47 protein-coding genes are annotated in these 57671 nt (G+C 70.8%); 30 read left to right on the top strand and 17 right to left on the bottom strand.

Annotation, left to right across the window (positions count from 1 at the left end; all coding sequences use genetic code 11):
- Positions 1 to 897: a LysR substrate-binding domain-containing protein gene (locus AB0I45_RS12655; RefSeq protein ID WP_137318703.1), complete on the bottom strand. Its 897-nt coding sequence runs from the start codon at positions 895 to 897 to the stop codon at positions 1 to 3.
- A 132-nt stretch (positions 898 to 1029) separates the two neighbouring features.
- On the opposite strand from AB0I45_RS12655, the gene AB0I45_RS12650 reads away from it, so the two are divergent.
- From AB0I45_RS12650 to recQ, 5 genes are all read left to right on the top strand, one after another.
- Positions 1030 to 2088: a CoA-transferase gene (locus tag AB0I45_RS12650; RefSeq protein ID WP_360318628.1), complete on the top strand. Its 1059-nt coding sequence runs from the start codon at positions 1030 to 1032 to the stop codon at positions 2086 to 2088.
- The gene (locus tag AB0I45_RS12645; protein ID WP_360318625.1) at positions 2085 to 2861 is read left to right on the top strand and encodes a CoA-transferase; all 777 of its coding nucleotides are present in this window, start codon (positions 2085 to 2087) and stop codon (positions 2859 to 2861) included. Before AB0I45_RS12650 ends, AB0I45_RS12645 begins: the two co-directional genes overlap by 4 nt.
- An 83-nt stretch (positions 2862 to 2944) precedes the next feature.
- Positions 2945 to 4183 carry a CoA transferase gene (locus tag AB0I45_RS12640; RefSeq protein ID WP_360318622.1) on the top strand — a complete coding sequence of 413 codons (1239 nt, stop codon included), beginning with the start codon at positions 2945 to 2947 and terminating at the stop codon, positions 4181 to 4183.
- A gap of 5 nt (positions 4184 to 4188) precedes the next feature.
- A complete protein-coding gene (locus AB0I45_RS12635) occupies positions 4189 to 5652 on the top strand; it encodes an MFS transporter (protein WP_247618960.1) in 1464 nt (487 codons plus the stop codon).
- A 216-nt stretch (positions 5653 to 5868) separates the two neighbouring features.
- Positions 5869 to 7836, top strand: coding sequence for a DNA helicase RecQ (gene recQ, locus AB0I45_RS12630; RefSeq protein ID WP_360318652.1), 1968 nt, complete (start codon positions 5869 to 5871; stop codon positions 7834 to 7836).
- Positions 7837 to 7860: 24 nt separating this feature from the next.
- Here the strand turns inward: recQ and AB0I45_RS12625 are convergent, their stop codons facing one another.
- The 5 genes from AB0I45_RS12625 to AB0I45_RS12605 form a co-directional block, all read right to left on the bottom strand.
- On the bottom strand, positions 7861 to 9000 hold the full coding sequence (locus AB0I45_RS12625) for a hypothetical protein (protein WP_360318618.1): 1140 nt from the start codon (positions 8998 to 9000) through the stop codon (positions 7861 to 7863).
- Between the two features lie 116 nt (positions 9001 to 9116).
- The gene (locus AB0I45_RS12620; protein ID WP_360318615.1) at positions 9117 to 9872 is read right to left on the bottom strand and encodes an SDR family oxidoreductase; all 756 of its coding nucleotides are present in this window, start codon (positions 9870 to 9872) and stop codon (positions 9117 to 9119) included.
- A gap of 106 nt (positions 9873 to 9978) precedes the next feature.
- Positions 9979 to 11334, bottom strand: a complete 1356-nt coding sequence (locus AB0I45_RS12615) for an MFS transporter (RefSeq protein WP_295689370.1) — start codon at positions 11332 to 11334, stop codon at positions 9979 to 9981.
- A 239-nt stretch (positions 11335 to 11573) separates the two neighbouring features.
- Positions 11574 to 12599, bottom strand: a complete 1026-nt coding sequence (locus AB0I45_RS12610) for a zinc finger domain-containing protein (RefSeq protein WP_360318611.1) — start codon at positions 12597 to 12599, stop codon at positions 11574 to 11576.
- A gap of 37 nt (positions 12600 to 12636) precedes the next feature.
- The gene (locus AB0I45_RS12605; RefSeq protein WP_360318608.1) at positions 12637 to 13311 is read right to left on the bottom strand and encodes a GNAT family N-acetyltransferase; all 675 of its coding nucleotides are present in this window, start codon (positions 13309 to 13311) and stop codon (positions 12637 to 12639) included.
- 254 nt (positions 13312 to 13565) lie between these two features.
- On the opposite strand from AB0I45_RS12605, the gene AB0I45_RS12600 reads away from it, so the two are divergent.
- From AB0I45_RS12600 to AB0I45_RS12555, 10 genes are all read left to right on the top strand, one after another.
- Entirely contained in the window at positions 13566 to 14771 is a 1206-nt protein-coding gene (locus tag AB0I45_RS12600) for an ATP-binding protein (protein WP_137318711.1), read from the top strand.
- A 131-nt stretch (positions 14772 to 14902) separates the two neighbouring features.
- On the top strand, positions 14903 to 15817 hold the full coding sequence (locus tag AB0I45_RS12595) for a (p)ppGpp synthetase (RefSeq protein WP_295689948.1): 915 nt from the start codon (positions 14903 to 14905) through the stop codon (positions 15815 to 15817).
- A gap of 256 nt (positions 15818 to 16073) precedes the next feature.
- Entirely contained in the window at positions 16074 to 17369 is a 1296-nt protein-coding gene (locus tag AB0I45_RS12590; RefSeq protein WP_254668919.1) for a Fic family protein, read from the top strand.
- A gap of 112 nt (positions 17370 to 17481) precedes the next feature.
- Positions 17482 to 18054 (top strand): OsmC family protein, encoded by a 573-nt coding sequence (locus tag AB0I45_RS12585; protein ID WP_137318712.1) that lies wholly within the window; start codon positions 17482 to 17484, stop codon positions 18052 to 18054.
- A gap of 64 nt (positions 18055 to 18118) precedes the next feature.
- Positions 18119 to 18679: an SRPBCC family protein gene (locus AB0I45_RS12580; protein WP_345029346.1), complete on the top strand. Its 561-nt coding sequence runs from the start codon at positions 18119 to 18121 to the stop codon at positions 18677 to 18679.
- 23 nt (positions 18680 to 18702) lie between these two features.
- Positions 18703 to 19584, top strand: coding sequence for a DUF5926 family protein (locus tag AB0I45_RS12575; RefSeq protein ID WP_247618951.1), 882 nt, complete (start codon positions 18703 to 18705; stop codon positions 19582 to 19584).
- Positions 19584 to 20399, top strand: coding sequence for a glycosyltransferase (locus tag AB0I45_RS12570; RefSeq protein ID WP_247618950.1), 816 nt, complete (start codon positions 19584 to 19586; stop codon positions 20397 to 20399). The genes AB0I45_RS12575 and AB0I45_RS12570 overlap by 1 nt, the downstream gene beginning before the upstream one ends.
- Positions 20396 to 21334 (top strand): prephenate dehydratase, encoded by a 939-nt coding sequence (gene pheA, locus AB0I45_RS12565; protein WP_360318600.1) that lies wholly within the window; start codon positions 20396 to 20398, stop codon positions 21332 to 21334. Before AB0I45_RS12570 ends, pheA begins: the two co-directional genes overlap by 4 nt.
- Before the next feature lie 239 nt (positions 21335 to 21573).
- Positions 21574 to 21840, top strand: coding sequence for a DUF6458 family protein (locus AB0I45_RS12560; protein ID WP_345029351.1), 267 nt, complete (start codon positions 21574 to 21576; stop codon positions 21838 to 21840).
- Between the two features lie 163 nt (positions 21841 to 22003).
- Positions 22004 to 22534, top strand: coding sequence for a GNAT family N-acetyltransferase (locus tag AB0I45_RS12555; protein ID WP_247618947.1), 531 nt, complete (start codon positions 22004 to 22006; stop codon positions 22532 to 22534).
- A 30-nt stretch (positions 22535 to 22564) separates the two neighbouring features.
- Here AB0I45_RS12555 and AB0I45_RS12550 read toward each other — a convergent pair whose 3' ends face one another.
- From AB0I45_RS12550 to AB0I45_RS12535, 4 genes are all read right to left on the bottom strand, one after another.
- Positions 22565 to 23497: an NAD(P)-dependent oxidoreductase gene (locus AB0I45_RS12550; protein ID WP_345029354.1), complete on the bottom strand. Its 933-nt coding sequence runs from the start codon at positions 23495 to 23497 to the stop codon at positions 22565 to 22567.
- 283 nt (positions 23498 to 23780) lie between these two features.
- Positions 23781 to 24947 (bottom strand): cystathionine gamma-synthase, encoded by a 1167-nt coding sequence (locus AB0I45_RS12545; RefSeq protein WP_360318595.1) that lies wholly within the window; start codon positions 24945 to 24947, stop codon positions 23781 to 23783.
- On the bottom strand, positions 24944 to 26422 hold the full coding sequence (locus AB0I45_RS12540) for a pyridoxal-phosphate dependent enzyme (RefSeq protein WP_360318592.1): 1479 nt from the start codon (positions 26420 to 26422) through the stop codon (positions 24944 to 24946). The genes AB0I45_RS12545 and AB0I45_RS12540 overlap by 4 nt, the downstream gene beginning before the upstream one ends.
- A gap of 257 nt (positions 26423 to 26679) precedes the next feature.
- Entirely contained in the window at positions 26680 to 27459 is a 780-nt protein-coding gene (locus AB0I45_RS12535) for an enoyl-CoA hydratase (protein WP_295689965.1), read from the bottom strand.
- Between the two features lie 210 nt (positions 27460 to 27669).
- Here AB0I45_RS12535 and AB0I45_RS12530 point away from each other — a divergent pair, with 210 nt between their 5' ends.
- Positions 27670 to 28704, top strand: a complete 1035-nt coding sequence (locus AB0I45_RS12530; protein WP_345029360.1) for a hypothetical protein — start codon at positions 27670 to 27672, stop codon at positions 28702 to 28704.
- A 54-nt stretch (positions 28705 to 28758) separates the two neighbouring features.
- On the opposite strand, the gene AB0I45_RS12525 is transcribed toward AB0I45_RS12530, so the two are convergent.
- On the bottom strand, positions 28759 to 29829 hold the full coding sequence (locus AB0I45_RS12525) for a putative sulfate exporter family transporter (RefSeq protein WP_137318724.1): 1071 nt from the start codon (positions 29827 to 29829) through the stop codon (positions 28759 to 28761).
- Between the two features lie 71 nt (positions 29830 to 29900).
- Between AB0I45_RS12525 and AB0I45_RS12520 the strand changes: the two genes are divergently transcribed.
- Entirely contained in the window at positions 29901 to 30800 is a 900-nt protein-coding gene (locus AB0I45_RS12520; protein ID WP_137318725.1) for a LysR family transcriptional regulator, read from the top strand.
- A gap of 150 nt (positions 30801 to 30950) precedes the next feature.
- Entirely contained in the window at positions 30951 to 33560 is a 2610-nt protein-coding gene (clpB, locus tag AB0I45_RS12515) for an ATP-dependent chaperone ClpB (RefSeq protein WP_137318726.1), read from the top strand.
- Positions 33561 to 33763: 203 nt separating this feature from the next.
- On the opposite strand, the gene AB0I45_RS12510 is transcribed toward clpB, so the two are convergent.
- The 3 genes from AB0I45_RS12510 to AB0I45_RS12500 all read right to left on the bottom strand — a co-directional run bounded on the left by AB0I45_RS12510 (position 33764) and on the right by AB0I45_RS12500 (position 37022).
- Positions 33764 to 34819 (bottom strand): septum formation family protein, encoded by a 1056-nt coding sequence (locus tag AB0I45_RS12510; protein ID WP_360318586.1) that lies wholly within the window; start codon positions 34817 to 34819, stop codon positions 33764 to 33766.
- Positions 34820 to 34976: 157 nt separating this feature from the next.
- Positions 34977 to 36116: a Fic/DOC family N-terminal domain-containing protein gene (locus tag AB0I45_RS12505; RefSeq protein WP_360318583.1), complete on the bottom strand. Its 1140-nt coding sequence runs from the start codon at positions 36114 to 36116 to the stop codon at positions 34977 to 34979.
- Positions 36117 to 36230: 114 nt separating this feature from the next.
- Complete coding sequence (locus tag AB0I45_RS12500) at positions 36231 to 37022, bottom strand: exodeoxyribonuclease III (protein ID WP_360318580.1); 792 nt, start codon at positions 37020 to 37022, stop codon at positions 36231 to 36233.
- Positions 37023 to 37200: 178 nt separating this feature from the next.
- Here AB0I45_RS12500 and AB0I45_RS12495 point away from each other — a divergent pair, with 178 nt between their 5' ends.
- From AB0I45_RS12495 to AB0I45_RS12470, 6 genes are all read left to right on the top strand, one after another.
- The gene (locus AB0I45_RS12495; RefSeq protein WP_137318730.1) at positions 37201 to 38070 is read left to right on the top strand and encodes an SDR family NAD(P)-dependent oxidoreductase; all 870 of its coding nucleotides are present in this window, start codon (positions 37201 to 37203) and stop codon (positions 38068 to 38070) included.
- Positions 38071 to 38509: 439 nt separating this feature from the next.
- Entirely contained in the window at positions 38510 to 39082 is a 573-nt protein-coding gene (gene pyrE / locus AB0I45_RS12490) for an orotate phosphoribosyltransferase (protein WP_137318731.1), read from the top strand.
- A gap of 239 nt (positions 39083 to 39321) precedes the next feature.
- Positions 39322 to 40206, top strand: a complete 885-nt coding sequence (locus AB0I45_RS12485; protein ID WP_360318575.1) for an ATP-binding cassette domain-containing protein — start codon at positions 39322 to 39324, stop codon at positions 40204 to 40206.
- The gene (locus tag AB0I45_RS12480) at positions 40206 to 42035 is read left to right on the top strand and encodes an ABC transporter permease (RefSeq protein ID WP_265809264.1); all 1830 of its coding nucleotides are present in this window, start codon (positions 40206 to 40208) and stop codon (positions 42033 to 42035) included. Before AB0I45_RS12485 ends, AB0I45_RS12480 begins: the two co-directional genes overlap by 1 nt.
- A complete protein-coding gene (locus tag AB0I45_RS12475; protein WP_137318734.1) occupies positions 42032 to 42727 on the top strand; it encodes a TrmH family RNA methyltransferase in 696 nt (231 codons plus the stop codon). The genes AB0I45_RS12480 and AB0I45_RS12475 overlap by 4 nt, the downstream gene beginning before the upstream one ends.
- A 127-nt stretch (positions 42728 to 42854) precedes the next feature.
- Positions 42855 to 44069, top strand: coding sequence for a hypothetical protein (locus tag AB0I45_RS12470; protein ID WP_360318570.1), 1215 nt, complete (start codon positions 42855 to 42857; stop codon positions 44067 to 44069).
- A 136-nt stretch (positions 44070 to 44205) separates the two neighbouring features.
- On the opposite strand, the gene AB0I45_RS12465 is transcribed toward AB0I45_RS12470, so the two are convergent.
- From AB0I45_RS12465 to AB0I45_RS12455, 3 genes are all read right to left on the bottom strand, one after another.
- Positions 44206 to 45351: an acyl-CoA dehydrogenase family protein gene (locus AB0I45_RS12465; protein ID WP_360318567.1), complete on the bottom strand. Its 1146-nt coding sequence runs from the start codon at positions 45349 to 45351 to the stop codon at positions 44206 to 44208.
- Between the two features lie 31 nt (positions 45352 to 45382).
- Complete coding sequence (locus AB0I45_RS12460; protein WP_137318737.1) at positions 45383 to 46576, bottom strand: acyl-CoA dehydrogenase family protein; 1194 nt, start codon at positions 46574 to 46576, stop codon at positions 45383 to 45385.
- Positions 46577 to 46825: 249 nt separating this feature from the next.
- Positions 46826 to 48178, bottom strand: coding sequence for an MFS transporter (locus AB0I45_RS12455; protein WP_360318563.1), 1353 nt, complete (start codon positions 48176 to 48178; stop codon positions 46826 to 46828).
- A 166-nt stretch (positions 48179 to 48344) separates the two neighbouring features.
- On the opposite strand from AB0I45_RS12455, the gene AB0I45_RS12450 reads away from it, so the two are divergent.
- The 6 genes from AB0I45_RS12450 to AB0I45_RS12425 all read left to right on the top strand — a co-directional run.
- Positions 48345 to 50228 carry a BCCT family transporter gene (locus AB0I45_RS12450; protein ID WP_137318739.1) on the top strand — a complete coding sequence of 628 codons (1884 nt, stop codon included), beginning with the start codon at positions 48345 to 48347 and terminating at the stop codon, positions 50226 to 50228.
- Positions 50229 to 50508: 280 nt separating this feature from the next.
- A complete protein-coding gene (gene fbaA / locus AB0I45_RS12445; RefSeq protein ID WP_137318740.1) occupies positions 50509 to 51531 on the top strand; it encodes a class II fructose-bisphosphate aldolase in 1023 nt (340 codons plus the stop codon).
- Positions 51532 to 51979: 448 nt separating this feature from the next.
- Positions 51980 to 53620, top strand: coding sequence for an ABC transporter substrate-binding protein (locus AB0I45_RS12440; protein ID WP_265809269.1), 1641 nt, complete (start codon positions 51980 to 51982; stop codon positions 53618 to 53620).
- Between the two features lie 238 nt (positions 53621 to 53858).
- A complete protein-coding gene (locus AB0I45_RS12435) occupies positions 53859 to 54947 on the top strand; it encodes an ABC transporter permease (protein WP_295689705.1) in 1089 nt (362 codons plus the stop codon).
- Positions 54947 to 56071: an ABC transporter permease gene (locus AB0I45_RS12430; RefSeq protein WP_360318557.1), complete on the top strand. Its 1125-nt coding sequence runs from the start codon at positions 54947 to 54949 to the stop codon at positions 56069 to 56071. Before AB0I45_RS12435 ends, AB0I45_RS12430 begins: the two co-directional genes overlap by 1 nt.
- The coding region (locus AB0I45_RS12425) for an ABC transporter ATP-binding protein (protein WP_360318554.1) at positions 56068 to 57671 on the top strand (1604 nt) is incomplete at its 3' end. The genes AB0I45_RS12430 and AB0I45_RS12425, both read left to right, overlap by 4 nt.

Here is a 57671-nt window from a genome sequence, read left to right as displayed (position 1 = left end):
TCAGCCCACGGTGGGGAGGGCGAGTTCGGCGGCGGCAAGCACCTCGCGCAGGGCGGGGTTGTCGTCGTCCTCGCGGTGGGCGAGGTAGACCTTGATCGGGTCGTGGTCGACGGTGAGCGGGATCGTCACCATGTTCGGGTCGTTGAAGCTCGCGACCACCGAATCGTAGGTGATGGTGATGCCCATCCCCGCGGACACGAGCGCGATGACGATCCACGAGTCCGGGGCCTCCTGGATGACGTTCGGGGTGAAGCCGGCCCGGAAGCACCAGTGGTCGATGAGGTCGCGCATGTTCGCCCCGGACTCCGCCGGCAGCAGGATGAGATCCTCGTCGGCGAGCTCGGCGATGTCCATCGAGGAGCGGCCGACGAAGCGGTGCTCGGTGTGCACGGCGACCACGGGGCGCTCCATCATCACCGGCCGGCCGGAGATCCGCGGCGGCTTGGCCTGCCAGCGGACGAGCGCGAGATCGAGCGAGCCGTCGATGACGCGGGTGAGCGCCTCGTTGGCGAAGGTCGTCGATTCGAGGTCGAGGGTGATCCCGGGTTTGCGCTGCCGGGAGGCGTAGGCGAGCTTGGCGACGAGCTTGTTCGAGGAGGCGCCGGCGAACCCGAAGCGCACATGGCCGATGTCCCCGAGGGTGGCGAGCTTGATCGATTCGCGCGCGGTGCGGGTGCTGTCGAGCACGGCGCGGGCGGGCTCGACGAGCGCGGCGCCGGCCGGGGACAGGCTCACCGAGCGGGTGGTGCGGCGGAACAGGTCGGTGCCGAGCTCGCGCTCGAGCTGCCGGATGGTGCGGCTCAGCGGCGGCTGCGCCATGCCGAGCTTGTCTGCGGCGCGACCGAAGTGGAGCTCCTCGGCGACGGCGAGGAACGCGCGGATCTGGTGTATTTCCATGCCCACATTATTGCACGTCGCGTAAAGAATGGGGGTGGTATTCGTGCGCCAGATGACTTAATGTGGAACGAGCCGCTCCTCGCACCGCGCTCGTCCACTGCCAGTATCGCGGATCCACCAGTGAAAGCGAACATGAACACAGACAAAGTCGTCGACCTCGCCGAGGCGATCGCCGCGCACGTCCACTCCGGTGACACCGTCGCGCTCGAGGGTTTCTCCCACCTCATCCCGTTCGCCGCCGGCCACGAGATCATCCGCCAGGGCATCACCGACCTGACGTTCTGCCGCATGACCCCGGACCTCATCTGCGACATGATGCTCGCCGCGGGCTGCGTGTCGAAGCTCGTGTGCTCCTTCTTCGCCTCCGGATCCGCCGGCAGCCTCTACGAGGTGCGCCGCCGCCTCGAGCACCACGACCCGGAGCCGCTCGAGGTCGAGGAGTACAGCCACCACGCGATGGTGCTGCGCTACCATGCCGGCGCGGCCCGCCTGCCCTTCATGCCGATCCGCTCCTTCGCCGGCTCCGACATCCCGTCGATCAACCCGAACATCAAGCTCGTCGCCGACCCCTACACCGGGGGCACCACCTACGTCGTGCCCCCGCTCAACCCCGACGTCACGATCATCCACGCGCAGCGTGCCGACACGAGGGGCAACGCCCAGATCTGGGGCATCACCGGGGTCCAGCAGGAGGCCGTCTACGCCGCGGAGCGGGCGATCGTCGTCGTCGAGGAGATCGTCGCGCCCGAGGTCATCCGCGCCGACCCCAACCGCACCCTGATCCCGGCCCACGCGGTCGACGCCGTATGCGTCGTCCCGCAGGGAGCGCACCCGTCCTACGTGCAGGGATCCTACGACCGCGACTGCGCCTTCTACCGCGAGTGGACACCGATCAGCAAGGATCCGCAGCGTCTGCAGGAATGGCTCGACGACCACGTGCGGAACACCGCCGACCACGCCGAGTACCTCGATGTGCTCGGACGCGACCGGATGGCCGGCCTCGCCGTCGGATCCCGGCCCTCGGGCTCGGTCGACTACGGCCGCCGTCTGCTCGGCACCGAGCTCGCCGCCGCCGAGGCCGGAGAGCACGCAGCGGCCCGCACCTCGGACGCGGATGGGCAGGGGGCGGGCGGCCAGGGCGCGCGCACCTCGGGACCGGCCACCACGACCACCGACGGAGAGCAGGCATGAGCACCGCACCGGACTACACCCAGACCGAGCTCATCGTGTGCGCCGCCGCGCAGATGCTCGCCGGCAAGCGCACCGTGTTCGCCGGGATCGGACTGCCCACGCTCGCCGTCGACCTCGCGCACCGCACCATCAACCCCGACATCGAGCTCATCTACGAGTCCGGTGTGTCCGGCGCCCACCCGGAGGCCATGGCCGAGGGGATCGCGGACTCCGTCGTCGTGTCCGGGGCCGAGGCGGTCGTGAACATGCAGGCGCTGTTCGGCTACGTGCTCCAGGGCGGGAACGTCGACGTCGGCTTCCTCGGCGCGGCGCAGATCGACCGGCACGGCTCGCTCAACACCACGGTGATCGGCGACTGGGACCGGCCGAAGGTGCGGCTGCCCGGATCCGGTGGGGCGACGGACATCATGGCCAACGCCGGGGAGATCTTCGTCATCGTCCGCCGCCACGACCTCTCCGCCTTCCCGGAGGCGGTCGACTTCGTCACCTCCCCCTCGCCGGTCCGCGCCCGCGAGGCCGCCGTGGGCATCCAGCCGGCCGGCCACGGCGTGAGCGTCGTCATCACGCCGCTCGGCGTGCTCCAGCGCACCGACAAGTACGGCGAGCTCGAGCTCACCCATGTGCACCCCGGCGTCACCGTCGAGCAGGTGCGGGAGAATACGGGCTGGGACCTCGCCGTCGCCCCCACCGTGGAGACGACCGCGGAGCCCACCATCGAGGAGGTGCGCCTGCTGCGCAACGAGATCGACACCGTCAGGCTCTACCTGCGCTGACGCGCACGACCGACCCGGCCGCCACCGGCCGCCAGACCGATCGCCCGCCGTCACCACCGGCGGGCGGCAACAGGAGGAGACACGTGGACACCACGGCTCAGGACAGCAAGGCGCAGGACCTGCGCGAGCGCTTCTCGCGCACCGGCAACGGCCCCCTCTCCGGCATCATCGTCGCCGATTTCGGCCGTGTGCTCGCCGGCCCCTACGCGACGATGCTGCTCGCCGACCTCGGCGCGACGGTGATCAAGGTCGAGAGCCCCGGCGGCGACGACACCCGGCTGTGGAAGCCGCCGGTGCGCGAGGACGACGCGACCTACTATTTGTCGGTCAACCGGAACAAGACCGACGTCGTGCTCGACTTCCGCAAGGAGGAGGACCTCGCGCTCGCCCGTGAGCTCGCCCGGCGCGCCGATGTCATCGTCGAGAACTTCAAGCCCGGCGGGCTGGAGAAGTTCGGGCTCGACCACGCGACCGTCGCACGGACCAACCCGGACGTCATCTACTCCTCCGTCACCGGCTTCGGGCCGAACAACCCGCAGCCCGGCTACGACCTGCTCGTCCAGGGCCTGTCCGGATTCATGAGCCTGACCGGCGACGCCGACAGTCCCCCCTACCGCGGCGGCGTGGCGGTGTTCGACGTCATCACCGGCCTCCACACGACGATCGGCATCCTCGCCGCCCTCCAGCACCGCAACCGCACCGGGGAGGGGCAGAAGGTCGACACCAACCTCCTGTCCTCGGCGCTGTCCGGCCTCGTCAACCAGACCTCCGCCTACGTGGCCGGTGGCGTCGTGCCGCACCGCATGGGCAACGAGCACCCGAGCCTCTACCCCTACCAGCCGATGCCCACGCAGGAGGGCGACCTCATCGTCGCCTGCGGCAACGACCGCCAGTTCGCGGTGCTCGCGAACGCCGTCGAGCGCCCCGAGTGGCTCACCGACGAGCGCTTCGCGACCGCCTTCCCGCGCAACAGCAACCGCAAGGCGCTCGAGCCGCTGCTCATCGAGGCGCTGTCCCACCGCACCGCGCAGGAGTGGTACGAGCTGCTCACCGCCGCCGGCCTGCCGTGCGCCCCGATCAACTCGATCGAGCAGGGCGTGCAGCTCGCCGAGCGGATCGGCCTCGAGCCCGTCGTCGAGGTGACCACCGGGGACCGTACGATCCCCACCGTGCGCAACCCGATCTCGCTGTCGAAGTCCCCGGTCGTCTACGACCTCGCCCCGCCCGCGCTCGGGCAGGACACCGAGCTCGTGCGCGCCTGGCTGAACGAGGACTACACCCGCCCCGACGAGGCCGCACCGCAGCGACCCGCCGAGGCCTGAAGGGCGTGACCGACGCCGCAGGACCGCACCCGGTCCCGGAACGCGACCCCGCCCAGGGGCGCGGACCGGGACCGGAGCGCGTGCCGGAGAAGCAGGAGAAGCCGGAGAAGCAGGCCGAGCCCGGCCGGCTCGCCTACCTCGCGATGCTCGGCACCACCACGGTCGGTGCGCTGTCGGGCAACGTCATCAACGCCCCCCTCCACCGGATCCAGCAGGATTTCGGGGCGACCGACAGCCAGACGGTGCTCGCGGTGTCGGCCTTCACCGTGTCGATGGTGATCTTCGTGCCCTTCACCGGGTGGCTGTGCGATCGCTTCGGCACCGTGCGGATCGTGCTCGGAGGACTCGCGATCATGATCGTCGCGCAGGCCTTCGCCGCATTCTCGGTCAACCTCGAGATGCTCATCGTGCTCCGGGTGGTGCAGGGGATCGCGTGCTCGACCTTCCCGCCCGGTGTGCAGCGCGCCCTCGTCGCGCTGTGGCCGTCGAAGGGCCAGGCCGCGATGGCGGCGTGGGCCTCAGCGATCGGTGTCGGCCAAGCCGTCGGACCGCCGGTCGGCGGCGTGGTCTCGGAGATCTTCGGCTGGCGCGCCGTGTTCATCCTGCAGGCCTCCCTGTGCCTTCTCCTCGCCGTCGTCATCGTCGTCGCCGTGCCCAAGGTGCGCGGGCGGCAGGCGCCCATCCACGGCATCGGGATGGCGGTGCTGATGATCGCGATGGGGGCCTCGGTCCTCCTCGTCACCCTCGTCGGGCAGCGCGCGGACCCGCTCGCCGAGGCCGTCGTGGCGATCATCGCCTCGCTCGGCCTCGTCGTCTACGTCGTGCTCGCCGCGCGCTACCCGGAGACCCTGTTCGAGCCGCGCTCGCTCCTCGAGAAGCGCTACATCCGCGGCACCGTGTCGGCGGGCTCGACGATGTTCATCATGGGGGTGTGCCTGGTCAGCCTGCCGCTCTACCTGGGCGAGCGGCTGGGCCTGACACCGGGCCCGGTGGGCCTCGTGGTGTTCGCGATGGCCTTCGCGATGGCGGTGTCGGGCCGACTCACCTCGTGGCTGTCGGCGAAGCTCTCGATGCGCACCGTGATCGAGATGGGGCTCGGGGTCCTCATCTTCGCGCCGCTCGTGCTCGGCTGGTGGACCTCGCGCGAGTCCGACTCCGCCAGGGTCCAGGTGGCGGTCGTCATCGTGCTCCTCCTGCTCATCGGCGCCGGGCTCAATGCCGGGCAGAGCATCGCGGCGTACGCGATCTCGCGCTCGCTCGCGGCGAAGAACTCCATGGCCTTCGGGATCCACAACACCTCCCGCTTCATGGGGATGGCCACGGGATACGCCTGGGCCGCGCTGATCTACCCGCTCGGTGCGCCGGTGCTCCTGTACGCCGGCGCCTCTGTCGTCGCGCTCGTCGCGCTGCTCACCACGGTGATCGGCGGCCCCGCAGGGCAGGTCGAACCGGCGCGCGAACCCGTCTGAGCCGGGCGGCTCGGGGTGCCGGGACGCGGGTCGGCTGCGCCCTCCCCGCGGGGTGTCCGCGGCGACCCGTAGGCTGGAAGCATGGACGAGGCCGCGCACCCCCACCCCACCGCAGCACCACCCGTCACCGCAGCACCACCCGTCGAACCGGCACCGCCGACGGCCGTCGGTGAACCCGAGGTGCCCGGCGAGTCTGTCATGTCCGGCGCGGACACGATGTCCACCGATGACCCCGCGCCCGGTGACCCGGGAGCGGGTGCGGGGGAGTCGGCGGGCGCCTCGGTGACGGTGGACGACCCGCCCGGGGGAGGGCCCGGCGAGTCGGACTCGGCTCCCGCCGGCTCCCCGGAGGCGCTGCGGATCCTCTCCGAGGTCTTCGGCTACGACTCCTTCCGCGGCGACCAGGGTGCAATCATCGACCACGTCGCCGGCGGTGGGGACGCAGTCGTCCTCATGCCCACCGGCGGCGGCAAGTCGCTGTGCTACCAGATCCCCTCGCTGCTGCGCCCGGGCACCGGGATCGTCGTCTCCCCGCTCATCGCCCTCATGGCCGACCAGGTCGCCGCGCTCGAATCGCTCGGCATCCGGGCGGCGTTCCTCAACTCCTCGCTCGACCCCGACGAGGCGCGCGCCGTCGAGGCGGCGTTCGAGGCCGGCGAGCTCGACCTCCTCTACATGGCCCCGGAGCGGCTCGTCCTCGAACGCACCCGCGCCCTGCTCCGGCGCGGGCACGTGTCGCTGTTCGCCATCGACGAGGCCCACTGCGTCTCCCAATGGGGGCACGACTTCCGGCGCGACTACCTGGGGCTGTCCCTCCTCGCCGAGGAGTTCCCGCAGATCCCGAGGATCGCGCTCACCGCGACCGCCACCCGCGCCACCCACGAGGAGCTCACCGAGCGGCTCCGGATGGGCCGGGCCCGGCACTTCGTGTCGAGCTTCGACCGGCCGAACATCCAGTACCGGATCGTGCCCAAGGACCAGCCGCGCAAGCAGCTCATGGACTTCATCGCCGGTGAGCACTCCGGTCAGGCCGGGATCGTCTACTGCCTGTCGCGCAAGAGCGTCGACGCCGTCGCGCAGGCGCTCGACGCCCGCGGGATCCCGGCCCTGCCCTACCACGCGGGCATGGACGCCGCCGACCGCGCCCGGAACCAGGCCCGGTTCCTCCATGAGGACGGAATCGTCATGGTCGCGACGATCGCGTTCGGGATGGGCATCGACAAGCCCGACGTCCGGTTCGTCGCCCACCTCGACCTGCCGAAGTCGATCGAGGGCTACTACCAGGAGACCGGGCGCGCCGGTCGCGACGGCCTCGCCGCGACCGCCTGGATGGCCTATGGGCTCGGCGACGTCGTCAACCAGCGGCGGCTCATCGACTCCGGGGAGGGCTCGGCGGAGTTCCAGCGCAGCCAGCGCGCCCACCTCGACGCGATGCTCGCCCTGTGCGAGACCGTCGACTGCCGCCGCGTCCAGCTGCTGCGCTACTTCGGACAGGAGTCCGAGCCGTGCGGCAACTGCGACACCTGCCTGAACCCGCCGCGCACCTGGGACGCGAGGATCGCGGCGCAGAAGCTCCTGTCCGCGCTCATCCGGCTCGACCGCGAACGCGGCCAGCAGTTCGGCTCCGGCCAGGTCATCGACGTGCTGCTCGGCCGCGACAACCCGCGCTCCGCGCAGTCCCGGCACGAGGAGCTCAGCGTCTGGGGCGTGGGCGCGGAGCTGTCCGAGAAGCAGTGGCGGACCGTCATCCGGCAGCTCATGGCCGCCGACATCGTCGCCGCGGCCGGTGAGTACAACGTGCTGGTGCCCGGACCCCGCGCCACCGGGGTGCTCCGCGGGGAGGAGAACGTGCATCTGCGCGACGACCCGGAGCCGGCCCGGGCGTCCCGCCGCTCCCGCAGTGCGAGCGGTGCGGGAGGGGCCCGCGCCTCGGCGGCGGACGGGCTGGAGGGTGCGGACAGGGAGCTGTTCGAGGCGCTGCGCGACTGGCGCACGGAGACCGCGCGGGAGAAGAAGATCCCGCCCTACATGGTGTTCTCCGACGCCACGCTCGTCGGCATCGTCGAAGCCCGGCCGACCTCGATCGGTGCGCTCGGCACCGTGAGCGGGGTGGGCCTGAAGAAGCGTGCCGAGTACGGCGAGGCGATCCTCACCGTCGTCGCGGAGGCCGCCGCGGGGGAGTGATGCCGACCTCCGGGGCGGTGCGGGTCAGGGCAGCCGGACGGCGTCGAGGACGAGAGCGTTCTCGCCGCGGAAGGTGAAGTCGGAGAGCTCCTCGAACACCGTCAGGCGGGTGCTCGACCCGGGGTCGGTGAGGTCGACGAACTCGAGCTGCGGGACCGGGGAGCCGGCGTCGCGCTGCGCGACGGATTCCGCGTGGTGGACGATCACCGCCTCGGTGCCGTCGATCCAGGCGCCGTGAACGGTGTCCGGGGTGAAGTCGCCGTCGAGCATGCGGGCCGCCACCGGCTCCGGGCTGCCGTCGATCGCGTCGATCGGCACCTGCTCGAACGCTCCGGTCTGGTCGAGCCAGACGACCGCGCCGCCGGTCCCGCCTCCGACTGCTCCGCGCGGTTCGCCCCAGCCGAGGAACCCGTCGCCGGCGGAGTCGACCACGCGCTCCGTGACTGTGCCGTCGGCGGTGTCGATCGCGCGGAGTCGGATTCCGTGCTCCAGACCCTCGTCGGGGTGGACGCGCTCGGTGAGGATCATGCTCCCGTCGATGCAGGGGTGGTCCCCGGTGCGGCCCTCGAGGATCCCCGGTTCGATGGGCGCGTCGAGCTGCTCGGCCCTGCCCTCGCGGACTGTCCAGAGATGCCCGTCGTCATCACTGGAGTCCGACCCGGTGAGCACCGCTGTGGTGCCACCGCAGACGGCCGACGCCACCGGCCTGCCATCGATCTCGGCGCGGGTGGTGACCCCGGTGTCGCGGATCTCGACGACCTCGCTGCCCTTCCCTCCCGCACGGACGACCGTCGTCGAATCCTCCCGACCGAGCAGGTGGCCGCCCCCGCCGTCGCCGAAGCTCCCCAGCCGCTCGGTCACCGGGTCCGTCCCGTACCGGGTGATGATCCGGCCGCTGCGGAGCACTAGGCTCTCGCCCTGCACCTCGAGCTCGGCGTCGTCCCTGCCCAGATCGAAGCGGTCGAGCGAGCCGTCCGGCCGGACCGTGAGCAGGGAGTACTCGGATCCGCCTTCGGCGCTCTCCACCGCGGAGCCGATCAGCGCCGCCGTGTACAGCGACAGGTCGAGGTCCTCCGGGGCCCGGTCGCCGCCGAGCGCGCACCCGCCCAGCACGGCGGTGGACATCGCTGCGGTGGCCAGGGCGATCGTGCGGAGGAGAGACATGATGGCTCCACGCTAGCGGTTCCCGCGACCGGGGAGCGGAATCGGAGCACGAGAAGGGCCGCCCCACCCATCGGTGAGGCGGCCTTCGCGGTGGCCGTTGCCGGGTCCGGGCGGGGTCACACCCCGCCGATGAGGCCCTTGCCGCCGTCGAGCACGAGCACCTGACCGGTGATCCAGCTCGCCTCCTCGGACAGGAGGAAGGCCGCGGCGGCCGCGATGTCCTCCGGGGTGCCCAGGCGCTTCATCGGGTAGCCGGCGGCCACGCCCTCCTCGTCCTTCGCGTAGAGCGCCTCGGCGAACTTCGTCTTGACGACAGCCGGCGCCACGGCGTTGACGCGCACGTCCGGGCCGAGCTCCATCGCGAGCTGCTTGGTGATGTGGATGAGCATGGCCTTCGAGGAGCCGTAGAAGCCGATGTTCTCCGGCTGGCCGAGGCCGGCGACGGAGGCGACGTTGAGCACGCGGCCGCCGCGCTCGGCGAAGGACGCCCGGTAGACCTTCTGGGTCCACGACAGCGCGGACATGTCGTTGACCTCGAACACCTTGCGGGCCGCGCCGAGGTCGAGATCGATCATGGGTCCGTAGACCGGGTTGATGCCGGTGTTGTTGACGAGGATGTCGATGGGGCCGAAGGTCTCGGTGACCTTCGCGATGACCTCGTCCTGGTGCTCGGGCCGGTCGGCCTTGCCGGCGACGGCGAGCGCGTGCTCGGGGCCGCCGAGCGCCTCGACGGCGGTGTCGAGTGCCTCCTGGCCGCGGGCGGTGATGGCGACCTTGGCGCCCTCGTCGACGAGGCGCTGGGCGATGCCCAGGCCGATGCCGCGCGAGGCTCCGGTGACGATGGCGATGGTGTTCTCGAATCGACGGGTCATGACTCTCCTCTGTTCCCGGTGCGATGGGGGTGTCGTGGACCGGGCTCAGCCTTTGAACACGGTTCGAACGATTGTTTATTACCTTCACCCATGGGTGGCCCCCGCGTCAATCGGCGGGCGCGGACCCGCGGGGATCTCCGGCGCCCGGAGCCGGGGCGCGACCGGTCGAGGTGCCCGCTGCCGAGGTGCCCGCTGCCGAGGCGCCCGCTGCCGGGGTGCGGCCGGCCGGGGCGTCCGCAGTCGAGGTGCCGGCGGCCGGTGTGCCCGCCGACGGGGAGCCCGGCCCGGAGAGGTCGATGACCGAGCGGCTGCGGGACCGTGCGTGGGTGACCACCGCCGCCGCGGTCACCACCAGGCCGATGGCGGTGAGTCCGGCACCGGTGAGCGCCGGCGCGCGCAGTCCCAGGCCGGCATCGATGACGACGCCGCCGAGGAACGCCCCGATGGCGTTCGCGAGGTTGAAGGCCGCGTGATTCATGGCCGCGGCGAGGGAGGGGGCGTCGCGGGAGTCGCGGAGCAGCCGGACCTGGAGCGCGGTGGTGAAGATCGATCCGCAGATGCCGAGCAGCGCCACGCACGCGATCGCCGCCCAGACGAGGTGCGCGAGCGCGCCGAAGGCGAGGAGGACGATGCCGAGGCCGCCGATCCCGAGCAGCGCGGTGCGTTCGATCGAGCGGTCGACGAGCGGCCCGACGATGAGCGAGCCGGCGGTCATCCCGACGCCGAAGCACACGAGCACCCAGGGGACGCCCGCCGCGGGGATGCCGGTGAGATCCGTCATCGTCGGCGCGATGTAGGTGTAGACGGCGAACATCCCGCCGAAACCCACGGAGCCCGCGATGAGTGTGAGGATCACCTGCCGGCGCTTGAGGGTGCGGAGCTCTCCGCGCATCGACGGGGCGGCCGCGGGTGCGGTGGTGGGGACGAGGGCGAGGATCGCGAGCAGGGTGACGAGGCCGATCGCGGCCACGAGGGCGTAGGCGACGCGCCAGCCGAACGCTGCTCCGAGGGCAGCCGCGGCGGGGACGCCGACGATGTTCGACACGGTGAGCCCGAGCATCACCCGGGCCATTGCGGTGCCCCGGCGCTCCGGGCGCGCCAGCGACGCGGCGACGATCCCGGCGACACCGAGGAACGCGCCGTGCGGCAGGCCGGTGAGGAACCGCGATCCGAGCAGCGCGCCGAGGCTCGGCGCGAGCGTGGAACCGATGCTCCCGAGGACGAAGACGACCATGAGGCCGAGCAGCAGCCGCCGCCGGTCCACCTTCGCCCCGAGCACCGTGATGAGCGGCGCGCCGACGACCACGCCGAGCGCGTAGAGCGAGACCGCGTGGCCGGCTTCGGGCAGGCTCGCGTCGAAGCCGGCGGCGATCTGCGGGAGCAGACCCATGGTGGCGAACTCTGCGGTGCCGATGCCGAAGGCGCCGATCGCGAGCGCGAACACGGCGAGGCGGGCGGCCATGGATCCTCCTCCGGGGGCGACGCGCACATCGATCGACGCGCGCGGGTGGGGTGACGGGTGAAGTGCGCCGGTGATGCGCGGCAGCAGGACGCTTCGGGCTCGGGTTCTGGCTCGGATCCGGGGCCGGGCCGTGCGGATGACCGGCGGGTGGGGCCGAGTGGACCAACGGCCGACCGGCCGGGTCTATTCCCACTCCGGTGCGTTCGGTCGTGTCGTTGCGCTCGGTCGAGCCGGTGCGCTCAGTCCAAACAGGTCCCGCGGTCCCAGGAGGCGCGGCGCTTCCGCGCGGTCTGGCAGCGGGGGCACCAGTAGACGGCGCGGCCTGAGACGGTCGCGTCGCGCACCGGGGTGTCGCACAGGCGGCAGGGCAGCCCCTGCCGGTGGTAGACGTAGAAGGACTTCTCGCGCGGGACGACATCGGGGTCGTCGTCCCCGTTCTGCCGGGTGCCGCGCGAGCGCTCCCGGATGATCGGGTGGATGTCGCGGTGCTCGGGCTCGGTGGTGACGATCCGCCCGGTGCGCGCGCCGTAGCCGATGAGCGGCACGAGGTCGTCCCACAGGCCGCGCACGATCCCCGCGGTGAGCTCGGTGCCGGGCACGAACGGGTCCAGGCGGGCGCGGAACAGGAGCTCGGCGCGGTAGATGTTGCCGATCCCGGCGACCACGGCCTGGTTCATCAGCTGGGTGCCGATCGCCGTCCGCGACCGCCGCACCCGTTCGACGAACACGCGCGGGTCCGCATCGGCGCGCAGCGGGTCGGGTCCCAGGCGGTCGATGATCGCCTGCCGCTCGGCGGGTTCGAGCACGGCGCAGGCGGTCGGCCCGGTGAGGTCGGCGAGCCCGTGCGGGCCGACGACCCGCAGCCGGACGTTCTCTCCGGGCGCGAGGTGCCGCCACGAGTGCTGGTCCGCGGGGCCGGCGCCGGTGCCCGGGGTGCTCTCCTGCTCGCCGAGGCGCCTGCGCGGGGCGCCGATCGCGTGGACCCGGGAGAACTCCTGATCCCCCGCGAAGGTCCACGAGCCGTAGAGGCCCAGGTGGACGTGGACGTAGGACTCAGGCGTGCTGTCCTCGAGCGCCCGCTCCTCCGGGGCGAAGCCGAGGAACAGGTGCTTGCCCACGGCTTCCGCGCTCCCGAGGATCTGCCCGGTCAACCGGGCGGCGCCGGCGGCGAACCGGCCCTGCGGGCTCGACAGCGCGAGCCGGGCACCGCGGAAGCCGTCTTCGAACGCCGAGGCGAGGCGGTGGATCGTATGGCCCTCGGGCATCAGCGCGCCCCCGCCGTGCCGGTGGAGAGCAGCCGGGTCATGCGACCTCTTTGAAGAACCAGCAGCGGTCGCCCGGGATCGTCGCCGAGGAGGCGAGGAGCTCGTCCTCGATCCCACCGAAGGTGAAGGGCGGCTCGTCGCCGTTCTCGAGGACGACGAACCCGGCGCGGTGCACGAACCCGGCGAGCGCCTCGGGAGCGGCGCCGGTGAGGAGGGCGCGGGTGGGCAGGCCGGCCTGCCCGAGCACCTGCGGTGCGAGGCCGAGCAGCACGGTGGCGATGCCGCGGGAGCGGAACGCCGGTGCCGTGGCGAGTGCCCGGACGAAGAGCGCGGTGCCGTTGTCGTAGCTCACCGCGGTGAGGACGAGCGCGCCGGCGAGGGCGCCGGAGGAGTCGCGGACGACGAGCCCCGTGTCCTGCGGTTCGAGGGCGAAGCCGGTGGGCGCGGACGGCGGTTCGGCGGGGGTGGGTTCCGTCGGCTCGGCAGGCTCGGGGGTGGGTCCCGTCGGTGCCGGCGGTTCGGCAGATTCCGTCGGTTCGGCGGGTCTCGACCCCGCAGCACCGGTCGCCTCGCGGATGAGCGCGGCGGTCTCCTCGCGCCCCTCGTCGACGAGGAGGTCGAAGGAGAACCCGGCATCGACGAGGGTCTGCGCCCAGCGCACGTGCCGCTTCTTGACCGCATCGTTGTGCAGTCCGGGGTAGAGGATCGCCATGCCCGCCACAGTATCGCCTCGCCCCGGGAGCGCTCGTCGAGCCCGTCGATGCGAGCGTTTCTCTCCCGGGCGATGGAATCTCCGGCGATCCCGGCTGAGACAGCGATCTCGGGTTGCAGTTCGGAGAAACAGGTGCATCCGGGGAGGGAGGCCCGTCCAGGGAGGAAGGCCCGTCCGCGGAGCAGCCGCATCCGGCGGCCCGGCCTCGTATGTCGCTGGGGCTAGAGCGGGCTAGAGGCCGGTACCGTGAGGCCATGGACCCGATTCGCAACCCCTACGCCCCCGGCGCCGGCCAGCGCCCGCCGGAGCTCGCCGGCCGCGACACCGAGCTCGACATGTTCCAGGTCGTGCTCGAGCGGATCGCCCGTGGCCGGCCCGAGCGCTCCCTCGTGCTCACCGGATTGCGCGGCGTCGGCAAGACGGTGCTCCTCAACAGCCTGCGCTCCTCGGCGGTGCGGTCCCGGTGGGGGACCGGCAAGATCGAGGCGCGCCCGGACTCCGAGCTGCGCCGGCCGCTGTCCGCCGCACTCCACCAGGCGGTGCGCGAGCTCGGGATCCGCGACGAGGACTCCCGCAACCACGTCCTCGGCATCCTCAAGGCCTTCGCCCAGCGCAGCGCCGGTGCCGACGCCAAGCTCCGCGACAAGTGGCAGCCGGGCATCGACGCCCCGGCTGTGACCGGACGCGCGGACTCCGGTGACATCGAGATCGACCTCGTCGAGCTGTTCACCGACATCGCCGGGCTCGCGCAGGACGGCGGCAAGGGGGTGGCGATCTTCATCGACGAGATGCAGGACGTGCAGCCGGCCGACGTGTCCGCGCTGTGCGCCGCCTGCCACGAGATCTCCCAGCTCGGACTGCCGTTCGTCGTCGTCGGCGCCGGGCTGCCGCACCTGCCGGCGGTGCTCTCGGCGTCGAAGTCGTACTCCGAGCGGCTGTTCCACTACCGGCGCATCGACCGGCTCGACCGGGAGCAGGCGGATCGTGCACTGCGCACCCCGGCGCTCGACGAGGGCGCGGATTTCACCGCCGAGGCGCTCGCCGCCCTCTACGAGGCGACCGACGGGTACCCCTACTTCGTGCAGGCCTACGGCAAGGCGGCCTGGGACGTCGCCCCGAAGTCCCCGATCACTGCCGAGGACATCACCGTCGCCGCACCCGCGGCGCAGAACGAGCTCGCCGTCGGCTTCTTCGGCTCCCGCTACGAGCGGGCCACCCCGGCCGAGCGGGAGTACATGAAGGGGCTCGCCGATCTCGAGGTCCGCGAGGGCGCCTCGCCGGATCCGACCGGGGTCGCGACGAAGGACCTCGCCGAGCACCTCGGCCGCAAGCCGCAGTCGCTGTCCCCGGCGCGCGACGGCCTCATCAAGAAGGGCCTCGTGTTCTCCGCCGAGCGCGGCCGCATCGCCTTCACCGTGCCCCACTTCGGGCGGTACCTGAGATCCCAGCCGGAGCTGTGAGGGGGAGCGGAGGGGGCGGCCGATGCTGCAGCGTACAGCGACTTGTTGTGCAACAGTCCAATATTTGTGCATACGATATCGCTGAACGACACGCTTATTTCATCCTGAGTCTCGAGTGAAGGTGATCACCGGTGGGAAAAGTCGAGCAGTTGGTGGCCGGGTTATTCCGTGAGCGAATGCCTGACTGGGAAGATGCGCGGAATCAAGTCAAGAACTGGCTCGCTCGGCAGTGCAACGAGGCGCTCGCCGGGTTGGATGACCGAACGCGGCTCAAGGTCTCGGAGTCGCGGATCAAGGACCAGGACCGGGCGTTGAGGAAGCTCATCCGGAAAGCCGAATCGGAGCAGCTGGAGATATCATCTGCAGGGCAGGTGGAGCAGAATCTGTTGGACCTCGTGGGGATCAAGCTGATCTGCCATTCGACGCGGGACCAAGAGCTGATTTGGGACCATCTCCACGGGTTGAGCGAGGATGCCGCGTTCCGCATCTGTGAATCCAAGGACTACGTCAGCAAGCCGAAGCGGTCGGGATATCGTGCGAAGCACATCATTGTCGAAGTCCCCGTCAAGGGGGTCTCTCCGGTGTATGTCGAGGTGCAGATCAAGACTCGGCTGCAGGACGCGTGGGGTGAGCTCACCCATGAGATGTCCTATAAGCCAGGGGAGGCGCTCAAGAAGACTCCCTTCCACGACAATGTCACGAACACCATGGCGAACCTGTTGGCTGAGGTCGATCGGCTGGCGGATTTCGTTGCTGATGACATCGAGCACACCGTCGATGTTGACGTGACCAAGGCTGACGTCGAGGAATCTGCCGACGACGCGACCATTGATGTGACAGTCACACGTACAGGCCCAAGATATGCGCTCGCGGACGACGGTGATGGGAATCGCGGGCTCATTCAAGCCATCAGGGTCAAGGAGTTGGTCGGTTCGAAGGAGCAGATCTCGGTCGCTGACTATGTGGAGATCGGCGATAATCTCCGGGTCAGGGTCGTTGAGTCTGAGGACCGGCGGATCTTTATACCCAATGCTCTTGCCCGCTGATCCTGGTTCGAGGCTTCCGCGGCCGATCGTGCTTTGGCCGTTCGATAGCGTCCGCTCAGATGATATCCACTTCCAGTCTGTGAACTCAGCGGGTGCGCCCGGCCGATGGAGCGCCCGGAGTGAAGTGCGAGTGCCGACAGGGGAGATCGGAAGTGCCGTCATCGGCTGATGACCTCCGGGGTCTGCAACCTTCCTGTTGTTTACTTTAAGGCTTAAACTCAACAAGTAGGGGTCGAACGTTCACTTTAGGAGCTACGTGGGAATCTGGGAGTCGGCCGAATGGGTCGCCGCTGAGACTTCGGGCATCTCGCGGCGCGACCGGAAGACCGGGAGCTTCCGCACCTACCTGCCCGACACGCTCGTGGGCATGCCGCTCGTCCTCGGTCGCGAGGTCGACGCACGTGTGGCCGAGGCCGAACAGGCCGTGCGCCGGCTCGACCGGCGCGCCGGAGCGGACCTGGCCGGAGTCTCGCGGTACCTGCTGCGCTCGGAGGCGATCGCTTCCTCGCGCATCGAGGGGATCGCGCCGAATCCGCGGAACGTCGCGCTCGCGGAGCTCGGTCTGTCCGAGGATGTCTCGGGGATCAGCGAGCAGGCGCAGCTCGTCGCGAACAATATGACGATCGTGAAGTCCGCGACCACGGCTCTCGTCGCCGCACCGACGGTGCAGATCGACGACGTGGTCAGCCTGCAGCGCGCGCTGCTCCCGGATGCACACCGGATGCACGGGGTGCGGACGCGCCAGAACTGGATCGGCGGGTCGGGCCGTCACCCGCTCGACGCCGACTTCGTGCCCCCTGCGCCGCAGCGCGTGCACGGACTGCTCGACGATTGGGTCACCTACCTCAACGGGGCGGCTCACTCCCCGGTCATCCAGGCGGCGCTCGTCCATGCGCAGTTCGAGACGATCCATCCCTTCGCCGACGGCAACGGTCGAGTGGGACGTGCTCTCATCCACACGGTGCTCGCCCGGCGCGGACTGACCTCCGGGGCAGTGCTGCCGGTCAGCCTCGTGCTGTCGACGCTCAGCGGAGAGTACGTCGCTGGGCTCACCGCCTACCGCCATGCCGGTGCACCCGGTTCCTCCGACGCCATCGACGCCGTGGAGCGGTGGATCACCACCTTCGCCGACGCGGTGATCGAAGCGAGCATCCAGGCTCTGAGCTTCGCCGAGGACCTCGACGAGCTGCGCGGACAGTGGAACGAGCGCCTGGACGGGCACCGCCGGCGTGAAGGCAGGACTCGCCGACTGCGCAGCGATTCGGCCGTGACGCTCGTGCTCCGGGACCTTCCGGGGTCGCCGGTGCTCACACCGGCGACCGTGCAGCGGATCCATGACGTGACCGCGGCAGCCGCGGTCAAGGCGCTCGACGAACTCGAGGCCGCTGGAATCCTCGAGACCCGAGCGATCGGCAAGCGCCGACGCGCATACATCGCCTCAGAAGTCCTCGATCTCGTGGCGGCCACCGAGCGGCGGTTGGCGAGCACTCGATTCGACACCCGGCTGGGCCCACCGGTGCGTCCGGTCCCGGTCAGACCGCCCACACCCTGAAGCACGCCCCGCCGGCAGCGGCCGTGCCCGGACATGACATCCGGTGACGCCGGATGACGGGAGACGACGGGACTCCGACCCCGCTCGCGCCTCGGCGGCGAGAATCCACACCATGACGACAACAGCACCGGCCGCCCAGACGGCCCACCCGACCACCGTCCCCACGACCTCCGCCGCCGAGCGCGCCGAGCGCCTGACCCGCGCCGGGCAGGAGTGGAGCGAGCGCATCGCCGCCGACCGCACGAGCGCCCACCTCACCAGCCGCGCGACCGCAGCCGGCGTCGGCACCGTCGCGACCACCGTGCGCGCCGGACGGCACGCGTTCATCGTCGACGAACCCGCGGCCCTCGCCGGGGACGACGCCGGGCCGAGCCCGGTCGACTACGTGCTCGGCGCGCTCGCCGGCTGCCAGGTCGTGGTCTACCGGCTCTACGCCCAGACTCTCGGCATCCCGTTCGACGAGATCGCCGTCACCGCCGAGGCCGATCTCGATGCCGCCCGCCTGCTCGGTGCCGACGACTCGGTGCGCCCGGGCTTCTCCGAGGTCCGCATCCAAATCACCCTCAGCGGTGAGGAGACCCAGGAGCGCTACGAGGTGCTGCGCGCCGCCGTCGACGCCAACTGCCCCGTCCTCGACATCATCGAGAACCCGGTGCCGGTGCGCACGACCGTCACCCGCGGCTGAAGGGCGCGGGTCCCGGACGGCCCGGCCCGGTACGCTGGCGGTGTCGTCGAAGGGAAGGCCCATCATGATCACCGACACCACCCGGACCCGCGTCGCCGAGGCGATCGACGGGCTCCAGCTGCGCACCGAGCTGATCACGGCCGGGGACCGCACCGGTCCGGCGTTCGCGCTCGCCCAGACCCTCGAGCTCACCGCCACCCCGGCCGAGGTGTGGGCCCACCTCACCGACCCCGGGCTCCTCGCGCAGTGGTCGCCGATCGTGCCGGACCGGCCGCTCGACTCCGTCGGTGCGGCAGAATCCCGCGAGAACCCCGGTGACGACCCCGTCGACGCGACGGTCATCACCGCAGACGCACCCCACCATCTCAGCCACCGCTGGGGTGGCGGCCTCGTCACCTGGACGATCGTCGAGCGCCCGGACGGGTGCACCCTCGGCCTCGGGCAGGACTTCGCCACCGACGCCGAGGCGGCGATGACCGCCGCCGGCTGGCACGTGTGCTTCGCCGTGCTGAGCCTCCGGCTGCGCGGCGTCGACGTCGAGCGGGTCGTCGGGGCGGACGCGATGGAGGTCGGCTGGGAGGGCCTCTCCGCGCAGTACTCCGCCGGGTCGCCTCGGTCGGACTGACTCGCCCCAGTAGACTGCACCTCATGGGTAAGAAGTCCAAGAAGTCCAAGGAAGAACTCATCGCCAAGCGGCTGGCCAAGGCGCAGGCCGGGGCGTTCGTGCAGCGGCCCTTCGAGGGCCTGCCGTTCGAGGCCGACCTCGTGTGCCTGCGCGAGCTCGTGCCCGCCGCGACCGCGACCGCGAAGCTCACCGAGGAGTACGGCGGTGACGAGATCATCTTCGCCTCCCTCCTCCCCGCCGCCTGGCAGGCGCTCCACCGTGCCGACGGCGTCGTCATGGCAGGCCTCCAGGTCCCGTTCTCCTCACCGGACCCCTCGCGCGACATCGCCGCGGCGATCCTCTCCGTCAAGGACGCCGAACCCGGCACCTACCAGCAGGCGGACTCCGACCCCGGCGAGGGTCCGCGCCTGCAGGACATCCTCGACACCTCCGTCCCGTTCTCCGTGAGCGTGCTCGAGACCTTCGACTACTGGCTGCCGGAGGACACCGCGCAGCAGGACGAGGACATCGCCGCCGCCCTCGAGCAGGCGAACGAGAACATCAGCCCCACGGAGAAGCTCGTCTCCGCCGAGGCCGCCTACTGGACCGAGATGGGCGGGCGGATCTACGTCCGCTGGGCCCGCACCGACGGCGAGGAGACCGTGATGAACGGCCTCGCCCGCCTCCACGCGCGCGGCGACAACACGTTCGGCGGGATCGGCAAGTACCTCGGCTGCTTCCGCGCTCACGGCATCGTGATCCCCGTGTGGGAGCTGCCCGACGGCACCCAGCCCGACGAGGTCGAGGGACCGCTCGGCACCTTCGACGCCCAGCTCACCGAGGCGATGAACGAGTCCGGGAACCTCGACTACGAGGAGCGGCGCGCCAAGGCCGGCGTCGTCTCCCGCCAGCTCACGATCCGCTGATGACGCCTGCGCACCCGGAAACCGCCGGACCCGCGCCCGAGGCGGCTCCCGTCGGAGCGCTGCCCGAGGCGCCCGTCGCGGTGGCCGCGATCATCCCCGCCAAGGACGAGGCGGAGCGCATCGCCGCGACCGTCGCCTCGGCGCAGGAGATCCCCGGGGTCGACCTCGTCATCGTCGTCGACGACGGATCGCGCGACGACACCGGGGCGCTCGCCACGGCGGCCGGCGCCCGGGTCGTCACCCACCGGAAGAACCGGGGCAAGGCGGCGGCGATGATGACCGGCGCGTTCGCCGTCCGCAACCGGGAGATCTCCGGGCTCGGACCCGGCGAGAGGCCGCGACACCGCGCGCTCCTCTTCATCGACGGCGACCTCGAGGACTCCGCGGTCAACACCGCCCCGCTCACCGCACCGGTGCTCGCGGGACGGGCCGACATGACGATCGCGATCCTGCCCCCGCAGAAGCGCACCGGCGGCGGGTTCGGGCTCGTCGTCGGGCTCGCCCGCAGGGGCATCAGCGAGCTCGCCGGGTTCACCGCCACCCAGCCGCTGTCCGGGATGCGCTGCCTCACCCGCGAGGCCTTCGACGCTGCCCTGCCGTTCGCGGCCGGCTGGGGCGTGGAGACCGGGATGACGATCGACGTCATCAACGCCGGGCTGCGCGTCGAGGAGGTCGAATGCGACCTCCACCACCGGGTCACCGGCAAGGACCTCAAGGCGCAGCTCCACCGCGCCGCCCAGTACCGCGACGTCGCCCGGGCGCTGCTGACCCGGCGGCTGCGGAGGCGGCGGGCCGGGAACGGAAACCCGTCATGACGGCGTTCGGGTACCTCGGCCCCGAGGCGACCTTCACCGAGGCCGCACTCATCCGGCTGCTCGACGAGCGCGGTATCACCGACGCCGCGCGGGTGCCCATGCACAACGCCGAGGCGGCGCTGTCCGGGGTGGCCCGCGGTGAGCTCGACGGGGCCGTCGTGCCGATCGAGAACTCGCTCGAGGGCGGGGTGCCGGCCACGCTCGACGCGCTGACCCGCAACGGGCGGCTGCAGATCGTCGCGGAGACCCTCGTGCAGGTGACCTTCGTCCTCGCGGTGCGCCCGGGCACGCAGCTGTCCGACATCCGCAGCTTCGCGACCCACCCGCACGGGGAGGCGCAGACGCGCACGTGGATCTCCGAACACCTCGGGAACGCGCACTTCCTGCCCGCCTCCTCCACCGCGGCCGCCGCGCGCGACCTCGCCGCCGGGGACGTTGAGTACCAGGCCGCGATCTGCCCGGCCCTCGCCGCCGAGCGCTACGGGCTGGAGGTCCTCGCCGCCGGGATCGGCGACCGCGCGGACGCGATCACGCGGTTCGTGCTCGTGCGCACCCCGGCCGACCTCCCCGCTCCTACGGGGGCGGACAAGACGACGATCGTCGCGGTGCTGTCGAGCGACCGGGCCGGCGCGCTCCTCGAGCTGCTCGAGCAGTTCGCCGCACGCGGGGTCAACATGTCGCGCATCGAGTCGCGTCCCACCGGGGACGGGCTCGGCCTCTACCAGTTCTCGATCGACCTCCAGGGGCACATCGCGGAGGCGCGGATGGCCGAGGCGCTCATGGGCGTGCACCGGGTGGCCCGGCGGATGCAGTTCCTCGGCTCGTACCCCGCGGCGGCCGGGGACACGGTGATCGTCGACCCGCGCACCACGGACACCTCCTTCGCCGAGGCGCGCGCCTGGCTCGACACGGTTCTCTCCACCTCCCGCCCCTGAACACTCAATTTTCGAAGGTTCCTGAGCGCGAAACCGCCGTTCTCTGCGATCTCATCGACGGTCTCATCCCTGCCGCCGACCGGCGCGTCTGTTGTCAGCGGGCCCGGTGTCGTCAATACTTGAAAGGCGTACCACTCAGTCAAGGCGCATTGTCCCCGCCGGGGGCGGCCCGATCCGCAGGCACGAAAGTCCGCGGTCCCGGGTCCGGGTCGCCGCATCACCAGTGTCAGGAGACAGTCATGGGATTCGGAGTCGGAGTCTTCCTCATCCTCGTCGGAGCGATCCTCGCGTTCGCCGTGCAGGACGCCTGGAGCGTCATGGATCTCACCATGGTCGGCTACATCTGCATCGGCGTGGGCATCCTCGCGCTCATCCTCGGGTTCGTCACGCTCGCCTCGCGCCGCCGTCGCAGCGAAGTGACCTACCGCGAGACCCCTGCGCCCGGGCCCCAGGCCGGTCCCGGCGGCAACGTCGAGCGCACCGAGCACTACCGCGACGGCCTCTGAGCCCCACGGACCCAGCCGCACCCGCCGGCCCGGCCGACCGCATCCCGGTGGCCGGGCCGGCGGCATCCGGGGGTCCGGTAGAGCTCGTGAGGACGCGCGCCCGCTGCGCCCCTCGTCCCTGTTCCACTGTTCTCCCCGCCCCCGCACAGAAGGACCGCCGCCCATGGCACAGGCCCGCATCCGCCCCGCCGCGCCCGCCGACGTCGAGGAGATCCAGCAGCTCGTCGTCGAGCTCGCGATCTACGAGAAGGAGCCCGCCGAGGCGGTCAAACTCACCGCCGAGACGCTGCACGAGCAGCTGTTCGGGGAGCGGCCGGCGATCTTCGCCCACGTCGCCGAGGCGCCGGCCGGCTCCGCTCACCGGATCGACGGCTTCGCCCTGTGGTTCCTCAACTACTCCACCTGGGAGGGCGTCCACGGGATCTACCTCGAGGACCTGTTCGTCCGCCCGGACGCCCGCGGCCGAGGCGCCGGCAAGGCGCTGCTCCAGCAGCTCGCCCGCACCGCAGTGGAGCGCGGATACGCGCGTGTGGAATGGTCGGTGCTCAAGTGGAACGCACCTTCGATCGCGTTCTACCGCAGTGTCGGGGCGTTCCCGCAGGACGAGTGGGACACCTTCCGGCTCACCGGGGATGCCCTGCAGGAGTTCGGCGGAGCCGGGCCGGAAGCGGCTCCCGGCCGGTCGGACGGCTGAACGACCCCGCCCGGCTCACGCCCGCCCGGGTCACGCCCGCCGCGGGGCGAGGTGCTGCACGCCGGTGAACCCGAGCTGCTGCTCGAGGCGGGTGAGATCATAGGTCCGCTCGTGGACGACCTGCCGGATCGTGTACCGGGTGATGGGCGGGCGGCCGCCCTTCTTCCGCGCGCGCCGTTCCGCGTACCAGGTCTTCGCCAGCGCGAGGTCGGCTGCCACCTCGTCGAGCTCGACCTGCTCCTCGCCGGTCCGGGCGAGGTAGGTGAGCAGCGCGTCCTTGAGCACGTAGGGTTTCGGGTCGCCGACGTTGATCGGGCCGGAGACGCCGGGCCGGTCGATGCCGGCGAGCACGGCCCCGGTGAGGGTGTCGATGTGGGTGAGGGTCATCTGCTTGCGGCCGCCGCCGGGGATCCGCAGCGTGCCGTTCTCGATCGTGGCGCGCAGTCGCGGGAACAGCGTGGTGTCACCGGGTCCGTAGACCACTGCGGGGCGGAGCACGAGGGCCTGCGGGCGCACCCGCTGGACCACCGCCTCGGCGAGGGCCTTCGACAGCGCCGGACCGGGCTCCGGGTAGCGGTCCTCCGCGACGGGGCCGGCCTCCTCGTAGAGGCGATGGTGCTCCCGCTGCGGGTCGTAGACGTCGGTCGAGGACAGGTGGATGATGCGCTGGTCCGGGAACGCGTCGAGCACGTGCCGGGTGCCGGTGACGTTGACCGCGTGGAGGTCGTCCGCGTCCGACCAGTCGTCGACGAGCCCGGCGCAGTGCACGACCGTCTCGAGGTACGGCAGGGCGCGCAGCGCCGAGGCGTCGGCGGGTTCCCGGATGTCCCAGGCGTGGTGGGCGAGACCGGGGATCTGCGGGTCGGTGCGGCCCAGGCTGACGACGCGCCGACCGTCCTCCAGCAGACGCTGGACGACGGCGCGCCCGATGAAACCCGAAGCTCCGGTGACGACGATCGACATGCACGTCCTTTCCTCCCCTCCAGGCTAGTGCGCCCGAAGGGCAGGAGAGGGCATTGGCCGGTGTGTCCTGCGGTGCGGTCACCCCGGGTCGGAGGTCGCGCGGGACCGTGTCTCGCGCCCCATGTATTTCCGTGTGTCCGCATCACCGTGCCGTGGCACTGTGGCACTGGGCCGGGGCACCGCGTCATCGTGCTGGGTCGCTGTGGAACTGCGCCGTGACATTGCACAGATGCGCGGAACGGCTCCCAGAAACCTTCGAAAATTGCCGGTTGGGAGGGGAGGGTCAGATGCGGTCGAGCGCCTGGGTGAGGTCGGCGAGGAGGTCCTCGACGTCCTCGATGCCCACCGACAGCCGCACGAGGTTCGCCGGCACCTCGAGGTCGGTGCCCTGGACCGAGGCGTGGGTCATGTCGTAGGGGTACTCGATGAGCGACTCGATCCCGCCCAGGGACTCCGCGAGCGTGAACACCTTGGTGCTGTCGACGAGGGTCCGGGCGGCCTCGCGCCCGCCGGCCACCTGGATCGACATCATGCCGCCGAACATCCCCTCACGCATCTGGCGAGCCGCGACCGCGTGGCCGGGGTGGGATTCGAGCCCGGGGTAGAGGACCGTCTCGACCTTCGGGTGGTCGGTGAGCGCCGCGGCGAGCGCGGCGGCGTTCTGGCTGTGCTGCTTGACCCGCACGGCGAGGGTCTTGATGCCGCGCATCGTCAGCCAGGCGTCGAACGGGCTGGAGACCGCGCCGGCGGCGTTCTGCATGTAGCCGATCGCCTCGGCGTGGGTGTCGTCGGCGAGGACGAGCGCACCGCCGACCACGTCGGAGTGGCCGCCGAGGTACTTCGTCACCGAGTGCACGACGATGTCCGCGCCCTGGCTGATCGGGTTCTGGAGGTACGGGGTGGCGAAGGTGTTGTCGACGACGAGGATCGCCCCGGCCTCGCGGGCCAGACGGGCGGTCTCGCGGATGTCGACGACGTTGAGCAGCGGATTGGTGGGCGTCTCCACCCACACGACCTTGGGCCGGTGGGCGGCGATCGCATCGGCCGCGGTGCTCGTGTCCGTGAGGTCGACGGCGAAGTGCTTGACGCCCCACTGCCCGAACACCGCGTTGATGAGGCGGAAGGTGCCGCCGTAGGCGTCGTTGCCGAGCAGGATCGTGTCACCGGGAGCGGTGAGCGCGCGCAGCAGGGCGTCCTCCGCGGCCAGCCCGCTGGCGAAGGAGAACGCGTGCGCCCCGCCCTCGATCGCGGCGAGCTGCGCCTGCAGGGCGTCGCGGGTGGGATTCGCGCTGCGCGAGTACTCGTACCCGCTGCGGAATCCGCCCACCCCGTCCTGCTTGTAGGTCGAGCTCATGTGGAGCGGCGGGATCACCGCGCCGGTCTGCGCATCCGGCTCCTGCCCGGCGTGGATGGCCTTGGTGGAGAAGGAGGGGGTGATGTTCTCGGTCACGAGTGGTCCTTTCGGGAGGCGGCCCAGCGGGCGAGGGCGGTGCGGTCGATGAGGGCGACGGGCCGGCCGGCGTCGTAGACGAGGGCCGCCGGGGCGGTGAGCAGACGGGCGCGCAGGACCTCGGCGGTCTGGCCGACGCCGACCTTCGGGAGGTCGATCATCGCGTGGGTCAGTGTGCCGACCGCGGTGTCGACGTCGGCGACGTCATCGGTGTCGAGGAGCAGGGACGTCAGTGCGCTGCGCTCGAATGCCCCGAACACGTTGAATTCGGTGGCCGCGCCGGCGTCCGCGACGAGGAGCACGTCCCCGCTGAGCGCGGTCACGGCCTCCGCGAGCCGGGTGTCGGGACCGACGCAGGGATAGTCGCCCGGGGTGATCCCGAGCCCGGTCACGACATCCGCGACCGAGGCGCCCTGCTGCCCGTGTCCGGCACCCGGCTGCCCGGATCCTGCGGGCTCCGAGTCCTCGACCTCGGCACCGGGGGCAGCGAGCACGTCCCCGCCCCGGCGGGCGGCAGTGGTGAAGCCGTGCTCGGCCATCCACTCGTCGTTGAAGATCTTGTCGATGTAGCCGCGCCCGGAGTCGGGCAGCACGACGACGACGACCGCGTCCTCGTCGAGTTCGCGGGCGGTCTCGAGAGCGGCGACGACCGCCATGCCGGACGAGCCGCCGACGAGCAGACCCTCCTCGACGGCGAGTCGGCGCGTCATCTCGAAGGCAGCGGCGTCGTCGACGGTGACGAAGCCGTCGGGGACGGAGGGGTCGTAGGTGTCGGGGATCATGTCCTCGCCGACGCCCTCGACGTAGTAGCTGTGGAGGTCGGCGGAGTGGTCGGCGTAGATCGATCCGGCGGGGTCGGCGGCGACGACCTTCACCCGCCCCTCGGAGGCCTCGTGGAGGTAGCGGCCGGTGCCGGTGATCGTGCCGCCGGTGCCCGGCCCCATGACGACGTGGGTGACGCGGCCGTCGGTGTCGTTCCAGATCTCCGGCCCGGTGGTCCGGTAGTGCGCCTCGGGCCCGGCCTGGTTGGAGAACTGGTCGGGCTTGAACGCGCCGGCCCGTTCGGAGGCGATGCGATCGGACACCCCGTAGTAGGACTCGGGGGAGTCGGGGGCGACGTTGGTCTTGGTGACGACGACCTCTGCGCCGTAGGCCGAGAGCACGTCCCGCTTGCCCTTGCCCACCTTGTCGGGGGTGACGAACACGGCGTCGTAGCCGCGGATCGCCGCAACCATCGCCAGGCCCACCCCGGTGTTGCCCGAGGTCGGCTCCACGATGGTGCCACCGGGGGCGAGCTTGCCGGAGCGCTCGGCGTCGGCGACGAGGCTGACGGCGATCCGGTCCTTGATCGAGCCACTGGGGTTCATGTACTCGAGCTTCGCCAGGACGGTCGCCCGGACCCCGGAGGCCACGGAGTTGAGCTTGACGAGGGGGGTGCTGCCGACGAGGTCGAGCACGGTGTCTGCGTACTTCACTGGGATCCTGACGCTGCTGATGGGGTGCGGGTGCGGTCGCGGCGGCGGTCCGCCGGCGGTTCCGGACGCGGTTCCCGACCGGCCCGGGCGGCGGGCGCGGGCAGGGCCTGCGACCGTTTCGATCCTAAGCCAGGCCGTCGAGCGAAGTCACACGTGCGAACTCACCCCTCACCGGCGCCGGTGCGGTGCACACGCGGCGCCGGTGCGGTGCGCGTGCGGGGCCCGGGCAGCCGCTCGGACCCGACGGGTCGGGCGGCTCACTGCCGGTGCTGCCACTGCGGTTCGCGCTTGGTGAGGAAGGCGTCGATCCCCTCCCGGGCATCGGGCATGACCGCGTTGTCGGCCATGACCGTGCTCATCCGCGCATAGGCCTCCGCGGTGGGGAGGTGGATCTGCTCGTAGAACGCCCGCTTGCCGATCGCCACGGTGGCCGAGGACGCCTGGGCGACCTGGGCGGCGAGCGCGGCGGCGGCCGATTCGAGCTCCGCGGCGTCCGCGACGTCGGAGACGAGGCCGCGGGCGAGCGCCTGCTCGGCGCTGAGCATGTCGCCGGTGAGGAGCATGCGCATGGCCGTCTTGCGGTCGACGGCGCGGCTGAGCGCGACCATCGGGGTCGAGCAGAACAGCCCGATCCGCACGCCCGGGGTGCCGAACCGCGCCTCACGCGAGGCGACGGCGAGATCGCAGGTGGCGACGAGCTGGCACCCGGCGGCGGTCGCGACGCCCTGTACCCGGGCGATCACCGGCTGCGGGATCTCCTGGATGAGGAGCATGAGCTCGGAGCAGGTGTCGAAGATCTCCTGCTGCCCGGCGTGGTCCGCCGCACTCACCTCCTTGAGGTCGTGGCCGGAGGAGAACACGTGGCCGGCGGCGGCGAGCACGATCGCGTGGACGTCGGGGCGCCCGCCGAGCTCGCGGAAGGTGGAGATGAGGGCGCGCATGAGCTCGAGGGAGAGCGCATTGCGGGTCGCCGGATGGTTGAGGGTGACGGTGGCTACGGTGTCCTCGACGGTGAGGAGTACGGTGTCTTCGCTCATGTCCCCAGTGTGCCCGATGGCGTGGACACGGGTCCCGCGCGACCGCGATCCGAACGCGGCGGCCGGTGTGGCGGAGCCGGGAACGGATGTCCCGGACCTGGCACATCCCGGGCCGGTCCGGGCGCCGGACGGCGACTACGATGACGAGTATTCGTCCAGGTCACGCCTGCCGCGCACGGCGGCGGGCCGCCCCCATCCCGGAGTCCCACGATGAGCACACCGCCCCCACCGCCCGGCCGGCCGCCCCACTGGAACGGCACCCCGTCGTACGACGGCGCCGCTCCGTACGACGACGGCGCGCGGTCCGCGGGCGGTCCGCACCCTGGCGCCCCGCACCACCCCCGCGCCCCGATCCTCCCCGGCCCGCCGGTCGGGCCGAGCACGATGCCGCGGCGCGGGAAGCCGGTCGGCCTCATCATCGGCCTGGCCCTGGGAGCCGGCGTCCTCGTCCTCGCGCTCGTCGCCGGGGTGATCTGGTTCGGCTTCGGCGCCACCATCGGGGACGAGCCCGTGGCTGGCCCGACCGCGGAGTCGTCCTCCGCCTCGGACCCGGCCGCGGCCTCCGCCCCGCCCACGGAGGCGCCCGTGCCGCCGCCGGATCCAGGCGAGGAGGAGGCGCCCGAGCGCCCGGACTACGGTCCCTCGCTCATCGACGTCGCCGCCGCCGACGAGCAGGATGCGCGCGACTGGGCGGACGCCAACTACGGCACCTTCGAGCCGCAGACCGTCTCCGGCTCCGGCCCCGACCACTTCGATGTCCCCGCCGACGTCACCGGCCCGGCCGTCGTGACCTACGAGATCATGAGCGAGGGCACCTTCCAGATGGTCGAGGCCGACGAGTCCGGTCGCCAGGGCTGGCTGCTCGGCGCCGACGGGACGGGCACCTCGGACACCTACATCGGCGGGGTGTCGGTCGACTGGTCGACGATCACCGTCACCGGCGACGCCGACTGGGAGATCCGGTTCGAGCCGATCGGCGACATGATGCTCGTGCCCGAATCCGGCTTCGGCTCCGGCCACTTCCTCCACGCCGGACCCGGAGGCGTGTTCGAGCTCGCGGTGAACTCCGACGAGCCCTACTTCGACGCCTGCATCGTCGAGGAGATCACCGGCGACCTCGGCGAAGGCACGGAGCTCGGCCGCACGCAGGACACCGAGGTGCCCTCGCAGCTCGACGAGATGCGCTCGGGTCCGAGCATCATCGGCATCACCTGCCAGGAGAACTGGGAGTTCATCGGCACCTGAACAGTGCGCCCGGACGGGCCGGCTGCGGTGGCCGTGCCGTTCGGCCCGGTGGCATCACGCGGCGAGCAGCACCCCGGTGAGCCCGGTGGCCGCGACGGCGAGGGTGGAGAGCGCGGCGAGTGCGAACGGGCGCGCCCCCACCCGCTTCACGATGGACAGCCGGACCCCGGTGCCGAGTGCGAACATCGCCGCTGCGAGCAGCGCCGTCTGCGCGATCGCCGCCGCATCGACGACGAGCAGCGGGACGATCCCGGTGGAGCGCAGCGCGACCATCGCGAGGAAGCCGAGGACGAACAGGGGCACGAGGGGCGGCAGCGACGGCGCGTCATCCGTGCCGGCGTCCGAGGTGCGCGTCGCCTCCGAGGTGCGCGCGGCGAGGATCACCCGGCGCTGCCGGACGGCGATGATCATCATCACCGGTGCGAGCAGGAGTACCCGGGCGAGCTTGACGAGCACAGCGGCGCTGAGCGCCGCAGCCCCCAGGCTCCCGCCGATCGCCACGACCTGCGCGACCTCGTGGACGGAGGCGCCGGCCCACAGCCCCGTCTGCGCCTCGGTGAGCCCGAGCGCGGCGGCGGCGAGCGGGAGTGCGGGGATCATCAGGGTGCCGAACACCACGACGAGCGCGACTGCGGTGACGACCTCCTCCTCGTCCTCGGTGCGGATCACCCCGTCGACCGCGGCGACGGCGGCGGCCCCGCAGATCGAGAACCCGGAGGCGATGAGCAGCGTCTGCGTCGACGACAGCCGGAGCAGCCGCCCGGCGAGCAGTGTCGCTGCGAACCCGACGGCCACCACCGCGACGACGGTGAGGACGACCCCGGTGCCCAGGCCCAGGATGTCGCCGAGGACGAGCTGCAGGCCGAGCAGCACGATGCCCGCGCGGAGCACGTGCTTGGCGGCGAAGTTCAGGCCGGGCTCGACGCGCGGCGGCAGGGTCGCGAGGTTGCGGACGAGCATGCCGAGGACGATCGCGACGAGCAGGGCGCTCACGGTGGGAAGGAGCGCACCGATGCCGACGGCCGCCGCGGCGCCGAGGGCGGCGAGCCCCGCACCCGGTGCGAGTTCCCGCAGTCGCGCGATGCGAGCGCTGCTGCGCGGGAGCGTCGTCGGGTCGGAGGGCATGCGTTCCAGCCTGCGCCCCGCGCCGGAGCGCCGGTAGACCCCGATCCCGCATCCGGACATATCATAGTGATATGACTGCCCGCTGGCCCGACCTCGCCGTCCTCGAGCTCCTCACCGCCGTGAGCGAACGCGGGGGACTGGGCGCCGGGGCGCGCGCCGTCGGGATGGCCCAGCCGAACGCGAGCCGCGCGATGCGGGCGCTCGAGAAGCAGCTCGGCGTCGACCTGCTCGTCCGCCACCCGTCCGGTTCACGGGTGAGCGAGGAGGGTGCGGTCGTCGTCGACTGGGCCCGGCGCGTGCTCGACGCCGCCCGTGAGTTCAGCTCCGTCGCCGAGGCGCTCGCCGCACAGCACACCGCTCACCTCGACGTGGCTGCGAGCATGACCGTCGCGGAGCACCTCGTGCCCGGATGGCTCGCCGAGCTCCGGCGCGAGATCCCCGATGCCGAGGTGCGCCTGCGGGTGCACAACTCCTCGCACGTGTTCGACCTCGTCGCCGCCGGCGACTGCGACCTCGGGTTCGTCGAGACCCCGCACCTGCACCCGACGCTGCGCACGCGCACCGTGGCGCGCGACCGGCTGGTCGTCGTCGTGGCGCCCGGGCACCCTTGGGCGGCCCGGCGACACGGGCTGGCGCCGGAGGAGCTCGCCGCGACGCCGCTCGTCGTGCGCGAGCCCGGCTCCGGCACCCGGGTCACCCTCGACGAGGCGCTCGCCCCCTACCGGCCGGTGCCGCCGGCGCTCGAATCCGGGAGCAACGCGGCAGTGCTCGCCAGTGTGTCCGCCGGAGCGGATCCGGCGGTGCTCAGCGAGCTCGTCATCGCCGGGCCCCTGCAGCGCGGCGACCTCATCGCGATCCCCGTGACCGGTCTCGACCTCACCCGGGAGATCCGCGCGGTGTGGCGCGGCCCGCAGCCGCCCCCGGCCGCCGCCGCGCTCATCGCGGTGGCCGCCGCGGCCGCGCCGCGCTGAGCCTTTGACCTGCGCGTGCGCGCCGGTGAAATCCGGAGGAGAGGCGGACCCGCACAGCGAGATCGGACTTGAGGGAAGCCACCTTGAGTGGAATAGACTCAACTCTGGTGCTGTTGACCTTTGAGAAGCCAGAATTCGAAAGGAACACCCATGGAATCCCAGTTCACCACGAAGTCACAGGAGGCCCTGTCGGCGGCGGTCAAGGACGCCGTCGAACGGGGCAACTCCCAGGTCGAGCCCGCCCACATCCTGTTCGCCCTGCTGTCCCAGCCGGACAGCATCGCCTCCGCCCTCCTCGAGCACCTCGGCGCCGATGCCCTGGCCGTGCAGAGCGAGGCGAAGACGCTGCTCGCCACGCTCCCGAGCATCTCCGGCACCAACCAGGCGCAGCCGAGCCTGTCCCGTGCCGGCCTCCAGCTCGTCAACAACGCGGAGAAGGAGATGTCCGCGCTCGGCGACCAGTACGTCTCCACCGAGCACCTCCTCATCGCCGCTGCCGCGGACACCGGGGAGGCCGGCAGGCTGCTCGTCCGCAACGGCGTCTCCCGCGACGGACTGCTCGCCGCCCTGCCCGAGGTGCGCGGCGGGCGCAAGGTCACGAGCGAGAACCCGGAGGACACCTTCCAGGCGCTCGAGAAGTACGGCGTCGACCTCACCGCGGCTGCCCGTGAGGGCAAGCTCGACCCGGTGATCGGCCGCGACTCGGAGATCCGCCGGGTGGTCCAGGTGCTGTCGCGCCGGACCAAGAACAACCCGGTGCTCATCGGCGAGCCCGGCGTCGGCAAGACCGCCGTCGTCGAGGGCCTCGCCCAGCGCATCGTCGCCGGCGACGTGCCCGAATCGCTCCGCAACAAGACGCTCATCAGCCTCGACATGGCGGGCATGGTCGCCGGTGCGAAGTACCGCGGCGAGTTCGAGGAGCGCCTCAAGGCCGTGCTCGAGGAGATCAAGGGCTCCGACGGCCAGGTCGTGACGTTCATCGACGAGATCCACACCGTCGTCGGCGCCGGTGCTACCGGCGATTCCGCGATGGATGCGGGCAACATGCTCAAGCCGATGCTCGCCCGCGGTGAGCTGCGGCTCGTCGGCGCGACCACGCTCGACGAGTACCGCGAGAACATCGAGAAGGACCCCGCGCTCGAGCGGCGGTTCCAGCAGGTGTTCGTCGGCGAGCCGAGCGTCGAGGACTCGATCGCGATCCTCCGCGGCCTCAAGGAGCGCTACGAGGCGCACCACAAGGTGACGATCGCGGATTCCGCGCTCGTCGCCGCCGCTGCGCTGTCCAACCGGTACATCGCCGGCCGGCAGCTGCCGGACAAGGCGATCGACCTCGTCGACGAGGCGGCCTCCCGCCTGCGGATGGAGATCGACTCCGCGCCGATCGAGATCGATGAGCTCACCCGCGCCGTCGACCGGCTCAAGATGGAGGAGATGGCGCTCTCGCACGAGAGCGACGCGGCCTCCGTCGAACGGCTCGCGGTGCTCCGCGAGGACCTCGCGAACAAGCAGGAGGAGCTCGCCGGGCTCAATGCCACCTGGGAGACCCAGCGTGCCGGGCTCAACCGGGTGGGCGAGCTCAAGCAGAAGCTCGACGACCTCCGCTCGCAGGCGGAGATCGCCCGCCGCGACACCGACCTGGAGACCGCCTCGCGCCTGCTCTACGGCGAGATCCCGGCTGTCGAGAAGGAGATCGCCGCCGCCGAGGCGGAGGAGAAGGAGTCCGGGACCGGCACCGCCCGCCCGATGGTCGGCGACCAGGTCACCGCCGACGACATCGCCGAGGTGGTCGCCGCCTGGACCGGCATCCCCGCCGGCCGGCTCCTCGAGGGCGAGCGCGACAAGCTGCTCCGCGCCGAGGAGATCATCGGACAGCGACTCATCGGCCAGCAGGCGGCCGTCGCCTCGGTGTCGGATGCGATCCGGCGCTCGCGGGCCGGCGTGTCCGACCCGGACCGGCCGACCGGCAGCTTCCTGTTCCTCGGGCCCACCGGCGTGGGCAAGACCGAGCTCGCGAAGTCGCTCGCGGACTTCCTGTTCGACGACGAGCGCGCGCTCGTGCGCATCGACATGAGCGAGTACGGGGAGAAGCACTCGGTGTCGCGCCTCGTCGGCGCGCCTCCCGGATACGTCGGCTACGAGACCGGCGGCCAGCTCACCGAGGCGATCCGGCGCCGGCCCTATTCGGTGGTGCTGCTCGACGAGGTGGAGAAGGCGCACCCGGACGTGTTCGACATCCTGCTCCAGGTGCTCGATGACGGCCGGCTGACCGATGGGCAGGGGCGGACGGTGGACTTCCGGAACACCATCCTCATCCTCACCTCGAACCTCGGCTCGCAGTTCCTCATCGATCAGTCGCTCGACCAGCAGGCCCGCGAGGCCGCGGTGATGAACGTGGTGCACCAGGCGTTCAAGCCCGAGTTCCTCAACCGGCTCGACGACATCGTGATGTTCGAGCCGCTGTCCATGGAGGATCTCAGCCGGATCGTCGATCTGCAGATCGCGGCGATGCAGGAGCGCCTGGCGGAGCGCCGGCTCACGCTCGAGATCACCCCGGCCGCCTCCGAATGGCTGGCGATCGAGGGCTACGATCCCGCCTACGGCGCCCGGCCGCTGCGCCGCCTCGTGCAGCGCGAGATCGGGGACCGGCTGGCCAAGGAGATCCTCGGCGGCGTCATCCACGACGGCGACACCGTGCGGGTGGACCGTCCGGAGGACACCGCGGCCGATGCCTCCGGTGGGCTGGTCATCGCCCCGGTGTGACCGGTCGCCCCGGTGCCCCGCGCGGCGGCGTCCCCGTCGGGACGCCCGCGTCGCGCCGCCGGAGTGCACGGATCGGACGACCGTGAGATCAAGCGTCCCCGCTGTGACATCACAGCGGGGACGCTTCATGCGTGCGAGAACTCCTGCTCCGGGGCGCAGCGCGTGCAGGTGCGTGCGCCTCGGGCAGGTGCACGCGACGTGCCTCAGGAGCTGGGAAGCAGGTTCTCGGTGAAGTCGCCCTTGTCCGCCCGGTGGACGAGGCAGTGGATGTGGCGGTCGTTCTGGCCCCAGGTCTCCGCGGTCGGGATGACGTAGCTCGCGGCGAAGTCGGAGCTGAGCTTCGCCGGATCGAGTGCTCCGGCAGTGCCGGATTCGCAGAAAGCCTGCGCGTCCGCCGTCAGCGTGCTCGTGCCCGGGTACGTGTCGCCATCGATCTCTTGCTGGGCGTACACCTGCGCGAAGTGCGGCTGATCGCATTCGACGGTCTGCAGGGCGGTGGTGACGTCCGGATTGGCGATGCAGTCGCCCACGGCGAGGTCGGGTTCGCCCGCGGCATCCTGGGTCGGCTCCTGCGTGGGTTCCCCGGTGGGATCCTGCGTGGGCTCGGCGACGGCCGACTCGGAGGGCTCGGGCTCGCCTTTGTTGAGGATTGTGCTCCCGGCCCACAGGCCGCCGCCGACGATGAGCGCGAGCACGAGGAACGCGCCGACGCCCAGGCCGATGAAGAGCCCGGTGCGCTTCTTCTTGGGCGGGGGGCCGCCGGGCCCGCCCGGATATCCCGGTGCGCCCGGGTGGCCCGGTCCGCTCGGCGAACCGGGGTAGCCCGAGGCCGGGGACGCTCCCGGGTAGCCGGATGCCGGAGATGCCCCCGGGTAGCCGCCGGGGCCTCCTGGACCTCCGGTGCTCCCGGGTCCGCCGCTCTGCGGGGCGCCCGGATAGCCGGGCTGCGCGTTGCCGGGGTGTGCAGTGCCGGGGTGCTGGGGCCCGGGTGCGCCGGGACGGCCGGGACCACTTGCACCCGGATGTCCCGGTGCTCCGGAGGGGCCGGGTCCACCGGGACCGCTCGGGCGCTGCGGGCCGCCGGGGTATCCGTCGGCGCCCGGATTGGGCTGCTGCTGACCGCCCGGCTGTCCGGCGAACGGGCCGCCCGGTTGACCGCTGCCCGTGCCGGGAGGAGCCCCATGTCCCTGGCCCGTCTGCGGCCGGGGGGTGACCTGCGGGGGATTCGGGCGCCGATAGGGATCGTTGGGATAGCTCATGGCGTCCACACTAGGTCACGGTTCCCGCCGCCTACCAGCGCCCGAGCGGGAGTATGGCGGAACTGCAACACGGGATGCCCCCCCCTGCGCCTCAGTCGCTGTAGTCGACGGTTGACGGAGAGCGCGACTCACCAGTGCGCCGATTCCGTTCCTGCGATCATTCGTCTCCACTGATGGCGTCCCAGATCTCAGGGGCTACCCATCGTTCCTTTCCGCCACGGCCCCATCTGCCTTCGGATCTCAGCCACCCTTCGGCCTCGGCTGCTCTGATGGCCGTCGACGCGGTCGGTTGGCTGACGTTGAGCTCCCGCCTCACGCTCTCCACGGTGACCAGGGGGTTGCGGAAGATGATTTCGACGAGATGCGTCAATGCAGTCCTTTCGTTCCTGCGCGTGACAGCTTCTCGATACCGCTCCCGTGTGGAGATCAAGTGCTGCAGTCTGCGGGATGACGCGTCGGAGCGCACTTCGATTGCCCGGGCGAAGAACTGCACCCATTCGTCGATCTCACCGCGTTCTCTCACCGCCTGGAGCCGGTCGTAGTACTCGCGTCGGTGGGCTTCGAAGTATCCGGACACGTTGAGAGTGGGATGAGGCAGGATCCCGTCGCTGATGAAGCCGAAGAGTATGAGCAATCGGCCGATGCGGCCATTTCCATCGAGATACGGGTGAATGGTCTCGAACTGGTAGTGGAGAAGCGCGCTCTTGAGGACGGGCGCCATGGCGTGGTCGCCATTGGCGAATCGTTCCCAGTCGGTCAGGGCTTCGGGCAGATACTCATTGTGGGGCGGAATGAAAGCGGCTGTTCGGGGAGTGGCGTCTGCTGCCCCGATCCAGACCGGCGATCGGCGAGCCTCCCCGGGACTCTTCTCTTCCCCGCGAACGCCTGTCATCAGCACTTCATGCAGTCGATTGATGAAGCGTTGCGTCAGTGGCAGATCGGGCAGGAGCTCGACACCGAGCCTCATCGCAGCCAGATAGTTCTGGACTTCCTGGAGGTCCGGATCCACTGCAGACGAATCGGATACCGCTTCAGCAGAGAGAACATCACTGAGCGAAGCCTGGGTTCCCTCGATTCGAGAGCTCGACACGGCTTCCTGTGCCATCGACGGGGCCAGGAAGAGCGAAGGGTCCGGAACGATCAGACTCGCTCCCCCGAGCTTCCCCAGGGCCAGGCTCGCGCGGGAGAGTGCATCATTGGTCTCCTGTCGCAGAGATATCGAACGCGGAATCGGCGCCGGTCTGAAGAACGGGTGGTCCCACGCGAGCAGGGGGTCGGCGATGACGGTGCCGAACACGGAACTTACAAATCTGGCAGGGTCCACTGGATGATCTTATAAGAAACGCGGCCAGAATTTTTAAGTTTGTCGGATGAGGGGTCAGATCAGGGCGATTCGGAGGCCGCCTGCGCCTCAGCCGCTGTAGTCGACGACCACCGGTGCGTGGTCGGAGGCACCCTTGCCCTTGCGCTCCTCGCGGTCGACGAACGCATCCTCGGCCCGCTCGGCCAGAGCCGGCGAGGCGAGCTGGAAGTCGATGCGCATCCCCTGCTTCTTGGGGAACCGCAGCTTCTGGTAGTCCCAGAACGTGTAGACGCCCGGTCCCGGGGTGAAGGGTCGGGCGACGTCCGTGAGGCCGGCGTCGAGGAGCGCGGAGAATGCCGCGCGCTCCGGCTCCGAGACGTGCGTGGCACCGTCGAACTCGGCCATGTCCCAGACGTCGTCGTCCTCCGGTGCGACGTTGAAGTCCCCGCACAGCACCAGCCGGGTGCCGGCGTCCACGGTAAGCGTCCGGGAGACCTCCGCGCGGAGCGCCTCGAGCCAGGCGAGCTTGTAGGTGTAGTGCGGGTGGTCGAGTTCGCGGCCGTTCGGCACGTAGAGCGAGTGGACCCGCACCCCGCCGCAGTCGGCGCTGATCGCGCGGGCCTCGACATCGTCCTGGTCGCCGAAGCCCGGGACGTCGGGGAAGCCGATCTCGACATCCGCGAGCCCCACCCGGCTGGCGATGGCGACGCCGTTCCACTGGTTGAGCCCGTGGAACGCGACCTCGTAGCCGCGCTCGGAGAAGACCTGGGCGGGGAACTGGTCGTCGCGGCACTTGAGCTCCTGGATCGCCAGCACGTCCGCGTCCGAGCGGTCGAGCCATGCTCCGATCCGCTCCGCCCGGGCCCGGATCGAGTTCACATTCCACGTCGCGATTCGCATGCCCCCACTGTATTCGACGCCTCGGACACGGGGCCGGGGCCTGAGCGCATGGACACCGGAACGGGCCGGACCCGGAGCGCACTGCCTGGGGATCAGGGTCGAGGCCCGGGCGTTCCGGCCCGGAGCGAGGCCGGAGTTTCGCGGGCGCCGCGTCAGCGGCCCGCCGTAGGGTGATCCCATGGACCGTTCGCCCCACTCCCGCACCTCCGACGCCGTCTCCCACCCCGGCCGCGCCGCGCATGCCCCGGAGGGCCCCGTGCCCGTCGCCCTCGTCACCGGGGCCACGAGCGGGATCGGGCTGGAGTTCGCGCGGGCGCTCGCGGCCGACGGCTATCACCTGGTGCTCGTCGCCCGCACTCTCGCCCGGCTGGAGGAGACCGCCGAGGTGCTCGAGGACGAGTACGGCGTCCCGGTGCGAGTGCTCACCGCAGACCTCGCCGCCGAATCGGGGATCCGTACCGTCACCGGCTTCCTCGACCGCGAACGGGTCGACGTCGTGGTCAACAATGCCGGCTACGGGCTCAAGCACTCGGTGCTCCGCACGGGCCCTGCAGACCTCGTCGCGCTCGACCGGGTGCTCAACTCCGCCGTCCAGCAGATCTCCTGGCACGCCGCTCACCGGATGATCGAACGGGGTCGCGGCGGGATCGTCAACGTCGTGTCGATGGCCGCTCTCACCACCATGGGTGCCTACGCCGCAGCGAAGTCCGCCGCCCTCGTATTCACCGAGAACCTCGCCGCGGAGCTCGCCGACACCCCGGTCACGGCGACCGCGGTGCTGCCCGGGTTCGTGCGCACGGAGTTCCACGACCGGATGCGCGTGGACATGTCGACGATGCCGGCCATCGCCTGGGTCGCAGCGCACCAGGTCGCCCGGGAGGGGCTGGCGGATGCGCGCGCCGGGAAGGCGGTGTCCGTGCCGGGCCTGCAGTACAAGCTCGCCTACCTCCTCGCGCAGGCCGTGCCTCGGCCGCTGCTGCGAGGCCTGAGCAATGGATTCCGATTCCGCCGTCTGCGCCGCCCGGCCCGGCCCGGACCGCACTCCTGAACGGGCCGCACCCGCTGCGGGGGCCGTCCGAGTCCGATCGGGCGGCGCGGCGTGCCCGGGCGCAGTGACGAGGTGTGGACATCTGACAGTACTCGCGAGTAGCGGCGGCTCTACTCCACAGTAGGTCTGACCTGCGCCGACGCCCGGAGCGCCCGGGTGATGCCTGTGACCCGCACGAATTCGCGCTTGTCTATGCTTTTTGTGAGAAGACTGAGAGTAATCGAGCAAAGTGAACGCCCGGTTTACAGCCGTCGGAATCCTGTGGTCAAATGGAACCATTCGTCCGGTGGGGATCGGACGAATGAAACGGACGTATGGGGATGCGTCCGGGTACTCGAGGGGAGTGCTGCAGAAGTCCCGGGATGTCGCGGTCTCCGCGCCCCGGGACTTCTGTATTCACCACTCCGGCACCGGCGCCCCGTCGCCGTAGACTGGGGCCATGTCTGAGACCTCTGCCGCGGATGCGCGCACCCAGCTCCTCGCCCTCATCGACGAACTCGCCGTGGTCCGCGGCCGCGTCACGCTGTCCTCCGGCAAGGAGGCCGACTACTACCTCGATCTGCGCAGGGTCACACTCGACCACCGGTCCGCCCCGCTCATCGGCGACGTCGTGCTCGACCTGCTCGAGCGCGAGGGCTACCTCGACCGCGTCGACGCGGTCGGCGGCCTGACCATGGGAGCGGACCCGGTCGGCACCGCGGTCATGCACCGCTCCGTGGTGCGCGGCACCCCGCTCGACACCTTCGTCGTCCGCAAGGAGGCCAAGGCCCACGGCATGGGCCGGCGCGTCGAGGGCCCCGATGTCGCCGGGCGCCGAGTCATCGCCGTCGAGGACACCTCGACCACGGGCGGCTCCGTGCTCACCGCCGTCGAGGCGCTGCGCGAAGCCGGGGCCGAGGTCGTCGCGGTCGCCGTCGTGATGGATCGCAACACCGGAGCGAAGCAGCGGGTCGAGGCGGCCGGCCTGCCCTACCTCACCGCCCTCACCACCGCGGACCTCGGCCTCGACTAGATCCGCTCCACGCCCCGGCCGGCCCCCGATTCCAGCCCCCAGGCCCCGGCGAAGCTGCGGGGCGCCCCAGGGCCTCCTCGGCACCCCGGCACACCCCGCGCGGCGACTGGGAATTGTCCGGATAACGAGCGCCGGGCCGCCCCTCGGTTTGTGGCATGTCCCACCGTCGGGACACACTTGTCTCTGCGCACCCATCGGTCTGACGCGTGCGCACCCCTGGCGGAACAGAAGGACGATCAGTGCTCACACTCACAGGAATCACGCTCAAGTCGGGTCGCAAGACCTGGCTCAAGGACGTGTCATTCACCGCGAAGGCCCGCCGGATCACCGGCGTCGTCGGCCCCCGCGGCTCCGGCAAGACCGAGCTCGCCCGCATCATCATGGGCCTCATCGAACCGGACTCCGGGACCATCACCCTCGAGGGCCACGAGCTCGGGTTCGGCGACCGCCAGAACTTCGGCTACCTGCCGAGTGAGCGCGGCGGCTACCCGAACATGAAGGTGCTCGAGCAGATCGTCTTCTTCGCCCGCCTCCACGGGATGACCATGGGCGCAGCCGAGCGCAACGCCGTCACCCTGCTCTCCCGCCTCGATCTGTCCGACCGCGCCTATGCGCCGCTGTCGCACCTCTCCGGCACCGAGGTCGCGCGCGTCGACATCGCCGCGATCCTCGCCGCCGACCCGGACGTCGTCGTCCTCGACGAGCCCTTCGACGGACTCGACGCCGCGAGCTCGGAGAAGGTGTTCGAGCTCCTGCGCGACCACGCCGACTCCGGTGTGCCGATCGTATTCACCTCCGACAGCTGGGAGCTGACCCAGGCCGCCGCGGACGACATCATCGTGCTCTCGCACGGCACGATCGCCGGTGAGGGCACCCTGGCCGAGCTCCGCGCCGACCACCGCAGCTACCGCGCCGATTTCGCCGACGAAGCCTCGGCCACCGCCGCCGAGGCGCACCTCGCCGCGAGCCCGGGCGTCGCCACCGCCGCCCGCACGGGTGATTCCGTCGCCTTCGAGGCGAGCGACGTCGACGCCGCCGGGGCCGCCGTCACCGGACTGAGCGGTCTGCGCGGCTTCACCACCGTCGAGCCCAGCCTCGCCGAACTGTTCAAGGAGAAGGTGTGATGACGAATCCCAAGGACACCGGCGCCAACGGGCCGAAGCGCGACCTGTCCTCCGACCTCGGGAACCTCGAGGACGACGAATTCCTGGTCGAGGACGAGACCACGACGACCGAGGACGAGACCACGACGACCGAGGACGACGCCGTCGACCCGCAGGATCCCGCCACCGACGATCCCGATGACGATGAACTCGCCGACGACGATCTCGACGCGGATGCGGCCGACGAGGAGATCGAGGTCGCGACGATCGATGATGACGACGAGGTGCCCTACGAGCTGCGGGAGGACCGGCAGGACCCGGCGACCGAGCCGCGCACCGGCCTCGTCTCCGAGTTCCGCGATCTCACCGGCCGCCAGGCGGCCTGGCTCGTCTCCAACCGGGAGACGACCACGGCCTCGCGCAGCCCCCTGTTCTACGTCACCGCCCTCGTCATCGGGCTCGCCGTGCTCGCCGGCCTCGTCATCGGGCTCGGCAACGCGGACTCGACGAGCGACGGCTCCGACACCGCGGTCGCGGTCGTCGGGATCGGTGAGCAGGCCCCGCTGTTCGAACAGCAGCTCGGCATGACGGTCCTCGACGCGGAGAGCGTCGAGGTCGCCCAGGAGATGGTGCGCAACGGCGAGGTCGACGCCGCACTCATCCCCGACGTGACGGGCCAGGGCAACGACACGATCGTCGCGCTCAACAGCGAGCCGACCGCCGTGCTCGACAAGTTCGCCCCGCAGATGCCGGTGACCTACCTCGAGCCCCCGGCGGTCAACACCGAGGCCGCGAAGGCGCTCGGCTGGGGCCTGGCGTTCCTCCTCATCGCCTCGGTGATGACCCTCGGCGCGCTGCTCTACTCGAACATGCGGGTGGAGAAGCGCAACCGCATCGCGGAGATCATCGCCGCCACCATCCCGGCGAAGTCCGCGGCCTGGGGCCGGGTGTACGGCCTCACGCTGCTGTCGCTGGGGTACCTCGCGATCGCCGTCGGCGTGCTCCTTCTCGGACTCTCGATCGCCTCGCGCACCTCGCTCGCGGTGTCGATGATGCCGGGACTCGGCTGGTTCGCCGGCCTGTTCCTGCTCGCCCACCTCCTGTTCCTGTCGCTGTACCTGTGGGCCGCGACCGCCGCCAAGCGCCGCGGCCGCCAGGTGGGCGCAGGACTCACCGTGATCCTCGTGCTCGGCGGGGCGCTTGCGCCGCTGTTCTTCCTCAACAACTTCGAGGCGCTCAAGTGGATGTCGTGGATCCCGTTCACCGCTCCGGTGGCGACCCCGCTGCGCTACTTCGCCTCCCAGGCCGAGTGGTGGGAGGGTCTGATCGCGCTCGGCTCGGTGCTCGTCGCCGCACTCATCGCGTTCGCCCTCGCCTCCGCCGCCTACCGCCGCAACCTCCTGCGCGGCTCCGGTCGCACCGGTAAGACCGCGAAGGTCAAGGGGGATCGGAGCAAGGGCGCCGAGACCGAGGACGGCGACGACGACGCCGCGGAGACGAGCACGAAGGACGCGAAGTCGTCGAAGGGCGCGAAAGCTGCCACGGGCGCGAAGTCCGCGAAGTCCGGGAAGTCCGGGAAGTCGACGACCGCTGGCAGGTCCGAGGACGTCGATGGCGCGGACCTCGATGACGCGGACGTCGAGGATTCCGACCCGGACGAGGATGCCGCGGAGGAGTCCACGGCCACGACCGCGAAGTCGACCGGGAAGTCGACCGGGAAGCCCGCTCCGGCGACGAAGGCCGCGAAGACCGCGACCGGGAAGTCCGCGGCGAAGCCGGGTACCGCCGGGAAGTCCGGGAAAGCCGGCTCCTCGGCCGCCTCGAAGCGGAAGAAGCCGGGCGCTCGGTGACCGAGCAGCACCAGGACGACGGGCAGGCGGGCTCAGCAGAGCGCCTGCCCGTCGGCGTCGGACCGTGGGAGGGCCCGCTGCCGGCAGGCGACCACTGGGACCCGGAGCTGCTCGCCGCCGGTGACCGCCGCAACGTCGTCGACCGATACCGCTACTGGACGCTCGAGGCGATCGTCGCCGACCTCGACCGGTCCCGCCACTCGTTCCACGTCGCCGTGGAGAACTGGCAGCACGACCTCAACATCGGGTCCGTGGTGCGCACCGCCAATGCCTTCAACGCCGCCGCCGTCCACATCGTCGGCCGGAAGCGGTGGAACCGCCGCGGGGCCATGGTCACCGACCGCTATCAGCACATCCACCACCACCCCGACGCCGCTGCGCTCGCCGCCTGGTGCGCCGAGCGCGGACTGAGCCTCATCGGCGTGGACAACTTCCCCGACTCGGTGCCGCTGGAGACCTTTGAGCTGCCCGAGGCGTGCATGCTCCTCTTCGGCCAGGAGGGCCCCGGCCTCACCGACGCCGCGCACGCCGCGTGCGATGCCGTGCTCTCGATCGAGCAGTACGGGTCCACGCGGTCGATGAATGCCGCCGCGGCCGCCGCGATCGCGATGCACGCCTGGATCCGCCGGCACGCCTTTGGCCAGCTCGCCGCCGGGGCCCCGGGCCGGGACCCGGCGCCCGAGCGCCGGTGAGCCCGCACCTCGGGCACGGGGACGGCAGGACCGGGGAGTCCGCTGCCCACGGGCCGGCCCGGCAGTGGCGCGGGAGGCCGCCTGCCGCATAGGTTTGAGCCAGCACTCATCGTCGAAAGGCTCGGCCATGTCCCCGGCACCCACCGCGTCCCTGCCGCCTCGCGCTCGGCGTTCACGTCTCGCCGGGGTCGCACTCCTCCTGCTCACCCTGTTCGTCCTCACCGGCTGTGTGAAGCTCAACTCCGACCTCGACGTGAGCACGGACCTCACACTGTCCGGGACGATGTCGGTGATGATGAAGAAGTCCGCGGTCGAAGATCTCGGGCAGACCACGGACGAGGCCCTGGAAGAGATGACCGGGGACGTGCCGGACATGTCCGACCGCGGCGTGACCACGGGGGAGGTGCACGACGAGCTCTACGTCGGTATCCGGTTCACCCTCGATGACGTCGACCCCACCGAGTTCACCGAGGACGAGCTCGGATTCATCTCGCAGCTCTCGCTGAGCGAGCAGGACGGCACGATCTCCCTGTCAATGCCCAACCCGGTGGCGATGCCGTCGATGGACATGCCCGCCCCGCCGACCGGCGGCTACCCCGGCGCCGCACCCGGCATCGACACCGGTCTCGGCGTCGACAGCATCCGCTCGATGCTCGACGAGTCGGTCATCGCGTTCACCTTCCCGGGTAAGGTCATCGATGCGCCCGGTGCGGAGGTCAACGGCTCGACCGCGTCCTGGGACCTGCAGACCTTCGAGGGCGAAGAGCTCACCGCCGAGGCGCAGGTCTCCGGGTTCCCGTGGTGGGTCCTCATCGTCATCGGCATCATCGTGATCCTCGGGATCGTGGCACTCATCATCGTGCTCATCGTCATGTCGCGGAAGAAGAAGCGGCAGCAGCAGGGCGCCGGATTCGGTGCCCCGGGTGCGCAGTACGGTGCCCCCGGCGGTCAGGGGTACCCGGGCGGACCTGCAGCGGCAGCCGGTCCCTACGGCTCGGGTCCGCAGCCGGGTCAGTACGGCTCGGGACCCGCGCCCGGCCACCACGGCCCCGGACCCCAGCCCGGTCAGCAGCAGCCCGGCCCGTACGGCTCGGGGCCCGCACCGGGGTACGGCTCCGGACCGGCACCTGCGGGCTACGGCGGACCCGCGGGCTCCCCGCCGGTGCAGCCGGGCAGCGGCCACCCCGGAGGACATCCCCAGGGCGGGCCGCAGATGCCCGGTCAGCACGCGCCCGGGCAGTACCCTCCTGGGCAGCAGGGAGGATTCCCCGGTCAGAACCACCCGGGTCAGGGTCATCCGGGACAGAACCCGCAGGACCGCTTCCGGCCACCGCGGCGCTGAGTTCGACGCCGACCCGGCCGCAGCGGTGAGCCGGGCGGTCGGCCCGGTCGCAGCACTGAGCACCCCCGGCAGGACCGGCTGACACGACAGAGCCCCTCGGGTGACCGAGGGGCTCTGTGCTGTCGGAGACCGGGACTCAGCTCACATCTGCGGCTTCCGGCTCGATGAGTCCGCCGAGCCCGGCGAGCTCCGCGACGAGCGAGTCCTCGTCGTCGAAGGTGCGCGGGATGACGGTGAGGCGCTTGGCGTAGTGGCCGATGGGGTACTCCATCGTCATGCCGATGCCGCCGTGCATCTGGATCGACTCCTGGCTGATCTGCTCGGCGGCGTCGTCGACGATGATCTTCGCGGCGATGACGTCGGCGTGACGCGACTTCGAGGTGCCGTCCACGTCCTGCGTGATCGCGAGCTTCGAGTACAGCGCCATGCTCTTCGCGCCCTCGAGAGTCGCGTACATGTCCGCCGCCCGGTGCTGGAGCACCTGGTTGCGGCCGATCGGCGCCCCGAACTGCTCGCGGGTGTGGAGGTACTCCGCGGTCATCTTCAGCGAGGCCGACATCGCACCGACGGCCTCCGCGGCGAGCGCGGCGTTGGCGGTGTCGATGACGCGGGCGATCGCATCGCTCGCATCGCCGGTGCCCAGACGGGTGGCCGGTGCGTTCTCGAACAGCACCGAGGCGGTCTTGAGGCCGTCGGCCTGCGTGCGCACGTCCACGGTCACGCCCTCGGCCTGCGCGTCGACGAGGAACAGGCCCACGCCGCCGTCGACGGCCGCGGACACGACGAACTGCGTGGCGGCGTCGCCGCCGAGCACACCGGACTTCTCACCGGTGAGCGTCGCGCCGTCACCGGACACCGCGGCGGTGGTCGCCGGGCTGGTGAGGTCGTAGCGGCTGTTGGGCTCCTGGCCGGCGAAGGCGAGGAAGGTCGTGCCCTCGGCGACGCCGGGCAGCACCTGTGCCTTCTGCTCGTCGGTGCCGACGGCGTCCACCAGGCCGCCGCCGAGCACCACGGTGGGGAGGTAGGGCTCGAGCACGAGGGCACGGCCGAACTCCTCCATCACCACGGCGACCTCGGCGAAGCCCATGCCGGCACCGCCGTGCTCCTCGGCGAACGGGAGTCCCAGCAGGCCGATCTCGGCGTACTGGTTCCACATCTCCTCGCTCCAACCCCGGTCGGTGGCGAGGAGGGCTTCGCGGGTGCCCGCGTCGTACTTGGTCTTGAGCAGGCGGGCGACGGTCGAGCCGAGCTCCTGCTGAACATCGGTGAGTTCGAGATCCATGGGGCGATTCTCCTTCGAATATCGTCGCGGCTCAGAGGCCGAGCAGAGCCTTGGAAATGATGGACCGCTGGACTTCGGACGAGCCGCCGTAGATCGTCACCTTGCGGTAGTTGAAGTACGCCTTGAGGGCGTCGGAGGCACCGGGCGGCAGGGTGGTGAAGCCGTCGGCGACCTCGCGGGAGTCGACGAAGTCGAGGGCCTGCGGGCCGAGCACGTCGACGAGCAGCTCGGTGATGTCCTGCTGCAGCTTGGAGCCGCGCAGCTTGAGCACCGAGGACCGCGGGTCCGGCTTGTCGGAGCCTGCCGCCTGGGTCGACAGGATGCGCAGCTGGGTGAACTCGAGCGCGGTGAGCTCGGCCTCGACCTTGGTCAGGCGCGCCGAGAACAGCGGGTCCTGCAGGAGCGTGCCGCGCGGGGTGCGGGTGGTTGCGGCGTAGGCCTTGACGCGGGCGAGTGCGACCTTCGAGGCGCCGATCCGGGCGATCCCGGTGCGCTCGTTGCCGAGCAGGAACTTCGCGTAGGTCCAGCCCTTGTTCTCCTCGCCGACCAGGTTCTCGACCGGGACCTCGACGTTCTCGAAGAACACCTCGTTGACCTCGTGGCCGCCGTCGATGAGCTGGATCGGGCGCACGGTGACACCCGGGGTCCTCATGTCGATGAGCAGGAAGGAGATGCCGGCCTGCTTCTTCACGTTCGGATCCGTGCGCACGAGCATGAAGATCCAGTCGCCGTACTGGCCGAGCGTCGTCCAGGTCTTCTGCCCGTTGACGATGTACTTGTCGCCCTGCTTGACCGCGGTGGTCTTGAGGGAGGCGAGGTCGGAGCCGGCGTCGGGCTCGGAGAAGCCCTGGCTCCACCAGATGTCGAGGTTGGCGGTCTTGGGGAGGAACCGCTCCTTGATCTCCTGGCTGCCGAAGGTCGCGATCACCGGGCCGACCATCGAGGCGTTGAACGCCAGCGGCGCGGGCACGGAGGCGAGCTGCATCTCCTCGAGCCAGATGTGGCGCTGCACCGGAGTCCAGTCCTGGCCGCCCCACTCGACGGGCCAGTTGGGCACCGCGTAGCCGTGTTTGTTGAGGATCTGCATCGAGGTGACCATGTCCTCTTTGCTCAGTTCCTCGCCGATCGCGTTGCGGCGACGGATGTCCTCGGGGATCTCGGTGCGATAGAACTCGCGCATGTGCTGTGCGAACTCGAGTTCTTCCTTGCTCAGCAGATTATCCATGGATCTTCCTCGATCGTTCGTTCAGGGATGGGGTCTGTCATCCCAGTGTAGTAGCCGGAGTGGCGACAGTCACAATTGACCGTTACTGCTGAGTAAGGTCGGATGCCCGCCGCCGAGGCGCCCTCGGCCGGCGAGCTGCCGGCACCGCGCGATCGGCACGACGAGCTGTCACGGATGCTCGAGAATCCGCCCGGGTCTCGAGCACAGGTGGCAGGTCGATGGCGCTGCGTGATCGATCGGCCCGCGCGATCAGCTCTCCTGTGCGCGCACCTCGGCCGGTCGGCCGACCGGCAGGAAGAGGATCAGGCCGACGGCGAGGACGAGGGCGATCCCGATCGCGCCGGCGCGCTGGAAGCCGAGCAGCATGATGAAGGTCGAGAACATGAAGGGGCCGAGGAAGCTCACGGCCCGCCCGGTCGTGGCATAGAGTCCGAAGTTCTCACCGGCCCGCTCCGGCGGCGTGATCCGGGAGAGGAAGGAGCGCGAGGCGGCCTGCACCGGGCCGACGAACAGGCACAGCCACATCGCCGTGACCCAGAACACCGTCTTCGAATCGCTGACGATGATCGGCAGGGAACCGGCGATGAGGCAGACGAGCCCGACGATGATCACCGCGCGCGGTCCGAACCGGTCGTCGAACCAGCCGGCGCTCACCGCGCCGATCCCGGCGACGAGGTTCGCCGCCACCCCGAGGTAGATGACCTCCGCACCGCTGAAGCCGTAGGAGCCGAGTGCGATCACCCCGGCGAAGGCGAAGATCGTCGTCAGGCCGTCGCGGAACACCGCCGAGGCGAGGAAGAACTTGAGCGTCTCCCGGTCGCTGCGGAACAGGTCGAGGATCCGTTCGACGACGTGGAGGAGGTCCCGGCCCCACTGCCGCACCATGCCGCGCACACCCCCACCGGGCCCGGCCGCCGCGCCCGGCACATCGCGCGGGCCGAACACGAGCAGCGGGACGGCGAACACCGCGAACCACACGCCCGAGGCCGCCGCCACGATCCGATACCGCATCCCGTCCTCGTCGGTGGCGCCGAACAGGCCCACCTCCGGCTGGATCACGGTGAACAGGAGGATGACGAGGAGCGCGAGCCCGCCGAAGTAGCCCAGCCCCCAGCCGAAACCGGAGATCCGCCCGGCGGTGCTCGGCGTGGAGATCCGGGAGAGCATCGCGTTGTAGAACACCTCGGCGAGCTCGTAGAAGATCCCGGCGAGCCCGAGGAGCAGCAGGCCCGGCCACAGGTAGCCGGGGGAGTCCCGGATGAAGAACATGCCGAGCACGCAGGCGACGACGAGGAAGGTGTTGACGCCGAGCCACAGCCGGTGCCGACCGCTCGAATCCGCGCGGGTGCCGACGGCCGGGGCGAGAAGGGCGACGACGACCCCGGCGATCCCGGTCACCCAGCCGAGCGCCGCGGAGCCGGCGACCTCGTCCGCCGCGACGCCGGAGGTCAGGTAGGGGGCGAAGACGAAGGTGACGACGACGGCGCTGTACGCCGAACCGCCCCAGTCCCACAGCGCCCACGACAGCACGGTGCGCTTGGGTGCGGTCCCCGAGGGGCGGGGCACCTCGGATGCGGGACGCTCCGTCTCGGGGGTGCTCATACCGGGCACTCTAGCCGTGCACCTCGTCACACGGGGCGTCCAGGGGATGAAACCTGGGAATCTCCCGAGTATCCTCGTCACGGTACGACACCCGGGACTCACGGAACCCAGGCCATACGGAACCCAGATCTCACGACGATTCAGCGAATACGGAACGGACACCCGGATGAACGCATCAGATAGCACCGGCGCGGCCGGCGCGCGCGCCGACACCCGCGACGACGGCGTCGACCCGATCGACCCCGATCTCGAACCGCGGCACCAGATCGCCGAGGACGACACCGACGCGCAGATCACCGAGAAGCTCAAGCGGCAGGGAGTGCGCCTGGGCCGCGGCAACGTCGCACCAGCGGTGTTCTGGCCGTCGCTGCTCGTCATCCTCGCCGTCGCGGTGATCGCGATCCTCGCCCCCGGCCCCACCGACACCGCGCTGCAGGCGGTGCAGGGCTGGATCGTGACGAACCTCGGCTGGTACTACATGCTCATCATCGCCGGGTTCATCGTGTTCGTCGTCGGCATCGCGCTCTCGAAGTTCGGGCGCATCCGGCTCGGCGACGACGACGAGCGCCCCGAGTTCGGGCTCCTGTCGTGGTTCGCGATGCTGTTCTCCGCCGGCATGGGCATCGGCCTCGTGTTCTACGGCGTCGGTGAGCCGCTGACCTACGCCACGTCGAGCCCGAAGCCGGGCTGGAGCGGCGACGAGACCGAGCTCGCGCAGCTCGCGATGGCGCAGACCTTCGTCCACTGGGGTCTCCACCCCTGGGCCATCTACGCCGTCATCGGCCTCGCGCTCGCCTACGCCGTGCACCGCCGCGGCCGTCCGATCTCGATCCGCTGGGCCCTCGAACCGGTGTTCGGCGAGCGCGTCAAGGGCTGGGTCGGCGACGTCATCGACATCCTCGCGATCTTCGGCACCGTGTTCGGCGTCGCGACCTCGCTCGGCCTCGGCGTCCAGCAGATCGCCTCGGGCATGTCGAGCCTCGGCGTCGTGGACACGGTCGACAACACGATCCTCGTCATCCTCATCGTCGTCATCACCTTCCTCGCCACCCTGTCCGTCGTGTCGGGTCTCGGCAAGGGCATCAAGTGGCTGTCGAACATCAACCTCTCCCTCGCCGGCATCCTGCTCATCTCGGTGCTGCTCCTCGGCCCGACGCTCTTCCTGTTCCAGAACTTCATCGAGTCGCTCGGCACCTACCTCGCCAACGTCCTCGACATGTCCTTCGACGTCGGCGCCTACACCGGCGAGGAGGGGGCCGCGTGGAACTCCTCGTGGACGATCTTCTACTGGGGCTGGTGGATCTCCTGGGCGCCGTTCGTCGGCGTCTTCATCGCCCGGATCTCCCGTGGGCGCACCATCCGCGAGTTCATCGCCGGCGTCCTCCTCGTGCCCACGATCGTCGGCTTCTTCTGGTTCTCCGTGATGGGCGGCGCCGGCATCTACCGGCAGATCTTCGGTGCCGGAGACCTCGTCGACCCGGAGGCGGGCGTCGTCGCCGAGGCCGCCCTGTTCGACGTGCTCACCGGCCTGCCGCTGGGCACCATTCTGTCGGTCGCCGCGATCGTCCTCGTCGCGATCTTCTTCATCACGTCCTCGGACTCCGGCTCGCTCGTCGTCGACATGCTCGCCTCCGGCGGCCACCCCAACCCGCCCACGTGGTCGCGCGTGATGTTCGCCCTCCTCGAGGGTGCGCTGGCGATCGGCCTGCTGCTCGCCGGCGGTCTCCAGGCGCTCCAGGCGGCCTCGCTCGCCACCGCGCTGCCGTTCAGCGTGGTCATGCTCCTCATGGCCGTGTCCACCCTGCGGAGCCTGCAGGTGGACCAGGCGCTGCGGGAGAAGCGGGAGCGGGAGGAGCGCTACGCGATGCTCAGCGGCAAGCTCGCCGACGACTTCGACCACGCGTTCGGCCGGCAGGTCGACACGCGCGTCGACGACCGGATCGACTACCGGCTCTCCCGCACCACCGGCCCGTTCACCCGCGGCCGAGCCGAGGCGCCGGGTGCCGGGGAGGCCGCTCGCGCAGACGGCGGGGCGCCGCAGGGCGAGTGACCCGGGCCCGAGGCGCCCGCCCGGACCGGCACCGGGCGGGCGCCTCGGCGCCGTCCGCACCACCCCGTCCGTGGTCTGCGCCATCCCGCCCGTGCTCTGCGCACCCCCGTTGCCGCGGTGCCGCGCCGCGCGGAATCGGCGGGCACCTGGGGGCGGGCTCCTGGGAGCCCCGTGAGGGGCGCGCTGATGACTGGCACCGGCCGGGCGGACGTGAAAACATCGGAGGCAGGACCCGCACGCCGCCGATTCCGAGCGCGGCCCGGTGGAACAAGGAGACGACATGCCCATTGCAACTGCTGAGGTCTACAGCGAGCTTCTCGACCGCGCCAAGTCCCGCGGCTTCGCCTATCCGGCCGTCAACTGCACCTCCTCCCAGACGATCAACGCCGCGATCCGCGGCTTCGCCGAGGCGGAGTCCGACGGCATCATCCAGATCTCGACCGGCGGCGCGGAGTACATGTCCGGCCCGACGATCAAGGACCGCGTGCGCGGCGCCGTGGCGTTCGCCGCGTTCGCCCAGGAGGTCGCCAAGAGCTACGACGTCAACATCGTGCTCCACACCGACCACGCGCCCAAGGACGCCGTCGAGGCGTGGGTCAAGCCGCTCCTCGAGCTCTCCGCCGAGCGCGCCCGCAACGGCGAGCAGCCGCTGTTCGGCTCCCACATGTGGGACGGCTCCGCGGTGCCGCTCGACGAGAACCTTCAGATCGCCGAGGAGCTCCTCGCGCTGTCGGCGAAGGCGAACACCCTGCTCGAGGTGGAGATCGGTGTGGTCGGCGGCGAGGAGGACGGCGTCGAGAACGCCATCAACGACAAGCTCTACACCACGGTCGAGGACGGCCTGGCCACCGCGCGGGCGCTCGGCACCGGTGAGAAGGGCCGCTACCTGACCGCGCTGACCTTCGGCAACGTCCACGGTGTGTACAAGCCGGGCAACGTCAAGCTCCGTCCCGAGCTCCTCAAGGAGATCCAGGACGCCGTCGGCGCGGAGGTTGGCAAGGAGAAGCCGTTCGACCTCGTGTTCCACGGCGGCTCCGGTTCGACGGCGGAGGAGATCGCCGCCGCGGTGAGCCACGGCGTGGTGAAGATGAACATCGACACCGACACCCAGTACGCCTTCACCCGGCCCGTCGCCGACCACATGTTCCGCGACTACGACGGCGTGCTCAAGATCGACGGCGAGGTCGGCAACAAGAAGCAGTACGACCCGCGCGCCTGGGGCAAGGCCGCCGAGGCCGGCATGGCCGCGCGCATCGTCGAGGCCTGCGAGAATCTCGGGTCCGCCGGCAACGCGCTCAAGTGACCGACGGTGCGGAGGTCGTCCTCCGCACCGCTCAGGCCGGCCCCGGGGAGGCGTCCGGTCCGGGGATGCGACTGTTCCTGCAGACGGCAGCCGAATATCGGCCCTTCGGGGCTGTTTGCGACTGAATTCCATCGTCTGCTCCAGAATCAGTCGCATCGAGGTGCGGGAGGGCCGCAGCCGGCGCGGCCGGGGAGGCCGGGGAGGCCGCGTGCCCGGCCCGCATGCCCCGCGAAAGTGACGATTCGGTTGCATTCGCACTTCGAAGCGGCGAACAGGGGCAGGGAGTTCCGGAAGGGACTACGATGATCCGTGTCTTTCAGCCGATGCCCACGGAACAGGGATGGCGTGCTCAGATCTGAGCGCAGCAGCCGCCCACCGCCTCGCGCGATGTCGGCCGAGCCCCAGCGGATCTCCACCCTGAGATCCCGACCGAGATAAGGATGTATCGATGACTCGCACTCGTGCGCTGCTCAAAGCCGGTGCAGCACTGAGCGCCACCGCGCTCCTGCTGTCCGCCTGCTCCACCTCCACCACCGACACCTCGGGAGAGGGCGGTGAAGGCGGCGGTGAGGCCCTGACGATCGGCACCACCGACAAGGTCACCGTGCTCGACCCGGCCGGCTCCTACGACAACGGCTCGTTCTTCGTCATGCAGCAGGTGTTCCCGTTCCTGCTCGCCTATACCCCCGGCACCGCCGAGACCGAGCCCGACGTCGCGGAGTCCGCCGAATTCACCGAGCCGACCAAGTACGAGGTGAAGCTCAAGGAGGGCCTGAAGTTCTCCAATGGCAACGACCTCACCTCGTCCGACGTCAAGTTCAGCTTCGACCGTCAGAAGTCGATCCAGGACCCCAACGGACCGTCCTCGCTGCTCGGCGGCCTCGAGTCGATCGACACCCCGGACGAGCAGACGGTCGTCTTCAACCTCGCCCGTGAGAACGACCAGACGTTCCCGCTCGTGCTCGCCGGCCCGGCCGGCCCGATCGTCGACGAGGACGTGTTCTCCGCCGAGGAGATCACCGCCGACGACGACATCGTCTCCGGTGAGGCGTTCGGCGGCCCGTACGCCATCGACTCCTACCAGTTCAACGAGCTCGTCTCCTACAAGGCCAACCCGGAGTACCAGGGTGCGCTCGGTGAGCCGAAGTCCGACGCGGTGCAGATGCGCTACTACACCGACGCGAACAACATGAAGCTCGACGTGCAGAGCGGCACCATCGACGTGGCCTGGCGCTCGCTGTCGGCGACCGACATCGAGGACCTCGGCGGCGACGACAACCTCACCGTCCACGAGGGCCCCGGCGGCGAGATCCGCTACATCGTCTTCAACCTCGACTCGATGCCCTTCGGCACCGAGACCGACGAGGCCGACGAGGACAAGGCCAAGGCCGTGCGCCAGGCGATGGCCCACTCGATCGACCGCGAGGCGATCGCCGAGCAGGTCTACAAGGGCACTTACACCCCGCTGTTCGGCCACGTGCCGGACGGCCTGCCCGGTGCGGCCGAGGAGCTCAAGAGCGCCTACGGCGACGGCAGCGGCGGCGCGGACGTCGAGAAGGCCAAGCAGGCCCTCGAGGACGCCGGCGTGGAGACCCCCGTCGAGATCAAGCTCCAGTACAGCCCGGACCACTACGGTCCGTCCTCGGGCGACGAGTACGCCCAGATCAAGGACCAGCTGGAGAGCACCGAGCTGTTCACCGTCGACCTCCAGTCGACGGAGTGGGTGCAGTACGCCGAAGAGCGCATCGACGCCTACCCGCAGTACCAGCTCGGCTGGTTCCCGGACTACTCCGACGCGGACAACTACCTCGTCCCGTTCTTCTACAACACCGAGGACTCCCCGAGCTTCCTCGGCAACGACTACACCAACGACGAGCTCAACCAGAAGCTCGACGAGCAGGTGTCGATGGAGGACGAGGGCGAGCGCACCACTGCGATCGAGGACATCCAGAAGACGCTGTCCGAGGACCTGCCCACCCTGCCGCTGCTGCAGGGCGAGCAGATCGCCGTGGCGAACTCCGAGGTCACCGGCATCGAGGACACCCTCGATCCGTCCTTCCAGTTCCGTCTGGCACTCCTCGGCAAGTGATGCCGAACGGTCGGGCGGTCCTCGCCCGGCCGGCCGGGTGACGTCACCCGATCACCCGGTGGGCACCTCGGCCGAGGCGCCCGCCGGCACCACCACCGCAGCGGGGCGGGTAGGATCTTCCTGCCCGTCCCGCTGCGGCGTCCGGGTCTCCCTGGGCCCGGCCCGTGCGAGCCGCCCGCGTGATCCGCGGACAGCGCCGCCGCACCACACCCCTGCTCCCCAGCCCGATTGCGAATCCATGACAGCCAGCGTGCAAGCCCCGGAACTCGCCGAGGGTCCGGTCAAGTCCCCGAAGACCCGTCAGGGCTCGGGACTCGGCCGGTACATCCTCGTCCGCTTCCTCCTCATCATCCCGACCGTGTGGATCCTCACCACCCTGGTGTTCTTCCTCATGCGGATCACCGGCGACCCGATCACCGCCGCACTCGGCGGCCGGCTGACGCAGGCGCAGCTCGCCGAGCGCGTCGCCGCCGCCGGCTACGACCGCCCGCTCATCGTCCAGTACTTCGAGTACATGGGCGGTCTGCTGCGCGGCGACTTCGGGACCACCCTGTCGGACAACCGGCCCGTCACCGAGGTCCTCCTGACCTACGGCGCGGCCACGCTCGAGCTCGTCTTCTTCGCCCTCATCGTCGCGTTCCTCGTCGGCATCCCGCTCGGCATGGTCGCCGCGAAGTTCCGCGACCGCTGGCCCGACGCGGTGCTGCGCGTGCTCGCGATCCTCGGCTACGCCACCCCGGTGTTCTTCGCCGGCCTGCTCCTCAAGCTCGTGTTCGGCGTGATGTGGCCGGTGCTGCCGGTCGCGGGACGCGCGACCGGGAACACCGAGCTCCTCATGTCCGGCGTCGTCGGCCCCACCGGCCTCTACCTGCTCGACGCCCTGCGGATCGGCAACATGGACGCCGCCGGGGACGTGCTGCGCCACGCGGTGCTCCCGGCCGTCGCGCTCGGCCTGCTCACCGGCGGCACGTTCCTGCGGCTCGTGCGCACGAACCTCATCGGCACGCTCGGCAACCAGTACATCGAGTCCGGCCGCTCGCGCGGGGTGTCCGAGTTCCGGCTCGTCACCAAGCACGCCTACCGGCCCGCGCTCATCCCGATCATCACCGTCATGGGCATGCAGATCGCCCTCATGCTCGCCGGCGCGGTCCTCACGGAGACGACCTTCGAGTGGAAGGGGCTGGGCTTCCAGCTCGCCCAGTACCTGGCCGCGCGCGACTTCGTCGCCGTCCAGGGCATCGTCGTCCTGCTGGCCGTGATCGTCGCGCTGACGAACTTCGTCGTCGACATCATCGCCGCTCTCATCGATCCGCGAGTGAGGTACTGATGAGCACCGAGATCACCCCCACCCCCGGCGCTCCCGGAGCGCCCGCCCCCGAGGCGTCCGCGACCCCCGGCGCCCCGTCGAGCTCCCGTTCGCGCTGGTCGCGCCTGCCGGTCATCAGCCACCTGCGCCAGTCCGTCGGCCTGCAGCGGGGGATGCTCATCAGCGGCCTGGTGATCTGCGCGCTCGTGCTCATCGCCGCGATCTTCGCCCCGCTCATCGCGCCCTACGACTACGCCCAGCTGCGCACCCCGGAGGGGGCGTTCGGCGCCCAGCAGTCGCCCAGCGCGGCCCACATCTGGGGCACCACTGTCGGCGGCTTCGACGTGTTCTCCCGGGTCATCTGGGGTGCGCGCACCGCGGTGTTCGTCATCATCGTCGCCGTCGTCATGTCGCTGTTCATCGGCGTGGCGCTCGGTCTGATCTCCGGCTACATCGGCGGCTGGCTCGACCGGATCCTCGTCGTCGTCGCCGACGCGATCTATGCCTTCCCGTCCCTGCTGCTCGCGATCGTCATGACGATCGTGATCTCCGGCGGGCAGTCGAACGTCGTCGGCGGCGTCCTGGCCGCGGCGATCTCGATCACCGTCGTGTTCGTGCCGCAGTACTTCCGCGTGGTGCGGGCGGAGACCGTGCGCCTCAAGGCGGAGCCGTTCGTGGAATCCGCGCAGGTCATCGGGGAGTCGAAGTTCCGCATCATCACCCGCCACGTCTACCGCAATGCGACGCGCAACATCCCGCTGATCTTCACCCTCAACTCCTCCGAGGCGATCCTCACGCTCGCGGCCCTGGGCTTCCTGGGCTTCGGCATCGAGCCGACCTCGGCCGCGGAGTGGGGCTACGACCTCAACAAGGCGCTGTCCGACGTCACCTCGGGCATCTGGTGGACCTCGGTGTTCCCGGGCCTGGCGATCGTGCTCACGGTGCTCGGCATCACGCTTGTCGGCGAGTCGATGAATGACCTCAACGACCCGCGCCTGCGCGTGCGCCGCCGGGCCCGCGGCCGCGGGCGGGCCGGTGCCGGCGCGCAGGGTGCTGCCGGGTCCTCGGCGACTGCGCCCGGTGCCGCGGGCACCTCGGCGACCGGATCCTCGGCCGCCACGACGACGAAGGGGGATCTGCGATGACCTCGGACAACCTCGCTGCAGCGCACGACGAGAGCGGCCGCGCCCGGAGCGCCGGTGCTGCGCGCGCCGGCACGGGCGACGCCTCCGGCCACGGCGCGGGCGAAGCCCGGCTGACGATCTCCGACCTCGACGTCACCTTCGCCACCGACGCCGGCGACGTCAACGCCGTCAACGACCTCGACCTGAGCGTGCGCCCGGGCGAGGTGCTCGCGATCGTCGGCGAGTCCGGCTCCGGCAAGACTGTGACCGCGAAGTCGATCCTCGGGCTGCTCGCGGAGACCGCGACGACCGGCGGGGCGATCGTCCTGTCCGGCACCGATGTGCTCACCGCCTCCCCGCAGAAGCTGCGGCAGATGCGCGGGGCGGATGTGTCGATGGTGTTCCAGGAGCCCTCGACCGCGCTCAACCCGGTGTTCACCGTGGGCTGGCAGATCGCGGAGGGCCTGCGCGCCCACAACCCGAAGATGAGCAGGAAGGCGATGAGGGCGCGCGTCGTCGAGGCGATGGAGAAGGTCGGCATCCCGAATGCCGAGGAGCGCCACGACTACTACCCGCACCAGTTCTCCGGCGGGCAGAAGCAGCGCATCGTCATCGCGATGGCGCTTGCGCTCGGGGCGGAGCTCATCGTCGCCGACGAGCCCACTACCGCGCTCGACGTCACCGTGCAGGCGGAGATCCTCGACCTGCTCCGGGACCTGCGCGACGACATGGGCACCTCGATCGTCCTCATCACCCACAATATGGGCGTCGTCGCCGACCTCGCCGACCGGGTGGCCGTGATGTACCGCGGCGACCTCGTCGAGACCGCGGACGTCCGCACCCTGTTCGCGAATCCGACCCACGAGTACACGCGCGCGCTGCTCGCCGCCGTGCCCCGGCTCTCCGTCACCGAGGTGCCGGCCGCCGATGGTGCTGGCGCCTCGGCGGGGGCTGCGGCGGGCACTGCGTCCGCCCCGACACGGGCGGATGCGCCGGCGGGCGCCTCGGCGGAGGCGGCGGCCGCGGCTCCCGGTGCGGATCCGGCTGCGGACGTGCGCCCGGATGTCGCGCCGGTGGTCGTCGCGCGCAACCTCGAGATCGTCTACCCGGGTGGTTTCGGCAAGAGTGACTTCACCGCGGTGGACGGCGTGAGCTTCGAGATCAGGCCGGGCGAGGTGTTCGGCCTCGTCGGCGAATCGGGGTCGGGCAAGACGACCATCGGGCGCGCGATCGCGGGTCTGACCCGGGCGACCGGGGGTTCGCTCACGGTGTTCGACCACGAGATGGTCGGGTTCAGGGAGAAGGCGTTCCGACCCGTGCGCAAGCGGATCGGGTTCGTGTTCCAGGACCCGGCGGCCTCCTTCAACCCGCACCTGTCGATCGGCGAGTGCGTGGCCGAGCCGCTCGCGGTGCACCGCCCCGAGCTCAGCGATCAGCAGCGCCGGCGGGCCGCGCTCGACCTGCTCGAGGCCGTGCAGCTGCCGCAGTCCTATGCCGCCCGGTTCCCCCACGAGCTGTCCGGCGGGCAGCGCCAGCGTGCGTCCTTGGCCCGCGGCATCGCGCTCGACCCGGAGCTCCTCATCGCCGACGAGCCGACCTCGGCACTCGATGTTTCGGTGCA

Origin of the sequence: Brevibacterium sp. NPDC049920 (genome assembly GCF_040656435.1) — a bacterium.
GTDB lineage: Bacteria > Actinomycetota > Actinomycetes > Actinomycetales > Brevibacteriaceae > Brevibacterium > Brevibacterium pityocampae.
Note: the sequence above shows the minus strand (reverse complement) of the source record. Positions and strands in the feature narration are given on the sequence as shown.

Bases quoted from the DNA above. Each gene is read 5' to 3' on its own strand.
- AB0I45_RS12655 (WP_137318703.1), bottom strand. From the start codon at position 897: ATGGAAATACACCAGATCCGCGCGTTCCTCGCCGTCGCCGAGGAGCTC.
- AB0I45_RS12650 (WP_360318628.1), top strand. From the start codon at position 1,030: ATGAACACAGACAAAGTCGTCGACCTCGCCGAGGCGATCGCCGCGCAC.
- AB0I45_RS12645 (WP_360318625.1), top strand. From the start codon at position 2,085: ATGAGCACCGCACCGGACTACACCCAGACCGAGCTCATCGTGTGCGCC.
- recQ (WP_360318652.1), top strand. From the start codon at position 5,869: ATGTCCACCGATGACCCCGCGCCCGGTGACCCGGGAGCGGGTGCGGGG.
- AB0I45_RS12625 (WP_360318618.1), bottom strand. From the start codon at position 9,000: ATGTCTCTCCTCCGCACGATCGCCCTGGCCACCGCAGCGATGTCCACC.
- AB0I45_RS12620 (WP_360318615.1), bottom strand. From the start codon at position 9,872: ATGACCCGTCGATTCGAGAACACCATCGCCATCGTCACCGGAGCCTCG.
- AB0I45_RS12615 (WP_295689370.1), bottom strand. From the start codon at position 11,334: ATGGCCGCCCGCCTCGCCGTGTTCGCGCTCGCGATCGGCGCCTTCGGC.
- AB0I45_RS12610 (WP_360318611.1), bottom strand. From the start codon at position 12,599: ATGCCCGAGGGCCATACGATCCACCGCCTCGCCTCGGCGTTCGAAGAC.
- AB0I45_RS12605 (WP_360318608.1), bottom strand. From the start codon at position 13,311: ATGGCGATCCTCTACCCCGGACTGCACAACGATGCGGTCAAGAAGCGG.
- AB0I45_RS12600 (WP_137318711.1), top strand. From the start codon at position 13,566: ATGGACCCGATTCGCAACCCCTACGCCCCCGGCGCCGGCCAGCGCCCG.
- AB0I45_RS12585 (WP_137318712.1), top strand. From the start codon at position 17,482: ATGACGACAACAGCACCGGCCGCCCAGACGGCCCACCCGACCACCGTC.
- AB0I45_RS12580 (WP_345029346.1), top strand. From the start codon at position 18,119: ATGATCACCGACACCACCCGGACCCGCGTCGCCGAGGCGATCGACGGG.
- AB0I45_RS12575 (WP_247618951.1), top strand. From the start codon at position 18,703: ATGGGTAAGAAGTCCAAGAAGTCCAAGGAAGAACTCATCGCCAAGCGG.
- AB0I45_RS12570 (WP_247618950.1), top strand. From the start codon at position 19,584: ATGACGCCTGCGCACCCGGAAACCGCCGGACCCGCGCCCGAGGCGGCT.
- pheA (WP_360318600.1), top strand. From the start codon at position 20,396: ATGACGGCGTTCGGGTACCTCGGCCCCGAGGCGACCTTCACCGAGGCC.
- AB0I45_RS12560 (WP_345029351.1), top strand. From the start codon at position 21,574: ATGGGATTCGGAGTCGGAGTCTTCCTCATCCTCGTCGGAGCGATCCTC.
- AB0I45_RS12555 (WP_247618947.1), top strand. From the start codon at position 22,004: ATGGCACAGGCCCGCATCCGCCCCGCCGCGCCCGCCGACGTCGAGGAG.
- AB0I45_RS12550 (WP_345029354.1), bottom strand. From the start codon at position 23,497: ATGTCGATCGTCGTCACCGGAGCTTCGGGTTTCATCGGGCGCGCCGTC.
- AB0I45_RS12535 (WP_295689965.1), bottom strand. From the start codon at position 27,459: ATGAGCGAAGACACCGTACTCCTCACCGTCGAGGACACCGTAGCCACC.
- AB0I45_RS12530 (WP_345029360.1), top strand. From the start codon at position 27,670: ATGAGCACACCGCCCCCACCGCCCGGCCGGCCGCCCCACTGGAACGGC.
- AB0I45_RS12525 (WP_137318724.1), bottom strand. From the start codon at position 29,829: ATGCCCTCCGACCCGACGACGCTCCCGCGCAGCAGCGCTCGCATCGCG.
- AB0I45_RS12520 (WP_137318725.1), top strand. From the start codon at position 29,901: ATGACTGCCCGCTGGCCCGACCTCGCCGTCCTCGAGCTCCTCACCGCC.
- clpB (WP_137318726.1), top strand. From the start codon at position 30,951: ATGGAATCCCAGTTCACCACGAAGTCACAGGAGGCCCTGTCGGCGGCG.
- AB0I45_RS12510 (WP_360318586.1), bottom strand. From the start codon at position 34,819: ATGAGCTATCCCAACGATCCCTATCGGCGCCCGAATCCCCCGCAGGTC.
- AB0I45_RS12500 (WP_360318580.1), bottom strand. From the start codon at position 37,022: ATGCGAATCGCGACGTGGAATGTGAACTCGATCCGGGCCCGGGCGGAG.
- AB0I45_RS12495 (WP_137318730.1), top strand. From the start codon at position 37,201: ATGGACCGTTCGCCCCACTCCCGCACCTCCGACGCCGTCTCCCACCCC.
- pyrE (WP_137318731.1), top strand. From the start codon at position 38,510: ATGTCTGAGACCTCTGCCGCGGATGCGCGCACCCAGCTCCTCGCCCTC.
- AB0I45_RS12480 (WP_265809264.1), top strand. From the start codon at position 40,206: ATGACGAATCCCAAGGACACCGGCGCCAACGGGCCGAAGCGCGACCTG.
- AB0I45_RS12470 (WP_360318570.1), top strand. From the start codon at position 42,855: ATGTCCCCGGCACCCACCGCGTCCCTGCCGCCTCGCGCTCGGCGTTCA.
- AB0I45_RS12465 (WP_360318567.1), bottom strand. From the start codon at position 45,351: ATGGATCTCGAACTCACCGATGTTCAGCAGGAGCTCGGCTCGACCGTC.
- AB0I45_RS12460 (WP_137318737.1), bottom strand. From the start codon at position 46,576: ATGGATAATCTGCTGAGCAAGGAAGAACTCGAGTTCGCACAGCACATG.
- AB0I45_RS12455 (WP_360318563.1), bottom strand. From the start codon at position 48,178: ATGAGCACCCCCGAGACGGAGCGTCCCGCATCCGAGGTGCCCCGCCCC.
- AB0I45_RS12450 (WP_137318739.1), top strand. From the start codon at position 48,345: ATGAACGCATCAGATAGCACCGGCGCGGCCGGCGCGCGCGCCGACACC.
- fbaA (WP_137318740.1), top strand. From the start codon at position 50,509: ATGCCCATTGCAACTGCTGAGGTCTACAGCGAGCTTCTCGACCGCGCC.
- AB0I45_RS12440 (WP_265809269.1), top strand. From the start codon at position 51,980: ATGACTCGCACTCGTGCGCTGCTCAAAGCCGGTGCAGCACTGAGCGCC.
- AB0I45_RS12435 (WP_295689705.1), top strand. From the start codon at position 53,859: ATGACAGCCAGCGTGCAAGCCCCGGAACTCGCCGAGGGTCCGGTCAAG.
- AB0I45_RS12430 (WP_360318557.1), top strand. From the start codon at position 54,947: ATGAGCACCGAGATCACCCCCACCCCCGGCGCTCCCGGAGCGCCCGCC.